Consider the following 57,671-nt stretch of genomic DNA (forward strand, 5'->3'; position numbering starts at 1 on the left):
CCACGGATGGCTACCTGAGCTACGCCTACGGCTCGGCCGGCGGGCTGATCACCAACAGCGGCACGATCCGGAAAACCGGGGGTACGGGGACGCTGGTTCTGGGGGATTACAGTTGGGCTTCTGTTTATAACGATGGCGGCACCTTCGATGTTCAGAGTGGCCAGTTGAATGTTTACCAGTTCAATAACACCGGCAATGGCGTTATCAGCGCGGGTACGGTTGATGTGCTGGGCGGTGCGGGCACGGTTGCCGGTACGCTGATGGGGGCGGGCACCCTGAGTGTTAGCGGCGGCACTTTGACGGTGGATGGCACGGCGAGCATTGCGAACTACGCCCAGAGTGGTGGCACGCTGAATGGTGTGGGCACGCTGACGGCGACGAATACGTTCAACTGGACGGGTGGGACGATGTCCGGAACGGGCACGACGAAGTTGGCTGCTGGAGGGGCGGGGGCGATCAGTAGTCCAAGTTGGAAATATCTGCGACGGACGCTTCGGAATGAAGGAACGCTGACGCAAAGCACTACTTCGAATTTGTTCATGCTCGATAACGGCGGGGTTCTGGAGAACGCAGGGAGGTATGAACTGGCTGATGATGGGTATATCAACTACTACCAATCTGGCGTGGCGGGGCTGATACGTAATACCGGGACGTTCGTGAAAACGGGCGGTACGGGGACGAGCTATATCTACAATGCCCAGTTCAGCAACGAAACAGGGGGCAAGCTGCAGGCGCTGAGCGGTACGTTGTCGCTGGGTGGCGGTTTGAATACCAGCGGCGCGGGTCAGCAGGTGCTGGCCGGTGCGGGTACGGTAGTGGTATCGGGTGGTACCGGAACGCTGACCGGTAGTCTGGACATCGCAACCGGTGGGACGATCACTTTCAGTGGCGGTACGCATACCGTTTCTTCCGGCAACACCTTCGGCACGAGCGGGTCGGGCACGTTAGGTATTTCCGGTAGTGGCATCCTGAATGTTGACGGCGGTGCGAGTGTTGCGAACTTTGCGATGAGTGGCGGCACGCTGGGCGGTAGCGGAGTGCTGACGGCGACGGCCGGCTTCAACTGGACGGGCGGGACGATGTCCGGGACGGGGACGACGAAGCTGGCGTCTGGGGTGACGGGGACGCTAAGTGGTTCGGGATGGAAATATCTGCAGCGGACGCTGCGCAATGAGGGGACTCTGACGGAGAGTGGTTCGGGCACGTTCTTCATGCTGTTTAACGGCGGTGTTCTGGACAATGCGGGTCGGTATGAGTTGGCTGATGATTCGTACATCAATTACTACCAATCCGGCACGCCTGGCCTGATCCGGAATACGGGCACGTTCGTGAAGACGGGTGGAACGGGGACGAGCAACATCTGGTACGCCCAGTTCAGCAACGAAACGGGGGGCAAGCTGCAGGCGCTGAGCGGGACGTTGTCGCTGGGTGGTGGTTTGAATACCAGCGGCGCGGGTCAGCAGGTATTGGCGGGCGCGGGTACGGTGGCGGTATCGGGTGGCACCGGAACGCTGACCGGTAGCCTGGACATCGCAACCGGTGCGACCTTGAGTTTTACGGGCGGTACCTTGAATCTGGCTGATGGTGCGACCTTGGGTGGGTCAGGTAATGGGGCCTTTAACTGGACAGGGGGCACCCTGAATGTGACTGGCGTGACGACAGGTGCCACGCTTGGCAGCGGGCTGACTTTGAATCTCAGCAACCGCAGTATTGGTGGCGGTGGCCAACTGACTAATCAGGGGACGGTCCTGATGAGTGGCAGCACCCTCAATGCCAATTTCGTCAATGCAGGGCAGTTGACCGTCTCGGGGACGGGAAACACCATCAGCGGTAGCGGTGCGTTTGATATCGATGCCGGAACGATCACCTTGAACAGTGGTGCGACCTTGACCAAGAGTGGTGGCACGGTCAATTGGCATGGCGGCACCTTGGCCGGTATCGGTAATTGGCAATTGACTGGCGGGGCGACCTTTAATGTTAATGGTAGTGGCGTGCGGATTCTCAATGGCCAAACCCTGAATGCGAGTACTTTTGCCATGGCGGGCGGGAGCCTGGATGTGCAGAGCGGCAGTCTTTCCCTGGCGGCCGGTAGCATTGCAACAGGGGCCTCACTGGTTTTGAGTGGTGGGACCCTAAGTCATAGCGGCACGTTGTCTGTCGACGGCACGCTGAGTCTGGCGGGCGGTGCTTTGTCTGGTGTGGGGCGCCTGGATATCACCGGGGCGCTCCTCAAGCAGGCGCCCGGCGGTCTCTCGCTTGGCAAGGTGCTTAATAATGCCGGCCTGGTTCGGGTGAGCAGTGGCACCCTCAATCTGACTGGTGGCGGTACGCACAGTGGCAGCTTTGCGGCAGATGCTGGGACGACGCTGGCTTTTGCCGGTGGGACACACATTTTCCTGGATGGTAGCAGCGTCAGCGGCAGCGGTAATTTTGCGGCAGGTGGTGGCTTGATGTTGAGCGGTACCCAGGCGGGTCTGACGGTCGACGCTGGTAGCAGCCTGAATTTGAACACCATGGGTTTTGTCGGTAGCGGGAATCTGACGAACCGCGGCAGCATCAGTGGCAATAATGTTGTGCTGGGGGGCGCGTTCGTCAATGCGGGCGAGGCAACCCTGCAAGGCGGAACGATTTCCGGTGATTTTTCAAATACCGGGACACTGAATGTGAGCGGTAATCTTGTATTGGCTGGCCAGCGTGCGACCCAGTCTGGAGGCACCGTCAATCTCGGTAATGGTGCCAGCCTGACTAAGGATGGTGGCACCCTGTATTGGTCTGGTGGTGCATTTTCGGGGAGCGGTACGCTGGCTTACGTGAACGGGGGTGCGTTTGCATTTGCTGGCAATGGGGATCGTGTCATTGACAACCCGAACCTGACCTTTGCCTTTACCGGACTGAGTTTGCCCAATGGCTCCTTGAGCTTGTTGAATGGTGGCCTGACCTTCAATGGGACGACTTCGATCCCGGCCAATACCGAACTAAAAATGTTTGGTGGCACGATTACCAACAACGGCCCCCTGAACGTCAGTGGTTTGTTTGGCCTCTACGGCGGGCAACTCACCGGTGCCGGTGCGATCAACATGACAGGGGGCACCATTGATCTGCCGGCGAGCAGCACGGTGAACTGGCAGTCCACCGGCCAGATGTCGAACAGCGGCACCTTGAACATGAGTAACCGGACAATCACCAATCCGATTACCAATAACGGCACGATCAATAGTGCCGGTGGTTTGACCTTTACCGGCCAATTCACCAATGCGGGGAGCTTGAGCCTCTCTGGCGGGACAACCACTTTCTCGGGCGGCTATGTTCAAAACGGGGGTGCGTTGCACCTGGGGGCAGGGGCGGGGACTTCGGCCAATGTGGTGGTTGGAGGCAGCGGCTTCAGTATGGTGGGCGGTACTTTGTCGGGCAGCGGCACGATTTCCGGCGATCTTTCCCTGACGGGGGGGCTGCTGTCGGTAGGCTTCTCTCCGGGGAGCCTGACGGTCAACGGCAATTTGAACCTCTCGCCAACATCCGTCACCCAGATCGAACTCGGTGGCACGACCCCTGGAAGCGGGTTTGACACGATTACCGTCACTGGAACCGCCAATCTGGCCGGAACCTTGAATGTGAGCAGCTATGGTGGTTATGTGCCGGCGGCAGGCAGCAGCTATACCTTCATGAATTTTGCGTCCAGCACCGGTGCCTTCAGCAGCACCAACCTCCCTGCTGGCTGGAATATGTCGATGAACACCAGCACCGCATCTCTGAATTTGCTGATGGCCGGGGCTGCATCCGCAGCATCTTCCTCAATGACATCGCCGTTGCAAGCATTGGTGCAGTTGCAGACAAGCATTGGCGGGGGCGCTACGGATCCGGGAGCCCTGACAGTCGGGGCCATGTCGTTTGATATGACACGCGTTACGCACAGTGATGTCGACGCGTCGTTGATTCAGCAACTGGTGATGCTGGGTGCGGCACAGATGCCGAGCACCCGCGAGGATATGAAGGTTTGCCGCTGATGGATGCACATAAAAAATGGGGCGCGACGTTCCGTGCCTGCTTGTGTTTTGCCTTGTGCTGGATCAGTCTGGGTGTGCTGGCGGAGCCGATTGCGACGGTTGAGGTAGTGGACGGGGTCGTGACGGTCTTGCGCCTCTCTGGAAAACGAACGGCACTGGCCGTGGGCTCGAAGCTGGAAGAGGGGGACGTGGTGTCCACCGAGAAAGACTCCTATGTTCGCTTGCATTTTACGGATGGCGCGGAAATGGGGGTCCGCCCGCTCAGCACGCTGAATATCCAACGCTATCGTTTCGAGAAAGAGCGTCCGACGCAGGATGCGCTGGTCGTCAACCTGGTCAAGGGGGGAATGCGTACCGTGACCGGCCTGATTGGTAAACGCGGTAACGAGAATGCCTATCGTGTTCAGGGCTCGACAGCGACGATCGGGATACGCGGTACCGAATATGTCGTGCGCGAATGCAAAGGCGATTGCAACATCGAGCGACCGCCATCAGGGCCCATGACCGTGTCTGGGAGCGGCTCGCAGCCCCGGCAGAAAGGTGCGCCAGCCCCCTTGCCTGTTGCTGCCCGTCTGGCCGCTTTCTCCGGGCAGGTGAAGGTCTCCGATGGGGTGAAGACACGCCTTGCTGTTGCCGGGGAGGCTCTCCTGAGCGGGGAAACCGTGCGCGTGAGTTCCCCCGGGCACGCCGTCCTGGAGTTCAATGATAAGGCACGTGTCGTGTTGGATCAGGGGAGTGAATATCAGCTGACCAGCGTACGTTTTCACCCCAATGGCGCGAGCAGCAGCCATGCGGTGACCGATCTGGTGAAGGGGGGGCTGCGCATGGTGACCGGCAGTTTGGGCAAGCAGCAGCCTGAGCGGGTGAAAGTTCAGACGGTGGTTGCAACAATCGGTATCCGGGGGACCAATTTCGATATCTGGTGCGTGCCGGGAGGCAGTTATCAGCCGGGGGCTGCGATTCATGTTCCCGATGCGGCACATCCCTGCGATCAAGCGCTCTATGCTTCAACGCGAGATGGTCTGATTGAACTGGTTTCAGGCGACCATCGCCTTCAGGTGCCGATTGGACGGATTGCATACATCGACCAGCCTGGCGGGGCTCCGGTACTGCTTCCCCCCGGGAGTGATGTTTTGCAGCGGGCGCCGGCACCCGAGGCATTGGTGATCGATCATGTTGCCTTGTTCGGTCTGGAGGCCCGGGATGTCTCTGAGGCCGGACTCTATGTGTCGGTGAAGGAAGGGGCCGTATCGCTGATGCAGGAAAGCGGGCAGGAACTGTTTTTACGCCGCGGCGAAGTGGGCTATGCCGGTACCAACGGTCGGGAAGTGGTCTTGCTGAATGCGGAGCCTGATTTCGTGAAAAATGACTTGTATCTCCGTGAGATGCATGTTGATCCCGCCTCGTGTCGTGCACAGTAAGCGATCCATGTTGAACAAAATGATCTTCGCCACGCTGTTGACCGTGGCTGTATCGGGGGCCGTCGCGGAAGACGTTGCCGGATTTGAAATCAAGGGATTCGTTGTCGAGAATGCAAGCTTGCTCAGCCCGGTGCTGTTGCAGGAAAGCGCCCAGCAATTTGTGGGCGCACGGCGTGCGATGTCTGATATTCAAGGTGCGCTGGCCGCCATTGAGCACGCCTATGCCGAGCATGGCTTTGGAGCCGTCAAAGCCATGCTTCCTGAGCAGGAATTGGCTGATGGTCTGGTTCGCGTCCGCGTGATTGAAGCGACGATCGGGCAGGTCGAAATCGTGGGGAATACGCATTTCTCAACCGAAAACATTCGGCGCAGCTTGCCCGGCTTGGCGGAAGGGCAATATCCCAATCTTGCCCGGATTGATGCAGCCTTGAGAGTGGCGAATGAGAGTGCCGCTAAACAAACCAATCTGGTGTTCCGGCAGGGGGAGCAAGAAGGAACTTTGGATGCATCGGTGCGGATCAGCGATGAGAATCCGCTGCGTTTTGCTGTTTCGGCAGATAACACCGGCGTAAAAGGATCGGATGGCAAATATGCCACGGGGCGTTACCGGACTGGTTTCATCGTGCAGCATGCCAATTTGTTCGATCGGGACCATGCCCTGTCGTTCCAGTATCTGACCTCACCGGGATTTATCCATGATGTGAAAATAGCCGGTTTGGGCTATCGCATGCCGCTGTACGCGACGGGGAATGCGCTGGAGCTGAGCTATGGCTATTCGAATGTGAATTCCGGCAAGCTGACGACGGTTGCTGGTCCGATCGGAATTTCGGGTAGCGGACATGTCTTCTCCGGAAAATACGAGCAGATGTTTCCGCGCTGGGGAGACTGGTTGGGTAAGCTCACCTACGGGTTGGATTACCGGATTTATACCAACAAAGTCACGGCAGAGGGATCTCAGGAAAGCCTGATCCCTGATACGGTTGTACACCCGGTATCACTGACATATGGCGGACAATTACAGCAAGAGAGCCGGGTGCTCCAGGCGGCATTGACCTATCTGCATAACATTCCGGGCGGAGGGGACGGTCGCACGGAGGATTTCACGAAACCAGGGGGACGCGCACAAGCAACTGCGAATTATCAGGCTTGGCGATTCAATGCGGTACTGAATCAGTCCTTGCCGAAAGACTGGATCTTGAAATTGGCTGCCAATGGTCAATACACTCGGGATGCCCTGATTTCCGGGGAGCAGTTTGGCGCGGGTGGGCAGGACTCGGTAAGAGGTTTCTATGAACGCCAATTTGCCAATGACAAGGGCGTCCGTGCGAGTGCAGAGTTGATGACACCAGAACTGCTGGGTGGCGGCTTGCATCGCCTACGGCTGCTCGCGTTTTATGATGCTGCTGCCTTGTGGCGCAACCGGCCCCAGCCAGGTGAGGCGTCGGCGCTGTCGATCTCGAGCGTGGGGCTGGGCGTTCGCGGGGGCTATGGAAAAGACCTGAGCTACCGTTTTGATTTGGGGCGCGTGATTGATGAGGCGCTGCCGCAACGCAGCGGCATGACCCGCCTGCACGGGGCATTATTCGTGATGTTCTGATCTTTTTGTCATCATTTTGTTCAGGGCGCCGCGCTAAACTCGGTTTCTTGTTTAAAGCATCGTTTGGGTTGAATACATGCCTGTTTCGCATAAAGGCTGGGCGTCGGATTGTCTGGCGGGTTTTTCTGTGGCCATGGTCGCACTCCCGGTTGCCATGGGCGGTGGTTTGATCGCAATGGCGCCATTGGGACCGGCGTATGTCAGCTTGGCGGTCAAGTCCGGTTTGATCTGTGCGCTGTTGGCCGCCTTGGTCACAGCCTGTTTTGGAAGTGCTTGTCACACAAGTGGCGGTCCTTCTAACTCGACCTCGATTGTGCTTGCTTCAGCGTTGGCCGGTATGGGGGTGAGCGGTGCTGGTATTGGTGAAGTGATGCTGATGCTGGCGCTGATCGTTTGCCTATCGGGTGCCATGCTTGTTTTTGCCGGATGGATTGGTTGGGGCAGTTTGGTCAAATACATCCCGCGCCCTGTGACGTCCGGGTTCATGACGGGAGGTGGGATTCTGCTGATCCTCTCCCAGGTACATGCGGCATTGGGGGCCACCCCAGGTGGAGCATGGACGAATCTGCTTCACAACATCCATATTGGGGCTGTATGTGTTTCCGTGATCACTTTTTGGGTTTGTGTGCACGCCCCCCGATGGCAACTTCCTATTCCGCCTGCGCTGCTGGGCTTGTTGGCTGGCAGTGCCGCCCATTATGTAGGTGGGGAACTCCTCGGGCCGGGTTCTTTTGGGCATGCCCTTGGCCGCTTTCCCGCCTTGTCTGAAACGCCGCTCTGGTGGGGGGCCTTCGAGCCTGCAGCAATTTTGCATCTGGATTGGGTGCATCTTGTCTCCGCCGCGTTGCTAGTGACGCTGATGTCTGCTGTGCAGACGCTCATGACGGCTCAAGCATTGGATGCTCTCGCGCATTCTCGTCATGATGCCAATCAGGAATTGATTGGTTTTGGGCTGGGTAATGTTGCATCAGGGCTTTTTGGCGGGGTAGCCAGTTCGGCGACTTTGGCGCGTGCGATTGCCGCCTATAAAGCAGGGGGGCAATCACGTCGTGCCGGTGGTTTCAGTAGCGTAATTCTGCTTGGGATTGTTCTGCTTGCAGGGGACGTGATCTCTTATGTGCCACTAGCAGCCATGGCGGGCGTCTTGATTCAGTCAGGTGTCGCCATGATCGATCCGTGGTCCCTGGAGCAGGCGAAAGCCTGGTTTTTCAAGCAAGAGCGGGGGGATGTCGGAGAAAACGTTCTAGTCATCTTGCTGATGTTGCTGAGCATGGTCTGGCTGAATCCTGTGGTGGTGGTTGCTTTGGGCGTCACTTTGAGCATGCTGTTGTTCGTGCGCCGCATGTCTTCATCATTGGTTCGGCGCAGTTATCGCTGCGATGCGCGTCGCTCACTCAAGGTTCGGCCAGACTTTGCAGAGCAGTGTTTGCTGCGCGAAGGGCAGCGGATTCATGTTGTGGAACTCGATGGTCCCATGTTTTTCGGATCGGCCGATCGACTGCGTACGGTACTGGAGCGTGATCATGCCGACGCCGATTTTCTGATTTTGGACTGCCGCAGGGTGCGTGATTGGGATGCAACCGGGATACAGATTCTGGGGCAGATTCGCCATGCATGCGATCGGGAAGGGCGGCAATTGCTCTTGTCCCATATTTTGCCGGGTGATGTGGCTGTGCGCTTAGGTACTGCAGTACCGGTAGCGCATCAGTTTGAGGACACTGACCACGCGATTGAATTTGCCGAAGACATCTTGCTCGGCATGGTGTTGAGCGATGCAGAACTTAAAGGTTTGCGTAAGCTTCCTTATGCCGGCATGTCGCTGTTTTCTGGTTTGAGCCAGGACGAACAGGCGGCCTTGCTGGCCTATTTTGAACCACGCGAGTATGTCGCCGGTGAGGCACTGTTTCGTATGGGGGATGAAGGTGAATGCCTTTTTGTCCTACTTGAGGGCGAGGTGACACTGGGCTTGTCGATGGTAGGACGGCAAGGATTACGCCGATTGGCCGTGATCACGCCAGGTGTCATGTTTGGCGAAATGTCCCTGATCGATGCCTTGCCTCGCTCGGCGGATGCCGTGGCCGGGATGGCGAGTATGTTGATTTCTTTGCCTCGGCGGCATTTCCTGCGCCTTCAGGGTGAGCATCCAGCGCTGTTCGCCAAATTCATGCGCAATATCGCACATGAGATGTCCATGCGATTGCGACTGACCAATCGGCAACTGGGGGCCCTTGAAAGCTGAGGTTTATTTGGTTTTGAAAGTGGTGACGCCATCCCAGTTCGCATCCTCCGGCGGGGTGGTGCGCAACTGGGCTATCCGCGCTAAGTACAGCGTGTAAAGAGGGCGGTTGGGAGTCAGTGCAATCAGGTCTCGAATGGATGCCTCGGCCGCATTCCAGTTTTGGGCCCGGTACTCTTCAAGGGCGAGCGTCCACATTGCCAATTCATGCAATGTTTCAGGGGATTGCTCTGAAATCAGGCCGAGTGGTTCGTAGATCGTGACGGGGGCATCTTTCCCTTTGACTCTCACGCGATCCAGTTCTCTGAAGGCAAAGTCGGGACAACTGGGCAGGCAGGATTCTCCAACAACGATGCCAACACCGTATTCCTTGCTGATGCCTTCGAGTCGAGCGCCAAGATTCACTGCATCGCCCATGACGGTATAAGCGCGACGAATTTGGGAGCCCATGTCGCCGACGGTCATGATGCCGGTATTGATGCCAATGCCGATTTGCAAACATGGCCAGCCTCGTTCCTTGAAACTGTCATCTAGCCGGCGTAATGCTGTTTGCATACCGAGCGCAGCCAGCAGGGCTTGGCGAGTATGGTGCGGATTTTCGACCGGGGCTCCCCAAAATGCCATGATCGCATCGCCGATATATTTGTCGAGCGTACCTTGGTGCTGCTGAATGACCTTGGTCATGGCATCCAGATAAGCATTCATCAGATGCGTCAGTTCCTTCGGGTCAAGGCCTTCTGAGATTGTTGTAAAACTCCGAACATCGGAAAAAAGAACGGTCAGCTCCTGATTTCGCCCCTCCATGCTGTACTGCTCGGGGTTTTGAGCCATCTTGTCGACCAGTTCAGGTGGGACATATTGACCAAACAGCTCGGTGAATTGGCGTTTGCTGCGAGATTCGATGAAATAGCCCCAAGCGGTATTGAATCCATAGAGTCCAAATATGGCGAGCAGAACGCAGGCTAGGGGCAAAACGGTATTGAAATAGTGCCAGAACGCGAGATTGATTCCGATCATGCTGGCGAGAAGTATGATCGCCAGGAATGCCCCTTTCAGTGGGGAGAGGCGGGGCAGAAATGTGATCAGGGTGAGTGCGACCACGATCAACATGACGATATTCGCGCCAGTTAAATAGGCGGGTTTTTCTGAGATCGAGCCATCGAGTATGCCGGCAATCAAATTGGCATGAATTTCGACGCCAGGGTAACTGCTACCAACGGGGGTGGTCCGGAGATCATTTAGTCCTGGGGCCGTCGTGCCGATCAGCATGATTCGTCCAAGCATGAGGTTCGGATCAACTTTGCCCTCTAGTACGTCGACAGCAGATACGTAGGTGAAACCGCCTTCGCTGCCTCTGTAAGGCACCAGCGCGGAGGTGTCGCCATCAACGGGGATACTCAGTGTTCCCCTGGGGGTGACAATATTGATGGCCTCAATAGCGGAATCCGGGCTTGCAGCCCAAGCTTCGAGTTCGGTTTTGCCCAGAACGGTGCGTACCATCGCCACCGAGAGTGCTTCGTAGTAGGCGCCGGCATGTTCGACCAGGATGGGAACCCGCCGAATGCTGCCATCGAAGTCCACCATAGGGTTAAAAAAGCCTGCGCTGGCTGCTGCTTTCTGGAAGTGCGGCAGGTTTGCGCCATAGCCTTCCCAGCGGACGAATTGTTCTGCAAAGCTTGCAAGACTCCCAGGGCCGAATACCGGCAGAGGAAGTTGTCCGCCTTGTCGAGCATTCTGCTGATTGGAGAAGTAATAGCCGAGCACGCTGGGACTTTGTTTCAGGCGTTCGGTAAATAGCTGGTCGTAGTCGAGCTTGCTGCGTAGCGCATTGAGGGTATTGCGAAAACGCTTGTCGTCCCTGAGCTCATGCTGTCCCAAACGCTCGAGTTCGGTGAGCCCTGAACTGTCATCTGCTTCTGCAAAAACGATATCGAATCCGATAACGGCTGCGTGGTAATCCTCGTTCAGTCGTCGCACCAAATCAGCGACTTTATTTCTGCCCCAAGGCCAGTGGCCAATGGCCGCCAGGCTGCGTTCATCAATATCGACAATCACGATGCGATCATCGATACCTTCTTTGGCAAAAAGCCGAACTCGGACATCGTATAGATAATGGTCGAGAACGGTGATGAAGGGAAACTCCACAATTTTCGCAGCATGGGCGAGTAGCATCAGGCTGAAGAGAATGCCGATGCAACTGCGAACGACGAAAGCTTTCATGTTGTACGTGAGAAGGTGGATGCGGCTCTGTGGCAATTCGATACGAAATGAGCACCTTGGACGGTGCTCATTTTTGAGATGCGGAGTGCTGTTTTACTGTTTTGCGAATACAGCCACCGTGCCTGCTGCATAAGCTTGGGCACTGACTGTCCCTGCCACGGCAATGGATGCTGCCAAGCCCGTTGCGCCATTGCCTGTAAATTGGCCGTTGGTGGAGGCATAAGAAATCGTGCACCCAGCGCTACATGTTGCAGCGATGGGCTGATTTGTTTGACTGCCGATGCTCCAAGTCTGGTTGGCAGCGAAGGTGATGGTTGTCGCGCCCGGGCCACCGGTAAAATTCATTTGCATGGCAGAGAGATTGGTAATCTGCTGCGTCGAGAAGTTGACCGATAGCGTGCTGCCCGTAAATGTGCCCGTTCTGCCAAGGCTATCTGTTGGGCTGGTGCCGCCGACGTATGCATAACTTGCGATACCACTGGTCGGCATATTGGTTACAGGGTCACCCCAGCCACTGTGCCACCCGAAGTGGCCCGCTCCGTCGCTGGCATCCGGTTGTTCGTATGCCCAGTAGATCCCGGCGCTTGCGTTGTAACCGACTGTCGTGCCCTGGCTCTGGAGGGCGCTGGCTAAGGATGCTGGGGTAGTGATGTTGCTGTAGCCGGCGGCAGCAAATTCTGCTGATGTCGTTTGATCTGAGGTTACATTGGTTGAGGTTCCATTGGAATTTGGAAATCCATAACCGCTGGCCTGAACCAACGCAATGAGACCTGTGCCTGAACTGAGCGCAGGCTGCCCATTAACCGAGTACTGTGTGACCGAACTGGGCAGGCTGGGCGAGGGCGAGGTCAAATCAGTAGCACTGGGAGATGTACTGATTTGAGCTGAGGTACCGCTATCCTGCGTGGTACTGTTAAGCGGCGTCGCAGGGCCATTTCCCGTTTTGCTCGCCAGGCTGGGAATGGTTTGTCCGTTCAGAAAACGAGGGGGGGCGATCAGCCGGCGTGGCGGTTCGCTAGCTGAGGCGACATGGAAGTACTCTTGCTGGCCGAACTCCATGCTGCCGTTATCATTGGTAACGGCAATGCGGCCATCCGTCACGCCACCAAACAAACCATTGGGTGCCAGACTGCCATCCGGGTTGAAGCAGCTGTTAAGGCAACTCACGAGTACGTAATGGGTGCCTCGAATGCCAATGGTGGCGGTGCTGGTCTTGACGCCGTAATTCTGTTGGTTGCCTTTGCCGATGGCACCGGTGATGGTGCGCAGGCCGCCCTTGACCAGGTTGAAGGTTGAGCGATCTGTTTCAGCGTTGCGCTTGAACTGGTAGTCCTCGATTTTGAATTCGCTGTTCGGGCGCAGCGAGACGATGGATTCATCAGTAAAGCGGATCTGTACGCTGCTTTTATCACCGACGACAAGGCGGTCACCGGCTTCGATGTCAGCGCCTTGCGTCAGTTTGATGTTCTTGTCGGCACGGGAAACCGTCACGTCGCCGACCAGCGAAAGAACGCGTCCGGCCGGTTCAGCCAGGGCTGCGTGGGCAAACAGGGCACCAAGGGTACCGAGCAGGAGGGGGCGGAGAGTGCGCATCGTCTGCCTTACTTGAAATCGTAGCGAACTTTGGCAGCAACGACGTGACGGTCGTAGTCGTAGAAGCCAATATTCGATTGCTGGTTGGTGTAGATGTATTCGCCGCGGATCGACCAGTTGCGGTCGAGAGCGTAGGTGACGGCAAATTCGCTGCCGTAGAAATGGTCGCGGCGGCTGGTGGCATCGCTGGAGAAGGCGTTGTCGTAGCGGCTGTTCTGGTAGGTTAATGCCAGGCTGGTGCTCCATTTGGGCATGGGCTGCAGCGTGAGGGCAGCGCGTCCGCCAAGAATGTCGCGCGACAGATCGTGGCGATTTTGGCTATTGCGCTCTTGCCCGATGTTCGCGGTGAGCGTCAGGACCGGATTCATTGGAGAGACAAAGGCATGCGTCCAGGCTAGGTTGGCCATGTACAGATTGCTGTCGCGCAGGCTGGCCTGGGAGTTCAGCGGTGAAGCTTTCTGCTTATCGCTGAAAATGGTGATATTGTCATAGCGCAATTGTGACCACTGGAGACCGAGTGTCAGACGATTAAACTGGTCGTACTGATGGTTCCATTCGCCGATCAGTGAGCTGATGCCAAGGTAGGATTGGCGGTCGACGTCGATCAGTGCATATTCTGTGCCGATGCGGAATAGATCGCGGTTTTTCAGAATCGAGATGCCGCCCTGAATATTAACTGTGCGCTGATCGAAAATGTCGTTAGCCTGTGATCCGTTCCAGCGGCCGCTGGCTTGGGCGCCGCCATAAAGAGCAATGCCGGGTGCGACTGGATACGTTCCTTGAGCGCCGATGTTTAATGTCTGGAAGGTGTCGCGTTCCTTCTCCTGGGTGGTGCCGGGGTTGATCACCATGCCGGCAGGCAGGCCAGCAATCTGACCGGCACGAATCCCTCCGTTGATATTGCTGTCGTGCCCGAATCCCGCTTCGGCAAAGAAGGCGGCGGTGGGGGTGTAGCGGGATTCGCGGGCACGGATGGCGTCGAGGAATTTGTTGATACCGTCGCGTTCCTGACTGTCTGCCTCTTCGAGCAGATCATTGAAGAAGGTGCGGGCCAGGGCATCCTCGCCCAGGACGTAATAGCCGCGAGCAAGGTGGAAGCGGGCCGAGCGGTTGTCGGGGAACTGCGTTAGGTAACGTTCGAGCGCGAGGACGCCTTCCCCGGGCGCATTGCTGTCGATGGCTGCAATGCCGAAGAAAAAGTCGAAGGCCGGGGTGCCCAGTTCGTTCGCATGCTGTTTGCCGAGTTGGTAAGCCTCCGCAAATTGCTTTTGTTCCATCAAACCGCGGATATCATCTGCAGTCGCCCCCAATGTATGAAGGGACAAAAGCGAAAGCATCACTGCCAGAGATGCACGTTTCATTATTATTCCTGTATTTTTCGGCAAACCTCACGAGTTTATAGACCCTTGTTTTGCTTAACAATATGACCAACGTGATAGATGCTTTGCAATGTTAAGATGAATCAAAATTGCCAACTTGCCAAAGGCGAGCGCTTGTAAATGGAATGTCGTCCCTGCTGTGGTGCCTGCTGTATCGCGCCATCCATTTCCTCGCTCAACAAGCCGGCCGGTGTTCCTTGCCCGCATCTGGATGCGGCGATGCGTTGCCGCCTTTTCGGCCAGCCAGAACGTCCAACCTGTTGCAGTGGCTTGCAGCCCTCGCCCGAGATGTGTGGCGAGAGCCGGGAGGCGGCGCTGATATGGCTGTCCGATCTGGAGGCGCTTACGCGTCCGGGATAGTAGAATGCGTCCTCTTTGTTTGTGCGGTGCGACATGGACGCGATGCTACTTTTGAAAGCCCTGATCCTCGGGATCGTCGAAGGGCTGACTGAATTCCTTCCGATTTCTTCGACAGGGCACTTGATCCTGGCGGGGGATCTGCTCAATTTCAATGACGATCGCGGTAAGTTGTTTGAAATTGTCATCCAGTCCGGCGCCATTCTGGCGGTGGTGTGGGAGTACCGGGCTCGTATCGCCGGTGTGGTGAGCGGCTTGGGGAGAAACCGCCTGGCGAATCGCCTGGTGCTGAATCTGGCGATTGCCTTCATGCCGCTGGCCGTCCTGGGGTTGCTGTTCAAGAAAGCCATCGAGGCGCATTTGTTCCAGCCTGTACCCGTTGCGCTGGCGTTCATCGTCGGGGCATTTTTCATTCTTTGGGCCGAGCGGCGAGAGCATCGCATTCGCGTGGAAACAGTGGATGACATGACGCCGCTCGATGCCCTCAAGCTGGGTTTGGCGCAGGCGGCAGCCTTGATCCCGGGTACCTCGCGTTCTGGCGCCACGATCATCGGGGGCTTGTTGTTTGGCCTCTCGCGTAAGGCGGCGACCGAGTTTTCCTTCTTCCTCGCTATCCCGACCCTTTTTGCTGCGACGGCTTACAACCTCTACAAGGAGCGCGCATTGCTCAATGTGGACGATCTGGGCATGTGGGCAGTCGGTTTCGTGTCGGCCTTTGTCTCGGCATTCCTCTGTGTGCGTTGGTTGCTGCGCTACATTTCCAGCCATGATTTCACGGTTTTTGCGTGGTATCGCATCGTCTTTGGCATCGTGGTTCTGGCTACGGCTCATTTTGGTTGGGTTGAATGGTCGGTGCACTGAGTTCGCCCGGCATCCTCTATCTGCACGGCTTCTGTTCGTCACCGGCCTCCTGGAAGTCGCGCCTGCTGGCTGACGCCATGGCGGCGCGAGGGCAGGCAGGGCAATTTGCCTGCCCCATGCTGTCTCCGGTGCCTGATGAAGCCGTTGCCCAGGCGGGACGTTTGATCGAGGCGGCGCCAGGCCGGGTAACGCTGGTGGGCTCTTCGTTGGGCGGTCATTACGCCGCCTGTCTGGCCGAGCGTTACGATCTGAGCGCCGTATTGATCAATCCAGCGGCGGTCGACCGTCTGGATCTGGCCAAATTCATCGGTGAGCATGCGAATTTCCATACCGGCGAACGCTTTACCTTCACGCCGGCGCATGCCGCGCAATTGCGCGCCCAATGCGTACCGCTGACGCCGGCACGCTACTGGCTGTGGCTGGAAGAGGGCGATGAGGTCCTCGATTGGCGCCAGGCGGCAGAGGTCTACGCCGGATGTCGCCAGATGGTCCTGCCCGGTGGCGATCACAGCTTCACCAAGTTTCCCGAGTTCATTCCGCAACTGCTTGAATTTGCCGGGATATAATCCGCAAATGAATGTATTGTTTGAAGAAGATGGCGGCTTCAAGGCCGGCACGGTGCTGAGCGACGCCGACGCGTCCCTGCAGATCGAAATGCCGTCCGGCAAGCGCAGCAAGATCAAGGCGGCAACGGTGTTGCTGCGGTTCGAAAAGCCTTCTGCCGCGGCCCTGCTCGAGCAGGCCACCCCGTTGGCAGAAGAAATCGAGGCGGATTTCCTCTGGGAGTGCGTGAGCGATGGCGAGTTTTCGTTTCTGGATTTTGCCCGTGATTACTACGGACACGAGCCCGCCCCGGTTGAAGCGACGGCGGTCTTGCTTGCCCTGCACGCCGCGCCCGTCTATTTCCATCGCAAAGGCAAGGGCCGCTTCAAGAAGGCACCTGCCGACATTCTCGCAGCTGCTCTGGCTGCACTTGAAAAAAAGCGTCAGCAAGCGCTCGCGATGGAAGGCTGGATCCAGGCCCTGAAAGAATTTCGTCTGCCGCCGGAAATCGCGCCGCTGACCGACAGCCTGCTCTATGCGCCGGATCGCAACAAAGCGGAAACCAAGGCCTTCGAAACGGCCTGCGCGGAAACCGGCCTGAGTGCGGCGCAACTGTTGTTCAAGTGCGGCGCGATCAAATCGGCCTATCACCTGCACTACAAGCGTTTCCTGCACGAGCAGTTTCCCAAGGGAACCGGTTTTCCGGCCTTGCCGGCGCCGGGCGTGCCGGGCAGCTTGTCGCGGGCGGATGTGCGGGCTTTTTCGATTGATGACGCCAATACCACCGAAATCGACGATGCCCTGTCGGTGACCTGGCTGCCCGGGATCGGGACGCGCATCGGGATTCACATTGCGGCACCCGGTCTGGCCATTACGCATGGTTCGCCGCTCGACGGGGTGGCGCGAGCCCGCTTGTCGACGGTGTACATGCCGGGCAACAAGATCACCATGCTGCCCGATGCCGTGGTCGGCGAGTACACCCTGGCCGGTGGCACCGATTGTCCGGCGGTCTCGCTCTACCTGACGGTCAACGAGGTTTTTGAGGTCATTTCCCACGAATCCCGTGTTGAAATGGTGCATATTGCCGCCAACCTCCGACACCACGAAGTGGAGCCCTGGTTCAATGCGGAGACCGTGGGCGGTGCCTTGGCGGATGAGCCTTTTGCCAAGGAACTCCTGCATCTCTGGCATTTTGCCAATGCCTGCGAAGGCCGTCGTGGCAAGCCCTCCGCCACGCAGGGCATCAACGATTACAACTTTGCCATCGTCGGCGATCTGGCCGAACCGGATGCGTGTACCGTCGAGATCAGCGAACGCAAGCGCGGCAGCCCGCTCGACAAGCTGGTGGCCGAGCTGATGATCGTCGCCAATTCGACCTGGGGCGGTCTGCTTGCCGAGAAGAACATCGCCTGCCTGTACCGAGCCCAGACGCAGGGCAAGGTGCGCATGACGACCTCGCCGCTGCCGCATGAAGGCCTGGGGGTGCCGCAATACGCCTGGATGACCTCGCCCCTGCGCCGCTATTGCGATCTGGTCAATCAATGGCAGCTGATCGCGTGTCTGGGCAACGACACGCCGCCCTTTGCCCAGAAATCCGCCGAGCTCTTCGCCGCCATGCGCGATTTCGAGCTGACCTACGCTGCCTATGCCGAATTCCAGCGTCAGATGGAGCGCTACTGGTGCTTGCGCTGGCTGCAGCAGCAAGGCTTGAACGAGGTGGATGCCACGGTGCGCCGTGAGCAGCTGGTCAAGGTCGACCATTTGCCGCTGATGGTCCGCGTGCCGTCGGCGCCGACGGATCTGTTGCCCGGGCAGCGTGTTCGCCTGGCCGTCGAGCAGATCGATTTGCTGGCGCCGGAAGTGACCTGCCGTTTCCTGTCTGTGCTGGAAGCTGCACCTGAGGCCGCCGCGGAGGCCGAGGAGGACGCTGCGTGAGTGCGCTGGCGCAGCGTTGGCAGACTGCTCGCCCGGACGATCGGCGCCTGTGGCTGGCGCTCGCGATGTCGATCGGGGTGCATGCCCTCCTGCTGTCGCTGCACTTCCGTTTTCCGGAGGCCAGCCAGGCCATGCGCGAGAAGGCGCTGGACATCATTCTGGTGAACGCCAAGTCGGCCCGTAAGCCGACCGATGCGCAGGCGCTGGCCCAGGCTAACCTGGACGGGGGCGGCAATACCGATGAAAACCGGCGGGCCAAGACGCCGCTGCCGGTCACCGCGCAGCAGGTCCATGGCAACGATCTGCAGCAGATGCAGCGCCGTGTGCAGGAACTGGAGGCCGCACAGCAGCGCATGCTGACCCAGGCCAAGAGCCTGCGCCAGGTGGTGGCGACCCAGACCGCTAACCAGCAACCGACGCCGGCGCCGAGTGTGAGTGGGCTGGACCTTGCCGAGTCCGCCCGGGCGATGGCGCGTCTGGAGGGCGAGATCGCCAAGAATACCGACGAGTACGCCAAGCGGCCGCGCAAGAAGTTCATCGGCGCGCGGGCCGAGGAATACCGTTTTGCCCAGTACATCGAAGATTGGCGCATGAAGATCGAGCGTGTCGGCACCTTGAATTATCCCGAGGCCGCGCGTGGGAAATTGTATGGTTCCCTGGTGTTGACCGTCGTCATTGCGGCCGATGGCCGGGTCGAGCGCGTCGATATCAACCGTTCGTCCGGACACAAGGTGCTCGACGAGTCGGCGCGCCGCATTGTTCAGCTCGCCTCGCCGTATGCACCGTTCCCACCCGATATCCGGCGCGATACGGACATCCTTGAAATCACCCGGACCTGGCACTTTACGCAGGGCGACCAGTTGTCCGCCAAATAACGCCGCGAGGCCCGTTTCATGACCGATCGCTACGCTGTTTTCGGCAACCCGATTGCCCACTCCAAGTCACCGCAGATTCACGCTGCTTTTGCTGCGGCCACGGCGCAGGATCTCCGCTATGAAGCCCTGCTCGCGCCACTGGATGGGTTCGCGGGTGCAGTGGCTGATTTCGTCGCAGCGGGCGGGCGTGGCGCCAATGTGACGGTGCCCTTCAAGGAAGAGGCATTTCGTCTCGCCACCCGCTTGTCGCCACGGGCGGCACGGGCGGGGGCGGTGAATACGCTGGTGTTTTCAGGCGCGGGCATTCTGGGCGATAACACCGATGGCGCCGGACTGGTCCACGACATCACGCGCAATCTGACGGTCGACCTTGCGGGCAAGCGCATTTTGCTGCTCGGTGCCGGTGGCGCGGCGCGCGGCGTGATTCAGCCGCTGCTGGCAGAAGCGCCCGCCGCGCTGCACATTGCCAACCGTTCCGCCGATAAGGCCGTCGCTCTGGCGCAGGCCTTCGCCGATCTGGCGGCAGTGTCCGGTGGCAGCTTCAGCGATCTGGCCGGTTTGCCGTTCGATGTGGTCATCAATGCCACATCGGCAAGCCTGGCGGGTGAGCCGTTGCCTTTGCCGACCGGCCTCTTTGCGCCGGGTTGCCTGGCCTACGACATGATGTACGGCAAGGGCGAGACGCCTTTCCTGGCGCAAGCCCGCCTCGCCGGTGCGGCCCGTTGTGCCGATGGTTTGGGCATGTTGGCCGAGCAGGCGGCAGAGGCGTTTCTGGTCTGGCGCGGCGTGCGCCCGGCGACGGCCGGCGTGCTCGCCACGCTGCGTGCTGCGCTGGCCGGATGACCTGGTTCGGCCGCTGGCTGAAGCGCCTGATCCTGCTCGTTGCGGGCCTGGGCTGTCTGTGGCTGCTCTGGCTGACGGCCTGGGTGCTGTATTGGGGGCAGTTCAACCCGGGGACGACCCGCTTCATGGAGATTCGTCTCGATGAATTACGCCAGACGCAGCCCGATGCCCGTTTGCAGCAAAGCTGGGTCCCCTACGAGCGGATTTCGCTTCATCTGAAGCGCGCCATCATTGCCGCAGAAGACGCCAAGTTCGTCGATCATGAAGGCTTTGACTGGGATGGCATTCAAAAAGCCATCGAAAAGAATCAGAAAAAAGGCCGTTATGTCGCGGGCGGGTCGACGATCAGCCAGCAGCTGGCGAAGAATCTCTTCCTGACGCCGACCAAATCCTATTTCCGCAAGGCGGAAGAAGCGGTGATCACCTTGCTGCTGGAACAGTTCTGGAGCAAACGCCGCATCTTCGAGGTGTATCTCAACGTGATCGAATGGGGCAATGGCGTTTTTGGTGCCGAAGCAGCAGCACGGCATTACTACGCGCAGTCTGCCGCACAGCTAGGCCCTGAGGCCGCCGCCAAAATGGCCGGCATGGTGCCGAATCCACGCTACTACGACCGCCATCGCGCTGCCCCCGGCCTGGCGCGTAAAGCGGCCATCATTCTGGCGCGCATGCCGGCCGCAGAAATTCCTTGAAGTTTCGCGGGTAAGGGTTTTCCGCATCACAATTTGTCAAGGTGACGTCATCGTGCCGGTGCTAGAATGACGACCTCTTTTGCGGCACTGCACCATGAGCGACGAAGCACAGCTCTCCGATAGCGAAGATCTGCAGGAGCGCCTCGCAGAGGTGCAGACCCTGCTCGCCCGGCACAAGCTGGTGGAGGAGCTCGTCCATCGTCAGGAAGGGCCGCGCCACGACCTCGTCGAGGACATCGTGCATAAGCAGCATCTGCACGAGTTGCAAAACCGCCTCGAACCCATGCACCCGGCGGACATCGCCTATGTGCTGGAAGCCCTGCCGCCTGATGAGCGTCTGATCGTCTGGGGGCTGGTCAATCCGGAAATCGAAGGCGAAGTCCTGCTCGAAGTCTCGGATGTCGTCCGGGAAAGCCTCATCGAATCGATGGAGCGCACCGAGCTGGTGGCTGCGGCCGAAACGCTCGATGCCGACGAACTGGCCGACCTCGCGCCCGATCTGCCGCAGGGCGTGATCGACGACGTTTTCCGCAGTCTTTCTGTCGAAGAGCGCGAACAACTCCGCGCCGCCATGTCCTATCCCGAAGATTCGGTCGGCTCGATCATGGACTTCGAGATGGTCACTGTCCGGGAGGACGTGACCCTGGAGGTGGTGCTCCGTTACCTCCGCCGCTTCGATGAACTGCCGGACCAAACCGACCAGCTTTTCGTGGTCGACCGTGAGGAAAAGCTGAAAGGCGTCCTGCCGCTCAATGTGCTGCTGGTCAACGACCCGGAGGCCGAGGTTGGCGTCCTGATGCAGACCGACTTCGTCGAGCTGGAGCCGGATGATTTCGCGGACGAAGCCGCCAAGGCCTTTGAACGTTACGACCTCGTGTCGGCGCCGGTGGTCGATACCGATGGCAAACTGCTGGGCCGGGTGACCGTGAATGAAGTCGTGGACTACATTCGTGAAGAAGCCGAGCAGGAGCAGTTGGCACAGGCCGGTCTGCGTGAAGAGGAAGACATCTTTGCCTCGGTCTGGGACTCCGTGAAGAACCGTTGGTCCTGGCTGGCCATCAATCTGGTGACGGCGTTTGTCGCCTCGCGCGTGATCGGTGCCTTCGAGGATTCCATTGAAAAACTGGTGGCCCTGGCTGCCCTGATGCCGATTGTGGCGGGGATCGGCGGCAACTCCGGGAACCAGACGATCACCATGATCGTGCGCGCGATTGCCATGGGGCAGGTACAGCCGGACGCGATGCGCCGCCTGCTGCGCAAGGAACTCGGGGTGGCGACGATCAATGGCCTGATCTGGGGCGGGCTGCTCGGTTTGGCCGCCTGGTGGCTCTATGGGAATGCGGCGCTCGGTTTCGTGATGACGGCGGCGATGACGCTCAACCTGCTGCTGGCGGCAAGTGCCGGGGTGGGCATTCCGCTTCTGCGCGAAAAATTCGGGGCAGATCCGGCTGTTGGCGGTTCCGTCATGATCACCGCCCTGACCGACTCCGGCGGTTTCTTCATTTTCCTCGGGCTGGCCACGCTCTTCCTGATGTAAGCCTCAGTATTCCTGGCGCATCGCGTTTTCAGCGTCGGCATGGCGCAGGCGCAGGGCCAGGGAGCGCGCCAGCGAGCGCAGGACGGTCAGCGCCAGCTTTTTATGTTCCTCGCTGATGCGGGCGAACTGCTCCTGGGTCAGGATGAAAAACTCGGCATCCGTGGCGGCAATGGCATCGTTGCCGCGCGGTTGACCGTCGAGGAAGGCCAGACCACCGAAAAAGTCACCACGGCCGAAGGTGGCGATATGGCGGGTGCGCCCGCCGCCCAGATGGGCGTAGATGTGTACCGTGCCACTACGGATCAAATAGATCGCATCGCCCGCTTCGCCGCGTGAATAGATGGTTTCACCCGCTGCGTAGTGGCGCCGGATGAGCTTGGCTTCAAGATCGGCCAGGGTTTCGTCCTTGCGCTCCTGGAACATTTCCATCTCGGCCAGTTCCAGCGGCTGCTCCGGCATGCTGGCCGTGGCGCGGTCATGCTCCCCGAGCAGATGGTCTTCCACCCATTCGATCGCACTGTCGAGTTCCGGGAAAAGTCGAATGGCGTCGGAACCATCTGTCACGCCGGTTTGTTCCAGAAATTCACGCAAATTACGTCCGTTGGGCAGGTTTTCCCGCACGTTCGACAGAATCAGCAGGGCTTTCCGTTCCGCCAGACTGTCGCGCAGCTGGCAGAGCAGATGGGCGGCCGTGACATCGACCGACTGAACCCGCTTCATGTCGAGAATGATGAAGTTGCGGTGCTTGAGCTCGGGTTCAATGTCGCTGTAAAGCTGTTGGGTGGTGCCGAAAAAGAGGCTGCCCTGTAGTTCGAAAATGACGGCCTGGTCGCCTTTCTGGGCCAGGATGCGGGTTTCCGATTCTGGGCGGTGCCAGCGCGAGGACATTTGATTGACGTAGAACTTGTGCCGGATGGCGCTACCGCCAATCTGCTCGCGCAGAAAGAGGATGATGGCCAGGGCAACGCCGACACCGGAGGCGGCCAGCAGGCCGATGGTGAGTGCGACGGCGATGACCATGAAAACCACGCCGAAATCGAGCACGGTGGCAGACGACTGCACGAAGCGCAGCGGGCCACGGTCGATCATGCGCAGGCCCACCACGATCAGGATGCCGGCAAGTGCAGAGACTGGAAGCCAGGCCAGCAGTCCGCCCAGCAGCAGGGCGAAGATGAGGGCGGAAATCCCTTCGATCAGCCCGGATGCCCGCGTTTTGGCACCGCTGGAGAGGTTGACCAGCGTTGCGCCCATGGTGCCCGCGCCAGGAATCCCGCCAATGGCACTCGCTGCAGCGTTGGCCACCCCTTGCGCGACCAGTTCCCGATTGGGGGCGTGCCGGCTGCGCGTCATCTGGTCGAGCACGACGCAGGTTTTCAGGGTGTCGATGGACAGCAGCACGGCCAGGGTCAGGGCGTTGCCAATCAGGGCGCCAACCTGATTGAGACGGAGTTCGCCAATGTCGTACCAGCGCGCGCTGATGGCCTGCAGATAACCATCGCTGCTCACCCCGAAAGGGCCGATCACGAGCGGGTTGTCGCTGACGGAAAAGAGGGCGGTGTCTTGCAGGGCGAGACCGAAGTAACAGGCGATACCGGCCAGGATGCCGAGAATGGTGCCGGGCAGGCGCGTCGTCAGGGGGGGGCCGAGCCACATCACCAGCATCGTCGTGCCGCCGACTGCCAGGGCGCGCCAGTCCCAAAGGCTGTGCTCGGTCAATGCGGCGACCAGGCCGGTGCCGGCGGGCGTGCCCAGAAGCTTGGCCAGCTGGCTGCCGATGATGATCAGGCCGACGGCGGTCAGATAGCCGCTGACCACAGGATAGGGGATGTATTTGATCAGGCGCCCGATGCCGACGAAGCCGAAGACAATCTGGAACAGGCCGGCCAGCACGCCGAGCAGCAACATGAGCAGGACGATGGTATGGCCGGGCAGGTTCTGCTGTGCCATTTCGATGGCGAAAGCCGAGAGCAGCGCGGCGGCGGGGGCGCAGGGGGCGCTGATCAGGCGGTCGGTACCGCCGAGCACGGCGGCCAGCGAGCCGATGACGATGGCGCCGATGATCCCGGCAAGGGCGCCGAGCGGCGCATGCCCCGGGGAAATCGCGGAATACACCGTGACACCAAACGCGATCGAGGCGGGCAGGGCGACCAGCATGGCGGCAATGCCACCCCAGAAATCCCCGGTCTGGTAGAGCTTCTTGAATAGCTCGCGCATGCTGTTTTCTCCCCGTTTTTACGAGGATATTACTGCGCTTTTGGGCCCCGGGGTGAGCCGGGGCCGGGTTCAGGCCATCTTGTTGCCGAGCATGGCAGGCAGCCAGGCGGTGTTGCCGAGGTCGCCGTGCGGACTCAGGCGCTCGATGATGCGATCGACCGACAGCACGATCAGGATGCGCCGTTCGCCACTGTCGGGTTGCGGACGGACCAGGCTTTCAATGACCGACTTGCCGTCATTCATCATGTCCGGCAATGGCTCGATATCGGCGACCGGCACTTCGCAGACGGCATCGACCTGATCGACCCGGATACCGAAACGGAGCTGATGCTGGGGCGAGTGCAGGACGATGATCTGCGGGCGGGCCGTGCCGGGGCGATGCTGGCGGCGCTCCTGTCCGGCGCGCTGTGGCGTGAGCTTGTGGGCCAGGTCGAGGACGGTGATGGCCTGGCCTTCGTGCATGACGCAGCCAGCAAAGTGTTCGGGCAGGCCGGGCATGGGCGTCAGCCGCTCGGCATCGATGGCTTCGACCACTTGCGCCGAGCGGATGCCGTACCAGTTGCGCCCGATATGGAAACAGGCAATGTCCAGACGTTCACCGCTGCCGCCCAGTCGACTCGTGTAGGTGTTGCTCAGGCGCTCGCTGCGATGCGCCAGTTCGCTGGCGTCGATGACGTGTTCGGAGAGCGGCGAGAAGACCAGCGCGACGATATCGTTGCGGTAGCGGTCTTCTTCTCCCTTGTACTCGCGGTAGCCGGCGCTCATCGAGGAGCCGACGGCGTAGTAGCGGCCATCGAAAATCACGATGTTGGTGCAGTTGTCGCCGTGGGCCAGGTTGAAAAATTCGTAACCGATCATCAGCGGCGTGCCGGCGGGCAGGTCCGTCCGCGTACTGGCGATGACCCGGCCATCTCGTTCGGCGAAGACGGCGAAGGCGCCCGGCACGGCGCTGCCGTCACTCTGGCGGGGCAGCACGTCATCGAGCATGGCGCGGAACTGCGGTGCCGCATCGAAAACGATGGCGATGCCGCCGACCGGTTCGTTGCCCTCGGGTTCGCGTACGGTGGCCGCATAGATGTAGGTGGGCTGGCCCGCATAAAGGCCGCTGGGGGCGAAATCGGAGACGCAATAGCTGCCGGTGTCCGCCAGCCCCAGCGCGGAGCGCACCCAGCCTTCGCCCAGCGTCTGGCCGACCCAGTCGCCGTAGCCGGGGTTGGAAACTGCCACCACCTTGCCGTGACGGTCGAAGAGGATCAGATTGCTGTAGACGGTGTACAAGCCGTTGATCCGGCGCAGGATGTCGGTCAAGCGGGCGCGCTGGCTGCTGTCCGGCGCGCCGGGTGCGGACAGGGCGGTGCGGAAGCTGCGCGTCAGGGCCCACCAGCGGCAGTCGTTGGCGCGCTCGTAGAGGTTGCGGTCCATGATGTCGATGGCTTGGGCCGCTTGCGTGGCGCAGTCGAACAGGACTGAAGAGACCACCGTCTTGTAGAGATTGGTGATCGATTCACTGAAGACATTGCGGGTACGCACCCCGGTGCTGCCGATCTCGCGCAGCAGCACCTTGGCAAAGGCCGCATTTTGCGCCGCGGCCGGGTCCCGGACCAGCCAGACGTAGCCGTTCCAGACGGCCCGGTTGAGTTCGCTCTGGATGGTCGCGGCATTCTGCGGGATGGCTTTGAGTTCCGGGCTGAACAGGCTCGCTGTTTCCAGCACGCCGGCCAGGACATCGTCCGCCACGGCTTCCAGTTCGCGGGCTTCCGACATTTCGAAGGCATGATTGAGCGGGGCGAGGGCATGGCCGACCCAGCCCGGTCCGGCATAGCCCTGGTAACCCTGGGCGGCGCGGGTGGTGGCGAGATATTCGCGTCCGGCAAAGCGCACGACGCGGCAGCTCTCGTCATGCACGGCCTCCAGGCGGACGCCGAGCGGGAACTGGTTGGGGTCGCTGCTGGCAATCACGCGCTGGTCGGCATCGAGCAGGGTGAGGACGGACCAGTCATCCTCGGCGACCAGACTGTCAAAGATGCGCCGGCATTCGTCCTGAAAGCGGAAGCACAGGCAGAGCACGCCGACCGGCTGGGTACCGTCGGCCGACATGACGCGGTAGGCATACACCAGCGGGCTGGCCTCGCCGGGAATCAGGTCGGTCGGGCGGAAGACCTCGACATAGGGGGCGCTGGTGGTCAGCGCCTCGCCGAGCAGGCGGTCCTGGGTGTGGGTTACCGGATTGTTCCCGTCGAGCTGAATCAGCACCTCGCCGCTGGGCGAGAGCAGGATGATGTTGTGATAGACAGAATACTTGGCGACATATTCGTTGAAGCGGGCGTGCAGACGGTATTGCCAGCTCGGGTCGTCACGGACGGCGGGCTCGTGGGCGACCGCTTCGGCAAAGGCCTGGATGTCGTCATCGGTGGCGAGAAAGCCGATGTCGGCGGTGCGTTCGAACAGGTTGCGGGTCAGGATGTCGATCGAGACGCGGGCGGCCGAACCCAGGTTGAGCACGGCTTTCTTGTGGTGCTCGCGGGCCAGTTGCTCGAGCAGGGTACTGGCCAGCCGGTTGAAATCCTCCCGCATGCGGGTGATGTCAGTGCCTGAGCAGAGCAGTTGGCCGAGCAGGCTGAGATTGTCGTAAGCGGCCTGAATTTCGTTCAGACGGCGGCGATCGTTGGCCAGGCCGCCCATGTGGGCGGACAGGTAATCCAGGCTGAGGGCCGGACGGTGGCTTTTGCGCTTACGCATGATCCTTCTCCTGCTGCATGTCGGTATTGCAGTGCAGCAAAAAGGATGCCCGACGGTCGACCGTCGGAAATCCGCGAAAATGCGCGGAGGGGGCCCGATTAGGTAAGTGCGCGAGGAAGGACGTGGTGCGTCGTGGTGCCGGGTTGCACCGTGGCGGTGCAACCCGATTCAGGCATCTCGGGCCGGGCGGGCCCGAGTCTGGGCGGCTCAGCGGCTGAAGTAGGCGTCCGCGGCGGCGATGGTGGCGGCGATATCGGCATCCGTGTGGGCCGCCGAGACAAAGCCGGCTTCAAAGGCCGACGGGGCGAAGTAGTGACCGGCGTCGATCATGGCGTGGAAGAAGCGGTTGAAGGCCTCCTTGTCGCAGGCCAGCACAGCATCGTAGGTGCCCGGGCAGGCATCGGCGAAGTAGAGACCGAACATGCCACCGATGTGCTGGGCGCTGAAGGAAACGCCGTGCTTCTTTGCAGCCGAGACCAGACCATCGCACAGCGCCTGGGTCTTGGCGGTCAGGGACTCGTAGAAACCCGGTGCCTGGATCAGCTTCAGCGTGGCCAGACCGGCGGCGGTGGCGATCGGGTTACCGGAGAGCGTGCCGGCCTGATAGACGGGGCCGAGCGGGGCGATCTTTTCCATGATCTCGCGCTTGCCACCGAAGGCGCCCATCGGCATGCCGCCGCCGACTACCTTGCCGAAGGTGGACAGGTCCGGCGTGATGCCGAACAGGCCCTGGGCGCTCTTCAGGCCGACGCGGAAGCCGGTCATCACTTCGTCGAAAATCAGCACGGCGCCGTATTGTGCGGTCAGGTCGCGCATGGCCTTCAGGAACTCGGCAGTCGGGGCGATCAGGTTCATGTTGCCGACGACCGGCTCGACGATCACGGCGGCGATCTTGTCGCCATGGGCCTTGAAGGCCTCGGCCAGCCCTTGCGGATCGTTGTAGGTGAGGACCATGGTCGATTCGGCGGTGCCGGCCGGCACGCCGCCGGACGACGGGTTGCCGAAGGTGAGCAGGCCGGAACCGGCCTTGACCAGCAGGCTGTCGGCATGGCCGTGGTAGCAGCCCTCGAATTTCACCAGAATGTCGCGGCCGGTATAGCCGCGGGCCAGACGGATGGCGCTCATGGTCGCTTCGGTGCCGGAAGAGACCAGACGCACCATGTCCATCGACGGCACCATCTCGCAGAGCAGGTCGGCAATTTCGACTTCCTTCTCGGTCGGCGCGCCGAAGGAGAGGCCGTCAACGACGGCGGCCTGTACGGCAGCGATGACTTCCGGATGCGCGTGGCCGAGGATCATCGGGCCCCAGGAGCCGACGTAGTCGGTGTACCAGGTGCCATCGGCGTCCTGCACCTTGGCACCGGCGCCTTTCTGGAAGAAGAGCGGCGTGCCGCCGACCGAGCGGAAGGCGCGCACCGGCGAATTGACGCCGCCGGGAATGTGCTTCTGGGCGCGGGCAAACAGGGCTTCGTTGCGTGAGCTGGATTGGGAAGTCATGGGTCAGGCTCTCTCGAATAAGTGTTGATACTGGGCGGCGCGGGCGGCGATGTCCGGCGCCGAAAAAAGGTCGGTGATGACGGCGAGCAGGTCAACGCCGGCAGCCATCAAAGGCGGCGCGTTGTCGAGCGTGATGCCGCCGATGGCGCAGAGGGGGGCAGCAAAGCCGGATTTGGCCTCGCGCAGGAGGTCGACCGTCGCCCGTGGTGCTTGCGGCTTGGTGGGCGAGGGATAGACGGCGCCAAAGGCAATGTAGTCTGCACCGCCCGCCAGCGCCGGGCCGGCATTCGCCAGATCGGCATAGCAGGAGGCGCCGAGGATGCGTTCCGGACCGAGAATGGCGCGGGCCGCGGCCAGGCAGCCATCTTCGCCACCCAGATGGACGCCGTCGGCGCCGATCAGGCAGGCCAGGGCCAGGTCGTCGTTGATCAGCAGGGTGGCGTCAAAGGCCGCGGTCAGGCGGCGCAGGGCGCGGGCGCGGGCGACCTGTTCCGCCTTGTCGCTCAGCTTGTCGCGGTATTGCAGGATGCGACAACCGCCGCGCAGGGCTGCCTCGACATCGGCCAGCAGACGCGTACCGTCCGGGGTGTCCGGCGTGATGGCATAGAGGCCGCGCAGGGGCATCTCAGGACGTGCCATCAGGGGTGTCCTCCGGCGCGCTGGCGGGATCGTCGTTATCGCCCCGTGCCCAGAACAGGCGATCCGGGATGAACTGCCCCATGCCGCCACGAAAGCCGTTTTTCAGGGTTTGCCAGGTGTAGTCCTGGCCGTCGCGTACCGCTTCTTCCATCGAGGCACCGTTGGCAATGCAGCCCGTGATGGCCGAGGCCAGCGTGCAGCCGGAACCGTGGTAGCTGCCCGGCAGGCGGGGCCAGCGATCTTCGCGCAGTTTGCCTTCCTGGCTGTACAAGGTGTTTACGACATCGGGCGTGCTTTCGTGCGTGCCGGTGATCAGCACATATTGCACCCCCAGTGCGATCAGGCGTTCAGCGCAGGTGGCGATGTCCGGCTCGCTTTCATCCTCGTCGTTCTCGGCCAGGCGTCGCGCTTCCGGGGCGTTGGGCGTGACCAGCGTGGTTTGCGGCAGGAGCATTTCGCGGATGGCCTGGATGATGTCTTCGCCGGAAAGATCGTCACCGCGCCCGGAGGCCAGCACCGGGTCGAGGATGAGCGGGATTTCCGGGTAGTCCCCGACGATTTCGGCCACGGCGAGCACGTTCTCGACGCTGCCCAGCACGCCGACCTTGAAGGCGACCACCGGCATGTCTTCCAGAATGGTGCGTGCCTGCTGCTCCAGCAGTTCAGGATTAACCGGGTGGATGCTCTGGACGCCGACCGTGTCCTGAACAGTCAGCGCCGTCAGGGCGGTCAACGGGTGGCAGCCCAGGCTGGCCAGGGTCAGCAGGTCGGCCTGGATGCCGGCGCCGGAGGACGGGTCGCTGGCGGCAAAGACAAGCACTTGCGGCGGTGTTGCTGCGGGTTGGGGTGAATTCATGCGGGCGGAATCAGCGTGCTGAAGCTTGGGGTAAATCTGGAGACCGGATTCTAGCCGAAAGGCGCGGCTGCCCGCCTGCGCCCAGATCAAGTTCATGCCGCTGGCAGGGATGTTCGCACCGGACTTTCGATGTATGATGAACAGGATAGAAGCGCCCCGTCAGGGGCCGGGAGTGAGGGGCTGGGGAAAAGGCGTGGCTGATTTATCCAGGTTGCATGGCATCAAGGTCATGGTCATCGACGATAGCAACACGATTCGCCGGAGTGCCGAGATTTTTCTCGTGCAGGCCGGGTGTCAGGTCGTGCTCGCCGAGGACGGCTTCGATGCGCTTGCCAAAATCAACGATCACCAGCCGCAGATCATTTTCTGCGACATCATGATGCCGCGCCTCGACGGGTATCAGACCTGTTCCCTGATCAAGAAACACCCCCGTTTCAAGGCGACCCCCGTGATCATGCTGTCCTCGAAGGATGGCCTGTTCGACCGGGCGCGTGGCCGCATGGTCGGCTCCGACCAATACCTGACCAAACCCTTTACCAAAGACAGCCTGCTGCAGACTGTGGCCGAGTTCGCCCTGCCGCCGGCTGCCGCATCGTGTGTGGAGTAATGCATGCCCGTCAAACATATTCTTGTCGTTGACGATTCGCCGACCGAGCGTTTCTTTACTGTGGACGTGCTGACGCGTGCTGGCTATCAGGTCAGTACGGCAGAAAACGGCGAGGAAGGCATCGCCAAGGCCAAGACCCTGAAGCCGGACCTGATCCTGATGGATGTGGTGATGCCCGGCCTGAACGGTTATCAGGCCACGCGTACCCTGACCCGCGATGATGACACCAAGGAAATCCCGGTCATCGTCTGCACCAGCAAGGGTCAGGAAACCGACAAAATCTGGGGGATGCGTCAGGGGGCGGTCGACTATCTCGTCAAGCCGCTGAATCCCGAGGAACTGTTGCAGCGCATTGCCGCCATGCCCTGAGCGCCATGGCATCCAAGACCCGTCTCCGTGATTTTCAGGCCTATCTGGCCGAACGCCTGACCTCGGCCGCCCAAGGCGCCCGTGCTGCCTCCTGGCTCGGTCTGGAGGTGGGCGAGTCGCGCTGGCTGGTCGATCTGTCCGACAGCGGCGAGATCATTCAGGCCCCGGAGGTGACGTCGGTACCGCTGACGCGGCCCTGGTTTGCCGGCGTCGCGAACATTCGCGGCAATCTCTATGCCGTGACGGATTTTTCCCGCTTTTGCGGGGGCGTGCCGACGCCTGTTTCTCCGCAGACCCGGCTCCTGCTGATTGGTGTCCGGCATGGCTCGAACGCCGCCCTGCTCGTGTCGCGCATGCTGGGTCTGAAAAACCCGGCGGAGTTCGAGGTGCTGCCCCAGGAGGCCGATGCGCCCGCCTGGCAGGCTGCGGTGCTGCAGGATGGACAAGGCACGCGCTGGAAAAAACTGGCTGTCCGCGAATTGCTGGCGGACCCGGAATTCATGAATATCGAAGGATGACCGGCGACATCCGGCATTCAGGGAGGAAATTAAATGGCTTTCAGCTTCAAGCTGCCGAAACGCACTGAACAGGGAGAGGCGCCGTCTGCTGGCGGCGGGATCGCTTTGCCGGCTTTCCTGAGCGGCCAGTCGGTGCTGCAGCAGATGAAAACCCTGGGCGGGATCTTCGTGGTCCTGCTGCTGCTCATCGCCTCGCTGGTGTTCTACGATAACCGCGAGTCGGCCTATGGCACGGCGTATATTTCCGCCGCCGGTGAAATGCGCATGTTGTCGCAGCGGCTGGCCAAGGCGTCGACCCTCGCCATTCAGGGCAACCCGTCGGCTTTCGCCCAGTTGCGTGAATCCCGCGAAACCTTTGGCAGCCTGCTGACCCGCTTGTCGGAGGGGGGCGACATCACCGGCGTGTCGGTGCCGGCCTCCTCCGGCGATGCCCGCGCGCTGGTCGATGGCTTGATGGAACGCTGGAAAACGACGGATAAAGAAGCGTTGACCGTGATCGAACAGGAAAAAACCCTGATCGAACTGGGTCGCAACGTGGCCACCATCGATAACAAGAACGCGATCATGCTCGAGCTGACCGAGCAGGTGGCCGCGCTCAAGCTCCAGTCCGGCGGCAATGCACGGGAAATCGCGGCAGCCAACCAGCTGGTGATGTTGACGCAGCGCATTGCCAAGAACGCGGCTGCCCTGCTCGTCGGTGACGAAATCAACCCGGAAGTGGCCTTCCTGCTGGGCAAGGACACCAACTCCTTCCGCGACATCCTGACCGGCCTGGCCAAGGGGAGCGAGGTGCTCCGCCTGTCCGGCCACAACGATGCGGAAACGCGCGAAAAGCTGGGCGATCTGGACGGTGCTTTCAAGGAATATCAGGGCGCCATCTCGGGCATTCTCGGCAACATGCAGCCGCTGGTGCTGGCCAAGCAATCCGGTTCCCGCATCTTCCGCGACAGCGATGACCTGCTCAAAGCCACCGACGATCTGGCCGCAGCCTATCAGGACGCGCTGGGTAGCCGTACCCTGCTCAACCTGACCCTGCTGGTGCTGGTGGTCATCGCCATTGCCACGCTGGCCCTGCTTGCCAAGGTCTATCTCGACGATACCACCCGCCGTGCGCGTGAAGCCGAAGCGCAGCGCTTGGCCTCGGAACAGACCAACCGCGCCAACCAGGACGCCATTCTGCGTCTGATGAACGAACTCGGCGACCTTGCGGACGGCGACCTGACCGTCACTGCGACCGTGAGTGAGGACATCACGGGCGCCATCGCAGACTCGATCAACTACACCATTGAAGAACTGCGCATCCTGGTCGGTCGTATCAATGATGCGGCAACCCGGGTGACGCACGCGACCGAGATCGCCCGCCAGACTTCCGGCGAGTTGCTCTCCGCTGCCGAACGTCAGTCCGAGGAAATTCAGGAAGCCGGTACCTCGGCCTTGACCATGGCGCAGTCCATGAACGAGGTTTCGACCAACGCGACCCAGTCCGTGCAGGTGGCGCGCCAGTCGCTGCAGGCCGCTGAAAAAGGGACGCAGGCCGTGCATGACTCGATCAAGGGCATGAACGAAATCCGCAACCAGATTCAGGAAACCTCGAAGCGGATCAAGCGCCTCGGCGAAAGCTCGCAGGAGATCGGTGAAATCGTGGAACTGATTTCGGACATTACCGAACAGACCAACGTGCTCGCTCTGAACGCCGCCATTCAGGCCGCCTCTGCCGGTGAAGCCGGGCGCGGCTTCACGGTGGTGGCGGAAGAAGTGCAGCGACTGGCTGAACGTTCCGCCGAAGCAACCAAGCAGATTGCGGCGATTGTGAAGACCATTCAGACCGATACCCAGGGTGCCGTCTCCGCGATGGAGCAATCGACCCAGGGTGTGGTCGAAGGGGCCAAGCTGTCCGATGCGGCCGGTCAGGCGCTGTCCGAGATCGGACAGGTGTCACGCAGTCTGGCCGAGCTGATCCAGAGCATTTCCCGCGCAACGCAGACCCAGGCCAATTCCGCGACCAACGTGGCCACGCTGATGCAGGACATCCTGCGCGTTACCGAGCAGACGACGGCCGGTACGCAGCGAACGGCAGAAGCGGTCGACGAACTGACGGCACTGGCTTCCGAACTCAAGGGCTCGGTGGCCGGCTTCAAGGTGGATTGATTTCCTGACGGCGAACGATGATGGATGTGAGCAGCGAATTCGACCTCGGGCCGCTGACCTGGGTCAAACCGGAAATCGACCAGGCGCTCGACAAGGCCAGTCAGGCCCTCGGTGTCTATGGCGATGCCGGCGATGCGACCCAACTGCGCTTTTGTCGCAGCCACATCCATCAGGTGAATGGCGCCCTTGCCATCGTCGGGCTCGATGGTGTCAGTGAACTGACGGGCGTTCTCGAGGCAGCCCTGCTGGCCCTCGAGGAAGGCCGGGCCGAGCCGGCCTCACTGGGCGTCATCGCGGCCGGTGTTCAGGCCTTGCGCGCCTATCTCGATGAACTCATGGCGGGCGAGCCGAATCAGCCGCTACGTCTGGCCGATGCCTATCTCGCCTTGGCCGGTGTGAGCGGCCGGACCGATGCCCAGCCCGGCGATCTGTTTTACCCCGATCTCAGCCTGCGGCCGGCACGCCGCGAGGTGGCCGCCATTGCCGATCCGGCGCAGCTGGCGCAACGCCTCAAGCAGGCCCGCATGCGTTTTCAGAAAGGCCTGCTTGGCTGGCTGAAGCAGCCGGAGGCAGCGGATAGCGCCCGGCAGACCATGCAGGATGCCCTGGTCGAGATCGAGCAGACCCAGACCTTGCCCGCCGCCCAGGCTTTCTGGCGGGCTGCCGCCGCATTCCTGGAAGCGATGGGCGATCCGGCGCTGCGCGCCGATGCGCATGTGCGTCCGCTGGTCTCCCGGATTGATGCCCAGATCCGGCGCCTGCTCGAAGGCAGTGGCGGTTTTGCCGAGCGCCTGATGCGCGAAGTGCTTTATCACGTGGCCCGCGCGACCGCAGAGAATCGCCCGCTGGTGGCCGAAATGCAGGCGGCGTACCGCTTGGATACCCTGTTGCCGGCCAGCGCCGGCGAAGGGCGTCCGCCAGAAAGTGCGGCCTTGCATCGTCTGCGCGAAGTCCTGATGCAGACCGAGGAGCTCTGGGCCAAAGTCTGTGCCGGGAGTGCCGGCAGCATGCCGGCCTTTGCCGAACTGGCGCGCACGGTCTCGAGCCTGACCGAGCAGGTCGGCCTGACCGACCTCAAGCGCCTGGGCCAGGGCCTGGCTGCGATGGGCGGCTGGTTGGCTGAAGAACCGCGCCGGCTGAGCGAGGGCATCGGCATGGAAGTGGCGACGGCCATTTTGCTGCTGCAGGATGCCCAGGCGCATTTCCGCCAGCTCGGTACCGATTTCGCCCGCCAGGTCGACGTCATGGTCGCCCGTCTGTATGCCTGCATTGCCGGCCGTCTGCCGGAAGAAGAGAGCGTGCCGGGGCTGGACGAGATGATGCGCCGGGCCCAGGAAAAGTTGCTCATTGGTCAGGTGGCGCGGGAAATCCAGAACAATCTGGCCCAGATCGAACAGTCGCTCGATGCCTTTTTCCGCGACCCGGCTCGTCGGGCCGACCTACCAGCACTGGATGCACCCTTGCGCCAGGTGGCGGGCGCACTCGCCATGCTGGGACACTTCCCGGCGGTGCAGCGCCTCAAGGCCTGCGGTGAGCAGATCCAGCATTTTGCTGCGGCGGACTATGTGCCGGATGCCGCCGATTTCGAGCAACTGGCGCGCGAACTCTCCCTGATCGGCTTCTTCGTGGAGGCCTTGCCGGGCGGCGAGCGCGATTTCGAGGCCTTTGCTCGCCGGATCGCCGGCACGCCGACGGTCGACCCCGCTGACGTGCCGGAAACCGAGGTGCCCGCCGAGCGCGTCGAGGACCAGCTGGCCCGTCAGGCGCGGGATGCTCAGGCCATGGCGCAAGCCCTGGCAGCGACGCCGGACGATGCCGACCTGCAGGCCGCGCTGCGCGACAATCTGCAATCCATCCAGAAAGACGCCGATCTGGTGGCCGACCGCACCTTGGGCGATTCGGCCAAGGCGGCGCTGGCGGCCCTGCAGGCCGGTGAAGTCGATGCCGCGGTGAGCGGTCTGGCCCCGGTGACGGCCGAGGCGCCGGCACCCTCGCCGGAAGTGCTGCAGCTGGCCCAGGCCAGCCATGCCGAAATCGATGCCGAGCTGCTCGACATCTTCCTCACCGAAGCCCGTGAAGTTCTCGATACCCTCGCGGCGGCGCGCGATGCGTTGAACGAAGCAGCCGGCGCTCAGGATGCCCTGACCGTCATCCGGCGTGCCACCCATACCCTCAAGGGCTCGGGCCGCATGGTCGGCCTGAAAGACCTGGGTGAGACGGCCTGGGAGCTTGAGCAGACTTACAACCTCTGGTTGCGCCAGGAACACGCCATCACGCCCGATCTGGTCGGGCTGGTGGATGCCGAGCACGGTTTGTTCTCGGCATGGGTGGCCCATCTGGCCGACCACGCCGGTGCCGTGCCCGACCCGCGTCCCCTGATTGACCGGGCCCGTGCCTTGCGCGGTGAGGATACGCTGGCTGCCGTACTGCCCGGCGAAGCGGCCGCGCCTGCCGTGCAGACAGTGGCGCTGCCCGCGCCGGAAATGCCGCTTGAGGCACCGTCGACCGTCGTCGAACTCGATATGCCGGTGGTGCCCGAGACTGCGGTGACCACCGACGACGACCTGCAACTCTCGGCTGCCGCCGAGGCGCTCTCCGACCTGCTGGCGGATGAACCAGCGCCGGTTGTCGAAGCGGACCTGGCGGCAAATGCGGATGCAGACGCGGACGCAGATGCCCTCCCGGCCCTCGCCGAGCGTGCGCCCCCGGCGCCGGACGCCGAGCCGCCCGCTGAACCGCTCGTCCAACCTGCTGCGCCGGCGCTCACGCTGATCGATATTTTCAAGGCCGAAGCACAGGGCCACCTGCAGACCCTGCAGCACGAAATCGATGCCCTGCTCGCCACGCCGACGGCCCCGACCAAGTTCGAGATGACCCGCGCCGCCCACACCCTGGGCGGGATCGCAGGAACGGTCGGCCTGCTGCCGATCCATCATCTGGGCATTGCCCTCGAACACGCCCTCTTGCGGCGCGATGGGTCGGCCCACCCCGAGCAGCCGGACGATCTGGAAACCGTGCATCAGGCGGTACTGACCCTGGAAGCCATGTTGCTTGCCGTGAGCAGCGGCCAGACGCTGGTCGCGCAAGGTGACCTGCTGGCAACGCTGGAAGGCCTCTATCCGCCAGCGCCGGAGGCAGCAGCGGAAGCGGCCCCGCATGAGGCGGAAATCATCCCGCTGCCGCGCCGCGCCAGCCTCTCCGTGGTGCCGGACGCGCCGCCACCGGCCGTGGACGACGACATCACCGAGACGGCAGCCGAACCCGAACCCGAACCGTCAGCCCTGCCTGCCGATCACGCTGCTTCGGCATCGTCGTCGGCGGCTTCGCCCTTGCTCGATGCCCTGCTGGACGATGTGCCCGACCCGCAGCTGCTGCCCATCTTCCTGGAAGAAGCGGCCGATCAGCTGGGTGAATTGGTGGCCGGCCTGCGTGCCTGGCGCGCCCATCCTGAGGATAACCAGCCGCCGAAGGCCCTGGCCCGCATGCTCCATACCTTCAAGGGCAATGCCCGCATGGCCGGCGTGATGGCGCTGGGCGAGTTCACCCACCTGCTGGAAACCCAGATCGAGGAAACGCAGGCGGCCGGTGCCGTCGGCGACGACCTGCTCAACGAACTGGAAACGGCCTTCGATACCCTGGCCCAGGCCGTGGAACGTCTGCGCAACGGCCCACCGCCTTCCGAAGCAGCGCTCACTGAAACCGTTGCGGCAGCGGCAGCTGCGGCGACGACAGCCGAGCCGGAAGCGGATACGGCTGCGCAAAAAGCCGTTCTGCGGGTGCGCGCCGATCTGGTTGACCGGCTGGTAAACGAGGCGGGCGAACTCTCCATTGCCCGAACCCGGATCGAGGGCGAAATGCGCAGCCTGAAGGGCTCGCTGCTCGACCTGACGGAAAACGTGATCCGCCTGCGCCGCCAGTTGCGCGAAATTGAAATTCAGGCCGAAACCCAGATGCAGGCGCGTGTGGCGCAGGCACCGGGCGGCGATGCCGAGTTCGACCCGCTGGAGCTGGACCGCTTCACGCGCTTCCAGGAACTCACGCGCTTCATGGCCGAGTCGGTCAATGACGTGGCGACCGTCCAGCAAAACCTGCTCAAGAATCTCGATGATGCGAACGCCGCCATCCTCGCCCAAGCGCGCTTGAACCGCAGCCTCCAGCAGGAGCTGATGAACGTCCGCATGCTGCCTTTCGACAGTCAGGCGGAGCGTCTCTACCGCGTTGTGCGTCAGACCGCCAAGGAGCTCGGCAAGCGCGCCCACCTCGACATCACCGGCGGCAAGGTCGATATCGATCGCACCGTGCTCGACAAGATGGTGGCGCCGCTCGAGCACATGCTGCGCAATGCCGTGACCCACGGCATCGAAAGCGTGGCCGAACGCCAGGCAGCCGGCAAGGCGGACAACGGCGAAATCACCTTGGGCGTGGCGCAGGAAGGCAGTGAAATCATCATCACCCTGCGCGACGACGGGCGCGGCCTTGATCCGGCCCGCCTGCGCGCCCGGGCCGAGGCCATGGGGCTGCTGGCGCCGGGCCAGACGGTCGACGCCCAGACGCTGAACGAATTCATTTTCCATCCGGGCTTCACTACGGCCGATGCCCTCTCTGCCGTGGCCGGCCGAGGCGTCGGCATGGATGTCGTGAAGACCGAAGTCGCCGCGCTCGGCGGGCGCATCGAAACCAGCTCGGAAGCCGGGCAGGGCGTGACCTTCCGTCTGTACCTGCCGCTTTCGCTGGCGGTGACGCAAACCTTGCTGGTTCGGGTCGGCAGCCGCATTCACGCCATTCCCTCGACCATGATCGAGCAGGTGCTGGAACTCAAGGAAGGGCCGCTGGCTGAACTGCGCGCCCAGGGCGAGGCGCAATGGCAGGGCAATCGCTACCCCTTCCATTTCCTGCCGCACCTGCTGGGGGATCTGGCCGCCATGCCGGAAATGCACCGCCAGTACTGGGTGCTGCTGTTGCGTTCCGGGACGCAGCGCGTGGCCGTGCAGGTCGATGCCCTGCAAGGCAACCAGGAAGTGGTGGTCAAGAACCTCGGTCCCCAGCTCGCCCGTGTGGTCGGTATGGCCGGGGCAACGGTGCTGGGTGACGGGCAGGTGGTGCTTATCCTGAACCCGGTGGCGCTGGCCAGCCGTCTGACCCAGGCCCATGCCGTACCGGCGCCGGTCGATACGCAGGCTGCGGCCGACGCACCGAGCACCTTGCCGACCGTGCTGGTGGTCGACGATTCGCTGACCGTCCGCAAGATCACGAGCCGCCTGCTGGCCCGCGAAGGGTATCAGGTGGTGCTGGCCAAGGACGGGGTCGAGGCGCTGGAGCATCTGGTCGATCTGCAGCCGCACGTCATCCTCTCCGACATCGAAATGCCGCGCATGGATGGCTTTGACCTTGTCCGCAACGTGCGTGCCGATGCCCGCCTGAAGAACATCCCGATCATCATGATTACCTCGCGCACGGCGGACAAGCACCGTCAGTACGCGATCGAGATCGGCGCCGACCATTACCTCGGCAAGCCGTATGACGAAGAGGTGCTGCTGCGACTGGTCGGCGGCTACTGCCGGAAATCGGCGCCGGTTGTAGGTTGACCGTCGGCCGACGGTCAACCGTTTTTCATCCCCCTTTTTTGACGACGCTGTAGCGTGCCAGCGTTTTTTCGCGCGCGGCCGCATGGTTGACGATGGGGGCCGGGTAATCCCGGCCGATGATCACGCCGAGGGCTTCCTGCTCGCGGCGGGGCAGGGTCCAGGGGGCGTGCAGGTATTTGTCCGGCACGCGGGCCAGTTCCGGGACATAGCGGCGGATGAAGCGGCCTTCCGGGTCGAACTTTTCGGACTGGGTGACCGGATTGAAAATCCGGAAATAGGGTTGGGCATCGCAGCCGCTGGAGGCCGCCCACTGCCAGCCGCCGTTATTCGCCGAAAGATCGAAGTCGTTCAGCCAGTCGGCGAAGTAGCGTTCGCCCTGGCGCCAGTCGATGCCCAGATCCTTGGTCAGGAACGAGGCCACGACCATGCGCAGGCGGTTGTGCATCCAGCCGCTGTGATTGAGTTGGCGCATCGCCGCGTCGACCAGCGGGTAGCCGGTGCGCCCCTGTTGCCAGGCGGCCAGGCCTTCCGGCCAGTCGTCCCACTGGATGGCATCGTATTCCGGCTTGAAAGCCCGTACGGCGGCATGCGGAAAACGGTCCATGATCATGAAATAAAAATCGCGCCAAATCAGCTCGTTGAGCCAGCTGTCGGCCTGCTCGGCCAGCGCGGTGCGGGCCAGTTCGCGAATCGAGAGGGTGCCGAAGCGCAGATGCACCGAGAGATAGCTGACGCCCTTGATGGCGGGAAAATCGCGCAGGCTGGCGTAGCGCTGCAGGCGCCCGGCGCAAAAATCCGCCCAAAGGCGCGCTGCCCCGGCCATGCCGGGTTCGATGCCGAGCGCGGCCAGATTGGTCGGGGCAAAGCCGATTTCCGCCAGGCTGGGGATGCTGCCTTCGGGGGCGGGGGCCAGCGCGCCCCGGCTGTCGATGGGCGCGATGTCGGCCGCGGTCAGGCGCTTCAGCCAGGCATTCTTGTAGGGGGTGAACACCGTGAAGGGCTTGCCGGCCTGGGTCAGCACGCTGTCGCCATCGAAAACAGCCTGATCCTTGACGAGATGCAGGCGGATGCCCCGGGCGGCAAGGCGTTCGCCGACCTCGGCGTCACGCGTTTTGGCGGCCGGCTCGTAGTCCCGGCCGGCAAAAACGTGGTCGACGCCGAGGTGCTGGGCGAGTGCGGGAATCTCGTCCTGGGTGTGTCCATGCCGGACGATCAGGCCGCCGCCGCGGGCGCGCAAGGCAGCATCGAGTGCGACCAGGCTGCCGTGGATGAAGTCCACGCGCCGGTCCGCGCGGCTGGGCAAGGCATCGAGAATGCTGCGGTCAAAAACGAAGACGCAATAGACCTGCCCGGCCTGGCTGAGGGCGGCGGCGAGCGGGGCGTGGTCGGTGTCGCGCAGGTCGCGACGGAACCAGACGAGGGCTTTTTCGGTGTTCATGGTTGGTTTGTCCTCCGGCGGCGATTAAAATTCCACCAATGGATAGCGTCAACCTCACCGATCACTTCCTGATCGCCATGCCGACCCTGGAAGACCCGTATTTCGCCAACTCGCTGGTCTATGTGTGCGAGCACAACGAAAACGGGGCTTTGGGCATCATCGTCAATCGCCCCCTCGATCTCGATCTGGCCGGTCTGTTCGAAAAAATCGACATCAAGCTCGAGAACACCGGCTTGGCCAAATTGCCGGTTTATTTCGGCGGTCCGGTGCAGCTGGATCGCGGCTTCGTGCTGCATCGCCCGATCGGCCTCTGGCAATCGACCCTCAAGGTCAATGCCGAGGTGGGCCTGACCAGCTCCCGCGATGTGCTGCTCGCCGTGGGCAGCGGCAGCCATGCTTCCGACCTGCTTGTCTCGCTCGGCTACGCCGGGTGGGAGGGTGGCCAGCTGGAGGACGAATTGGCCCAGAATTCCTGGTTGACCGTCCGTGCCCAGCCGACCATCCTGTTCGACCTGCCGCCTGAAGAACGTTTGCCGGCGGCCATGCAGCAACTCGGAATCAGCTTCTCGCAGCTCTCCGACGTGGCCGGGCACGCCTGACGTGGGGACCGTCCTGGCCTTCGACTTCGGCGAGAAGCGCATTGGCGTGGCGACCGGCGAAACCCTGCTCGGCAGCGCCCATCCGTTGGCCGTGATCCGTGCCGAATCGAATGCCGACCGGCTGGCTGAAATCGCGCGTCTGGTTGCCGAGTGGCAGCCGGAGCGGCTGGTCGTCGGCCTGCCCACGCACATGGACGGCACGCCGCACGAGATGACCCGACTGGCGCAGAAGTTCGGTGAGCGCCTGGAAAAACATTTCAAGCTCCCTGTTTCCTATGCCGACGAGCGCCTGAGCTCGATGGATGCCGAGGCCCGCCTGCGCGAAACGGGGCGCAACAGCAAATCCGCCAAGCCGCTGCTGGACGCCGTCGCGGCCCAACTCATTCTCCAAACCTGGTTCGAAAGTTCGCATGTCTGATTTCACCTCCTTGCCTGACGCCGAGGCGCAGTGCCGCCAGCTCGCCGAGCTGATCCGCCCGCACCTCCACCAGCGTCCCGCCCTCGTCGGCATTTACAGCGGTGGCGCCTGGGTCGCCGCCCGCCTGAAGGAACTGCTCGGTCTGGACGAGGACATCGGCCTGATCGATGTGTCCTTCTACCGCGATGATTTCTCCGAAAAAGGCCTGCACCCGCAGTGCCGTCCGACGACGATTCCTTTCGATGTCGAAGGGCGTCACATCCTGCTCGTGGATGACGTGCTCTACACCGGACGGACCACGCGTGCCGCGATCAATGAGCTGTTCGACTATGGTCGCCCGGCCTCCGTCGGCCTGGCCGTGCTGGCCGACCGCGGCGAGCGCGAACTGCCGATCGGCCCGACCCACATGGTCTGGCCGCTGACGCTGGCGGCCGGAGAAAGCCTGACCCTGACCCGCCGCGACGACGGTCAACTGGCCTGGAGACTCGACCATGCATAACCCGCAATTGAACCGCGATGGACAGCTCACCCACCTGCTCTCCATCGAAACCCTGCCCAAGGCCATCCTGACGCAGATTCTCGACACCGCCGAGTCCTTCATGGAAGTCTCCGCGCGCGAGGTCAAGAAGGTGCCGCTGCTGCGTGGCAAGAGCGTCTTCAACCTCTTTTTCGAGAACTCGACGCGCACGCGCACGACTTTCGAGATTGCGGCCAAGCGTCTGTCCGCCGACGTCATCAATCTGGACATCAACAAGTCGTCGACCGCCAAGGGCGAGACCCTGCTCGATACCATCGACAATCTGTGTGCGATGCACGCCAACCTCTTTGTCGTGCGCCATGCCTCGTCCGGCGCGCCTTACCTGATCGCCGATCACCTGCGCCGCATCGGCCGTGACGACATCCACGTCGTCAATGCCGGCGACGGTCGACATGCCCACCCGACGCAGGGCCTGCTCGACATGTTCACGATCCGTCACTACAAGAAGGATTTTTCCAACCTGCGCGTGGCCATCGTCGGTGACATCCTGCACTCCCGTGTCGCCCGCTCGGACATCCATGCCCTGACCACCCTGGGTGTGCCCGAGGTGCGCGCCATCGGCCCGGAAACCCTGCTGCCCAAGCACCTCGACAAGCTCGGCGTGCATGTCTTCCACGACATGGAAGCCGGCCTCAAGGATTGCGATGTGGTCATCATGCTGCGCTTGCAGAATGAGCGCATGAACGGCGCCCTGCTGCCTTCGGCCGGCGAATACTTCCGCCACTACGGCCTGACGCCGCAAAAGCTGGCGCTGGCCAAGCCGGACGCCATCGTGATGCACCCGGGGCCGATGAACCGCGGCGTCGAAATCCACTCGGCGGTGGCCGATGGCGAGCAGGCCGTGATCCTGCCCCAGGTCACCTTCGGCATTGCCGTGCGCATGGCCGTCATGAGCATCGTTGCGGGGAACTAACGCTATGAATATCGAAATCCAGAATGGCCGTGTGATTTGCCCGAAAAGCGGCGTTGACCGTCGGGAAACCAGCCTCTTCGTCGCCGAGGGCACGATTGTCGGCATCGGCCAGGCACCCGCCGGCTTCGTGGCCGATACCGTGCTCGATGCCAGCGGCTGTGTCGTCGCTCCGGGCCTGATCGACCTCGCTGCGCGTCTGAACTCCATTGAGGCCGAACTGGCTGCCGCCGTCGCCGGTGGCGTGACCAGCGTGGTGGTTCCGCCGGATGCCGATCCGCCGCTCGACGAGCCGGAACTCGCCGATCGCCTGGTGCATCGCGGCGAAGAAATCGGCAAGGCCCGCGTCCTGCCGCTCGGCGCCCTGACTTTAGGCCTCAAGGGCGAGCGTCTGGCCGAACTGGCCGGGCTCAAGAAGGCCGGCTGCGTGGCGTTTTCGCAAGCAAGCAAGCCGGTGGTCGACACCGAAGCCCTGCTGCGTGCGATGGAATACGCCGCCACCTTCGGTTTCGCCGTCTGGCTGCAGCCGCAGGATTACTGGCTGTCGCGCAACGGCTTTGCCCATGACGGCGAGGTCGGCAGCCGCCTGGGCCTGGCGGGCATTCCGATTGCGGCCGAAACCATCGCCATTGCCACCATCGTTCAGCTGGTGCGCGATACCGGCTGCCGCGTCCACCTGACCCGCCTCTCCTCGGCGGCGGGTGTGGCGCTGGCCAGCCAGGCGCAGGCCGAAGGGCTGCCGGTCAGCTTCGATGTCGGCGTGCACCATCTGCTGCTCACCGAAAACGACATCGGTTACTTTAACCCGCATGCCCGTTTTGCTCCGCCGCTGCGCGCCGAAAAGGACCGTCAGGCCCTGTCGACCGCCGCCGCCCGTGGTGTGGCCGCCATCTGCTCCGACCACACGCCGGTCGGTGCGGACGACAAGCTGCTGCCGTTTGGCGAGGCAAAGCCGGGCGCAACCGGGCTGGAAGTGCTGCTGCCGCTGACCCTCAAGTGGGCGGAGCAGGCCGGCGTCAGCCTGCCGGATGCGCTGGCACGCATCACCTGCGACCCGGCCGCCGTGCTCGGGCTGGCCGGCGGGACGCTGGCCGAAGGCGCACAGGCGGACATCTGTGTCTTCGACCCCGCCGCCGAATGGCAGCTGACCCCGGCGGCCTTGAAGAGCCGCGGCAAGAATTCGCCGTGGCTGGGTTATGTCCTGACCGGCCAGGTCAAGGCCACGCTGGTCGGGGGTGAGCTGGTTTATCAGCGCTAAGACGCGCCACCCGGAAAGAGCGGCTGAGGCCGCTCTTTTTTTGCCTGTTTATTTAATTGTCATATGACAATAGAATTGATGGGCCGCATGTGCGGTTTTTGAGGAGTGGTCACATGAAACGCATTGTCTCGTTCTGCCTGTGCTACCTCGCCGGGCTGGGTTTTGCCCTGGCTGCCGTCAACATCAACACGGCCAGCGTGGCCGAGCTGGATGCCGTGAAGGGGATCGGTGAAACCAAGGCCAAGGCGATTGTCGATTACCGGACCAAGCATGGCCCCTATCAATCGGTCGATGACCTGCGCGCAGTCAAAGGCTTTGGCGAGAAGACCCTGGCCAAGCTGAAGCCAGAGCTGACGGTCGACGGCGCCGGCATGGCAAAAACGCCGGCGGGCAAGCCTGCCCCCGCGAGGCCGGCTGGCAAGTAAGTCAGCCCGTGCCGGGGTGGTGCCGACGGTGCCGCCCCGTGCCATATATTGGCAGCAACTTGGGGATGATAGATGCCGCTTGGGCGGTGACAGGCTAAAATAGACCTTTGCGGTGTTTTGCCGTATTGCGCCTGTGTGTGAGTGCCTGATGAAAAAACGTTTCCTGCTTGCGGCTGCCTGTCTGATGACCAGCCTTCCCGTCTTGGCTGCCAAGCCGGTCCGCGTCGATGTCTATCTGGGCGGGCAGCTCGAATTCGAGGTGGAACTGGCGGGCCTGCAGTCCGGCACCACCCTGTCGCCGACCGGCAAGCCGGAAACCACCCTGGAAATGCGCCTGGTTGCGCCTGAACCCATCATCCTCGATATCAAGGAAGTGGTCCGTGGCGCGGCGTCTACCCATGAAGCCACCGCCCGCGTCAAACTGGTCGGCCAAGGGGAGTCGATCCAGATCACCGACCTCAAGGGCAGCACCTTCCAGCACCCCTTCGTACTGAAGCGCCCGGAGTAAGCGTGCCGCGTTTCCGCGCGCTATTTGGCGTCGCGGGAGGCGCTGCTCAGTTGCCGGCAGGCTGAGCGAATGAAACGGAGCTGTTTGCTGTAATTGCGGCAGCCCCGGCAACTCAGCAGGTGGAGTTTCAGTTTCAGGCGCTCGCCGGCCTCAAGGGGGCGATCCTCGCCTTCGGAGAGCAATTGCGTGCTTTCCTTGCAGTTCATCAGCATGGGCGTTCTCCCGGGGCAAACCAGCCGTTCTCCAGACAGCGCCGCAGCCCGTTGCGGGCGCGGTGCAGGATGACGTGACAGTTGCTGGTGGTCAGACTCAATTCCTGGCAAACCTCGCTGGTCTCGAATTCAAGAAATTCCCGCATCATGAAGACGCGGGCCGTGTTTTCCGGCAGGTGATTCAGGCAGACCTCGAAGACGGTCCAGAATTGCTGGTCCTGCAGGCTGTCCTCCGGGTCGCGCCAGACACTGGGCCGGGTGGCCGGATGCCAATGTGCATTGGCCTTGAAGAGGGCGTCGTAGGCCTCATCCAGCGCCTCACCCTCGGCATCGATCAGGGCGGACAGATTGGTGCTCCGGCTGTCCTGCCGAATCAGATCGACAATTTTGTTGCGCAAGATGCCGAAAACCCAGGTTTTCACGGCAGAACGGCCGGCAAACTGATGGTCGCTGGTGATGGCTGCCGTCAGGGCGTCTTGAACGGCATCCTCGGCCAGGGCGGCATCCCGCAACTGCAGTTGGGCAAAGCGCAGCAGATCAGGGCGCAGGCTGGCGATCAGGGCGTGGTCGAGCAAACTCGGTCTCCGTTCAAGAACAGTCGCGCCGGCGCAACCAGGCATCGACGGAGAGTTTGCCCGGTCCCATCCAGAACAGTGGCAGCAGCATGCCGATGAAAATGACCGGTAGCTTGTAATTGCCGAAGCCATTGTCGGTCAGGACGTAGCCTTGCAGCAACTGCCCCAGGGTCTGCCATTCGGCGGGCCAGTGCACACTGGCGATGGCCACGACGGTCAACACGATCAGCGAGAGCGAAAAGAAACGCGTACCCAGGCCGATCAGCAAGGCGATGGCGCCGATCAGTTCGAACCAGGTCGCCATCTGCCAGCTGACCTCCGGGGGCACGAGATTGAACGGGAAGGGAAAGCGATCCTGGATATCGGCAAACCAGTTTTCACCGTGCAGTTTTTCCAGGCCGGATTCATAAAAATCCCAAGCCAGCAGAATGCGCAGGCTGAGCAGACCCAGCCAAAGGCCGATGGCATCCAGGGTTGAGAAGAGCGGGCGTAAGAAATGGATCATGGCTGGATTCCTAGCAGGATTTCCTGATCGCGTAGCGCGTCAAGGAGCGGGGGCGCGTGGGCAAGCAGTTGGGCGGCGGGATAATCTGATTCAGCGGCCAATTGCTCAACCGCGCGCTGGCCGGTCATGCCGGGTTGGCGCAGGCACGTGAGCAGGCGCAGGGTCAGCGGATTCAGTTCGGTAAATCGGATGGTGAGATCGCGCCCGCGATACACGGCGAGCGTGGTGGGCTGCGGGCGGCGCGGGCGGTAATCTTCCCCGATCAGGTGCACCGGCCAGTCATAGCGGACCAGGCGCATGGCCGGATTGACCCGCACTGGACGCTGCATGAGGTCGCCCTCGGAGGCGGCCGGCGGGGCGGTGCAGTCGAGGGTGTCGACGACCAGTTCCGTCCATTCGTAATGCGCCAGGTCTGCGAGCCAGCGCGGCAGCGGCTGTGCAATGGTGCCTTCGGCCAGATAGCGGGTGAAGGCCTGGGGAATGTCCCGGAACCAGGGCGAATGCTGCGGCCAGTCGCGCAGGAAGGTCCGGTTCAGCCGCCGCCAGCGCACCTCGCCCAGAAGCTGGCGGGAGACGGGAAAGCAGGCGTCGAGGAAACCGCACAGGTTGTTGAAGACCAGTTCCTGATACACCGCGCAGCCGCGTGACGAGACCCCGGCAGGCCGGGGGGCATGGTGGGGGTCGCGCAGATGGTGGCCAAAGCTGCGCTGGAAGTGCTGGAAATCGGCGTGCATCATGCGACCTCCCGACGCGCGCTCAGCGCCTTGGCTTGCAGGGTGGCAATGTGCTGCACTTCGTCGGCCAGCACCGGTAGCGGCGGCAGGTTGAAATCGCGCTCCAGGCAGGTCGGCACCGGCTTGCCGATGTGGGCGTAGGCGGTTTCGAGCAGCGTCCAGACAGGGTCGTTGACCGTGTTGCCGTGGGTATCGATGAGAAAGCCGTCCGGCTCGGTGTAATGCCCGGCCACGTGGATGTAGCAGGTGCGTTCCAGTGGCAGGGCGGTCAGGAAATCATGCGCGTCGAAGCCGAAGTTCCGGCTATTGACGTAGATGTTGTTGACGTCGAGGTGCAGACCGCAATCGGCGCGCGTCAGGACTTCGCGGATGAAGTCGGTCTCGCTCATTTCGGCGCCGGGCGGGGCAATGTAGTAGGCGGCGTTTTCGATGCCGATCCGGCAGCCGAGGAGGTCCTGGGCCTGGCGGATACGGTCGACCGTCCAGCGGATGGCTTTTTCGCTGAAGGGGATGGGCAGCAGTTCGTACAGATGGTGATCGTCGGCGCACCACGATAAATGCTCGGTGAAGAGCGTGATCTGATGCATGTCCATGAAGGCGCGGATGCGTCGGAGCAGATGCGTATCCAGCGGTGCCGGCCCGCCCAGCGACAAGGAGAGGCCGTGACAGACAAAAGGATGGCGCTCGGTGAAGTAGCGCAGATCCTGCGCTGAGCGGCCGCCCATGTCGGCCCAGTTTTCCGGGGCGACTTCGAAAAAATCGATGTGCTCGGGTACGCCTGCTTTCAGTGCCTCGATCAGCTCGCGCCGGAAGCCGAGCCCGGCGCCGTGAATCGGTCTGTTTTTCATGATTGCTCCCTGAAGCGATGGGGGCGCACCCCCATCGCAGTCGTCAAAAAATCACTTCTTGGCGCCACACTTGGCTTCACCGCACTTGCCATCCTTCTTCTTGTCACCGGCTTTCTTGTCGGCGCCGCATTTGGCCTCACCGCACTTGCCGTCCGCCTTCTTGTCTGCGCCCGCTTTCTGGGCACCGCACTTCGCTTCGCCGCATTTGCCGTCGGCCTTTTTGTCGGCCTGGGCGAGCTGGTAGCCGGCGCTCAACTGCTTGGCGGCAAAGGGGCTGTCGCTGGCAGCGTGGGCGGCCGGGGCGAGCAGGGTGGCAGCCAGGACGGAACCGGAAGCGAGGGCGACGAGGGTTTGCTTTTTCATGATCTATCTCCTTGGGATCGGGTTTGTCGGACACGCGAAATTGCGTTCCTGTGCCTTGGTCGCACGGGGGCGCTGATTTCTTACAGGGGGGGGCAAAATTTTTTTGTCACGGGCCGGTAATCTCGGGTCACTAGGCTGGCGGGATGTCTACTGCCCTGCCCACCCCCGCTTTCATGCGTGCCGACGCCTGGCGCGCTTTTGTCCTGGCCTCCTGCCTGTGTCTGGGGCTGAGCGCCTGTTCGCCCCGTCAGATGGTGATCGGTGGCGTGGCCGACGAACTGGCCCATGCCGGCCTCGCTGCCGAGCCCGACCTCGCGCTCGCACGGGATGCGGCGCCCTTCTATCTGAAGCTGTCTGAATCGATGCTGCTGCGTCAGCCCGGCCATGTCGGTCTGGCCACGAGTGTGAGTGCCGGCTTCACCCAATACGCCTACGCCTTCGTCGCCTTCGAGGCCGATCGCGTGGAGGCGCAGGATGCCCAGGCCGCGAGCCGGCTGCGCCAGCGCGCCGCGGCGCTCTATGCGCGCGCGACCCGCCATGCGCTGGCCGCACTGGAAAGCCGCCATCCGGCTTTCCGGACCCGCTTGCAGGATGCCGATCCTGAGCGCTGGCCGACGCTGCGTGCCGACGAGATCGGGCTTGCCTATTGGGCTTCTGCCGCCTGGGGCAGCTGGATTGCCTTGGCCAAGGATGCGCCGGAGGTGGTGGCGGATCTGCCGCTGGCCGTCCGCCTCGCCGAGTGGGCGGCGCGCCGGGATGCGAACTGGGGCAAGGGCGCCTTGGCCAGCTTGCGGGGCACTTTCGAAGCCAGCCGGCCGGGCGGTGATCGGCGCCAAGCCGTGCAGCACTTCGCCCAGGCCATTGCCTTGGCGGATGGCTGCTGCGCGGGGCCCTTCGTCAGTCGGGCCGAAGCCCTGGCTTTGCCGGCCGGCGATCGGGCCGCCTTTGAAGCCGATCTGCGCCAGGCCCTGGCCGTGACTGTCGACCCGGATAGCCCCGATGCCCTTCAGAACGAAGTCATGCGGCGGCGTGCCGCCTGGCTGCTCGAACAGGCCCCCGACCTGTTCTGAACCGATCCTCTAGGAGTTCTTCATGATCCGACGTCTGTTCGCACTCGTGCTGGGCGCTTGTCTGGCCTGTCACGCGCTGGCTGCCGAGAAGCAATTGCGCATCGGCACACTTGCACCCAAGAATTCGCTCTATCACCGCCAGTTGATGGTGCTCGGCGAAGCCTGGCGCACGGCGCAGGGCGGCGGGAAATACCTGGTCTATCCGGATGGCAGCCAGGGGGGCGAGACCGACATGGTGCGCCGCATGCGCATCGGCCAGTTGCAGGGCGGGCTGATGTCGGTGGTCGGGCTGCGCGAGATCGAGCCGTCGATTGCCGCCTTGCAGAACATGCCGCTGATGTTCCGCAATTGGGAAGAAGTGGATTACGTGCGCGAAAAAATGCGCCCGGCCATGGAGAAGAAATTCCTCGATAAAGGCTTTGTCGTGCTCGCCTGGGGTGATGCCGGCTGGGTGCGCTTTTTCTCGAAGAAGGGTGCCCTGCGGCCGGAGGATTACAAAACGGCCCGCTTTTTTGCCTGGGGCGGTGAATCCGAGCAGCAGGAAATCATGAAGCGCCTGGGCTATACCCCGGTGCCGCTCGAAACCAGCGACATCCTGCCGTCGATCCAGACCGGCATGATCGATGCCGTGCCCTGCACGCCGTATTTCGCGCTGGCCACGCAGATCTATACCAGTGCCCCGAACATGCTGGATCTCAACTGGGCGCCCATCGTCGGCGCGCTGGTCATCACCCGGAAGGCGTGGGACGAGATGACGCCGGAGGGACAGCAGCGCCTGCGCGAAGCGGGGGCGACGGTCGGTGCGCAGATTCGCGCCCAGGCGCGCAAGGAAGTGGATGAGGCAGTCGACGCGATGAAAAAACGCGGTCTGACGGTCAACACCCCGAACGCGGCCCAAATCAAGGAGTGGCAGGCGTTGGCCGAGGCGCTCTATCCGCAGATCCGCGGCAAGCTGGTACCGGCCGAGACCTTTGACGAGGTGCTGGCCCACCTGAAGGCCTATCGCGCCGGAAAGCCCTGAGCGATGCGGGTGCGAAGCGGTTTTTCCGGCCTTGAGCGCCTGCTGGCGGGCGGCGCGCTCGTCCTGATGTTGCTGGTGCCCTTGGCCGAAATGCTGCTGCGCCCGCTGCTCGGCAAAGGCATCGCCAATGCACCGTTGTTCGTGCAGCATTTTGGCCTCTGGCTTGCCATGTTCGGGGCCTTGGTGGCCGAGCGTGGCGGGCATCTGACCTCGCTGGGGCCGGGCTTCTCGGGCAGCGCGAATCCGCGCCTGCGGGGGCTCGCCCGCGCCTTCGCGCAAGGCAGCTCGGCGCTGATCGCCGGCATGCTGGCCCAGGCCAGCGCCCGTTTTGTCGAGAGCGAATGGGGGGCGGCCCACGATATCGCCTATGGCATTCCGGCCAGTCTGTTTCAACTGGCCATGCCGCTCGGTTTCCTCTGGCTCGCGGTGCGCCTGGGCAGCCAGGTCGGCATGCCGGGGCCGGTGGGGCGCACGGACGCGGGGGCCGGATGGCTGCGCTGGCGGTGTGTGCCGGCCTTGCTCCTGCCGCTGCTGGGCTGGCTGACGGTCGACCGGCTGGACGGGGCCATTTTGCCGCTCTGGCCGTTTGCGCTCTGGCTGGGCCTGATCCTGCTCTGCGGTGCACCGGTCTTTGCCGTGCTCGGCGGGCTGGCGCTCGCCCTGTTTTGGTCGGAAGGGCAGCCGCTCGCTGCGGTGCCGCTCAGTCACTACCAGATCACGGTCAATCCTTCCTTGCCTGCCTTGCCGCTGTTTACGCTGGCTGGCCTGGTGCTTGCCCGATCCGGGGCGGCGGCCCGTCTGAGTACCTTGTTCACGGCGCTCTTTGGCGGCGGTGCGCGCGGTACGGCCGTGGCCGGTGCCGTGCTGTGTTCCGGCTTTACCGCCCTGACCGGCGGCAGCGGCGTGACCATCCTCGCGCTCGGCGGCCTCTTGCTCCCCTTGCTGACGCGGGCCGGTTTTCCCGAGTCGCGCGGCATCGGCCTGGTGACCAGCGCCAGCGCGCTGGGCGTGCTGCTGGCGCCGGCGGTGCCCCTGATCATGTTTGCCATCATCGCGCGCGTGCCGATCAATGCAATGTTCCTGGCCGGTGTCTTGCCGGCGCTGGTGATGATTGCCTGCCTGCTGCTCATCGGCGGCTTTTTGCGGCGCACGGGGCTGACGGTCGACCGCGCGATCCGGCCCGATTTCGCCCTGGCCCGTACGGCTGCCTGGGCCGCGCGCTGGGAACTGCTGGCCCCGGTGGTGGCCATCGGTTCGCTGGTCAGCGGCCTGGCCACGCCGACCGAGAGTGCGGCGCTGACCGCGGCCTATGCCATCCTGACCCAGGCCTGGGCACACCGCGAGCTGGATGGCGCTGCGCTGGGCCGGGTGGTGGTCAATTGCGTCGAGGTGATCGGCGGCATCATGCTCATCCTCGGCATGGCCCTGGGCCTGACCAATTACCTGATCGACGCGGGTATTCCGGACGCCGCCGTCGAGTGGGTGCAGGGCGTGCTGCCCAACCGCTGGGCCTTCCTGATCGCGCTCAACGTTTTCCTGCTGATTGCCGGTGCGCTGATGGAAATTTACGCCGCCATCATCGTACTCGTGCCGCTCCTGCTGCCGGTGGCCCTGGCTTACGGCATCGATCCGCTGCATTTCGGGGTGATTTTCCTGGCCAATCTGGAAATGGGCTTTCTCTGTCCGCCCGCCGGCATGAACCTCTATTTCGCCTCGGCCATGTTCGACAAACCGATCCGCCAGGTGGCCGTGGCTATCCTGCCGGCGCTGCTTGCGATGTTCTGCGGCGCCTTGATCATCTCCGCCTTGCCCTTCCTGGCGACGGCGTTGCCGGGGTGGTGGTTGCAGTGATTTATTCGGTTATTTTTCGATTTTCAGAGATAAATTCTGCATTGGGATCGAACGCCAAAATTCGTGCCTGAATATTGATTTATTTGCAGAAAAATATGCTTGAGTAAACGAATTTGCTCGAATAGACTCCGCCGTGTCATCGCTTTGGTAGCGAAATTCACTGGAGTTACGTGTTATGGCAGCAGATTTGGTTGGCGAGGGCGCCGTTGGCCCGTGTGTGCTGGTGGTCGGGTGCGGCAACATGGGCGCCGCGCTGGCCGCCGGTTATGTCCGGGCGCATCCTGCGGCCCGGGTCATCGCCATCGACCCGGACCCCGCCCGGGCGCGCAGCCTGTTGCCGCCGGTTTCGCCGGTGACGGTGTATGCCGACCTGGCGGCGGCCGGCGCTTTTGTTCCCGATATCGTCATTCTGGCCGTCAAGCCCCAATTGCTCGGCCAGGCCTTGCCGGCGCTGATCGAATGCGTGGCCCCGGCCTTGGTCATCTCGATTGCGGCCGGTACGCCGCTGGCCCGGCTGCAGGCCGGCTTGAACGGCCATCAGCGGCTCGTGCGCGCCATGCCCAACCTGCCGGTGGTCGTCGGGGCGGGGGCCAGCACCTTGTTTGCCTGCGCGCTGTCAGTGGCGGATCTGGTTTTGGCGGAAGGGGTGTTTGCCGCGGTGGGCTCGGTCGATTGGTTGCCGGATGAAGCGCAGATCGATGCGGCCACGGCGCTGGCGGGCAGCGGTCCGGGCTATGTCTTCGCCTTTGTCGAGCATCTGGCTGCCGCCGGGGTGGCGCAGGGGCTGACGCCCGCTCTGGCGGCCCGTCTGGCGCGTCAGACCGTGATCGGTGCGGCGGCCCAGTTGGCGGCCGATCCGCGTCCTGCCACCGTGCTCAAGGCGGCGGTCTGCAGCCCGAAGGGCACGACCGAAGCCGGCCTGCGCGTCATGGAGCAGCCCGACGCCTTGCCGCGCATCCTGGCCGATGGGGTGGCCGCCGCGCATCAGCGGGCTGGCGAACTGGCCCGTGCCGAATAAATTGGAGTTCTCCCATGCATAAACTCGATCAGATCGATCTCGATATCCTGGCCGCCCTGCAAGCCGACGGCCGCATGACCAACGTGGCCCTGGCGCGCCAGGTCGGCCTCTCGCCCACGCCTTGTCTGGAGCGCGTGAAGTCGCTCGAAGCGGCGGGCTATATCAGCGGTTACATGGCCTGCCTGGCGCCCGCCAGCCTGGGCCTGGGCCTGACCGTCTTTGTCCAGATCAGCCTGGCGCAGACCTCGCAAACGGCTTTTGACGATTTCCGCGCGGCCGTGCGCGCCATCCCGGAAATACAGGAATGCCACATGGTGGCCGGCGGTTACGACTACCTGCTCAAGGTGCGCGTGCCCGACATGGCGGCCTATCGCAACTTCCTCGGCGCCGTGTTGTCCGGTATTCCGGGCATCCGGGAAACGCACAGCTACCCGGTCATGGAGGCGGTCAAGGAATCGTCTGCGATCGGCCTCGCTCACTTGCAGGAAAGGGGCTGAGCATGGACGTCTTGAGAAGCCGGATTCGTGCGCATTACCGGGCTGACGAAGCGGCCTGTCTGCAGACGCTGGCCGAAGCCTGGCGACGTGTGGCGCCGAATCGTCGCGGGGTGCGCGAGCAGGCCTATGGCCTGGTCGAAGCGGTGCGCCGCCAACGCAGCGCAGCGAGCGGCGTCGATCACCTGATGCACGAGTTCTCCCTGTCCAGCCAGGAAGGCATCGCCTTGATGTGTCTCGCCGAAGCCCTGCTGCGGATTCCGGACAGCGCGACGGTCGACCGTCTGATTCGCGACAAAATCAGCCATGGCGACTGGAAATCGCACCTGGGCGGCAGTCCCTCGCTGTTCGTGAATGCCGCGACCTGGGGGCTGATGCTGACCGGCAAGCTGGTGGCCACGCATCCGCACGGTGCGCTCGGCACGGCCTTGAGCAAGGTGCTGGCGCGGGGCGGTGAGCCGCTGATCCGCAAAGGCGTCGATTTCGCCATGCGCCTCCTCGGCCAGCAGTTCGTCATGGGCGAGGATATCGACGCGGCGCTGGCGCGCAGCCTGCACAACGAGGCGCGCGGTTATCGCCACTCCTTCGACATGCTGGGCGAGGCCGCGCTCACCGCTGCCGATGCCGAGCGCTACTCTGCAGCCTACCGCGCGGCCATTCACGCCATCGGCCAGGCGGCGGACGGCCGTGGCGTGCAGGCCGGGCCGGGCATCTCGATCAAGCTCTCGGCGCTGCATCCGCGCTATGTCCGGGCGCAGCGCGAACGCGTCATGGCGGAGCTGTTGCCGCGCCTGAAAGACTTGATGCAGCTGGCCCGCGGCTACGACATCGGGGTCAATATCGACGCCGAGGAGGCGGATCGGCTGGAACTGTCGCTCGACCTTTTTGCCGCCCTGGCAGCGGATCCCGAGCTGGCCGGCTGGGACGGCATGGGCTTTGTCGTGCAGGCCTACCAGAAGCGCTGTCCGGCCGTGATCGACTGGCTGGTCGCCCTGGCCCGCCAGCATGGCCGGCGCTTCATGATCCGTCTGGTCAAGGGCGCCTACTGGGACAGCGAAATCAAGCGCGCCCAGGTGGATGGGCTGGCTGACTACCCGGTCTACACCCGCAAGGCACATTCCGATCTGGCCTATCTGGTCTGCGCCGAGCGCCTGCTGGCGGCGCCCGATGCGGTGTATCCGCAGTTCGCCACGCACAATGCCCATACCCTGGCCAGCGTGCATGCGCTGGCCCAGGCGCGCGGGGTTGAGGACTACGAGTTCCAGTGCCTGCACGGCATGGGCGAGCCGCTCTACGACAACGTGGTCGGCCCGCTGGCGGCGGGCGGCCTGGGCAAACCCTGCCGCATTTATGCGCCGGTCGGGACGCATGAAACCCTGCTGCCCTATCTGGTACGCCGCCTGCTGGAAAATGGCGCCAATTCCTCCTTCGTCAATCGCATCGTCGATGAGGCGGTCTCCATCGAACAACTGATCGAAGATCTGCTTGATCAAGTGGTGCGCAGCGGTGGTCTGCCGCATCAGGCGATTCCCTTGCCGCCCGCCTTGTACGGGCCGGCCCGGCGCAATTCGGCGGGCCTGGATCTGAGTGACGAAACCGTCCTGGCCGAGGTCGCACCGGCGCTGGCAGCCCTGGCCGGGCGGCGCTGGCAGGCGGCGCCGCTGGTCAGTGGTGCCGAAGCGGCTGGCTCAACACGCCTGACCGTACGCAATCCGGCGCAAAGGGACGATATCGTCGGTGAGGTGATCATGGCCGACACGGCGACGGTCGACCTTGCACTGAGTGCCGCTTTTGCGGCCGTCGACAGTTGGTATGCCACCCCGCCGGGCGAGCGCGCCGCCTGCCTGTTGCGCGTGGCCGATGCCTTCGAGGCGGAGCGTCTGGCCCTGATCAGCCTGTGCGTCCGTGAAGCCGGCAAGACCTGGACCAATGCCGTGGCGGAAATCCGCGAAGCGGTCGATTTCTGCCGCTATTACGCCGCCCAGTTGTTGAGCGGCGAACTGCCGGCGACCGGCTCGCCGCCGGGGGTCGCGGTGTGCATCAGTCCCTGGAATTTCCCGCTGGCCATTTTTGTCGGCGAAGTGAGCGCTGCTCTGGCCGCGGGGTGTCCCGTTGTTGCCAAGCCGGCCGAGCAGACGCCGCTGATTGCTCACCGTGCCGTCGAATTGATGCGGGCCGCGGGGATTCCGCCGGTCGCGCTGCAGTGCCTGCCGGGGGCGGGTGAAACGGTGGGCGCCGCCCTGACGGCCGATCCCCGGGTGCGCCGGATCGTGTTTACCGGTTCGACCGAGGTGGCTCGCCTGATCAACCAGGCCATCGCACCGCGTCCCGAGGTCTGCCTGATCGCCGAAACCGGCGGCCAGAATGCGATGATCGTGGACTCCTCGGCCCTGCCCGAGCAGGTCGTGCAGGATGTGCTGAGCTCCGGCTTCGATAGCGCCGGCCAGCGTTGCTCGGCCTTGCGCGTACTCTGCCTGCAAACCGACATTGCCGAGCGGACGCTGGCGCTTCTGAAAGCCGCCCTGCAAGAGCAGGTGATCGGCAATCCGGGCAGTCTGCAGACTGATATCGGGCCGGTCATCGATGCGCCGGCACAGGCGGCGCTGCTGGCGCATATCGAGCGCATGCGGGCGCGGGGGCGGGCTGTTTTTCAGCTGCCGCTTCCTGCCGCGTGCGAAGCCGGTACCTTCGTGCCGCCCACCCTGATCGAGATCGATTCGCTGGCTGATCTGACGGCGGAAGTATTCGGGCCGGTGGTACATGTTCTGCGCTTCGGCGGCGACAAGCTGCCCCGTCTGGTCGACGGGATCAATCAGCTGGGCTATGGCCTGACGCTGGGCGTGCATAGCCGGATCGACGAGACCATCGATTTCATCACGGCGCAGGCGCATGTCGGCAATATCTACGTCAATCGCAACATGGTCGGTGCCGTGGTCGGTGTCCAGCCATTTGGCGGCGAAGGCTTGTCCGGCACGGGGCCGAAGGCAGGGGGGCCGCTCTATCTGCATCGTCTGGCGGGGAGTCCGCAGGCCCTGCCCGGTGGCGAGCCGGTGGCCGAACCGCTCGATCCCGCCTCACCGTTCCGGCAATTGGCCGAATGGGCCTTTGCCAGCGGTCGTCGTACCTTGGCCCGCCAATGCACCGAGTATGCCGAGCTCAGCCTGCTGCAACGCGAGTTCCGACTGCCCGGCCCGACCGGGGAGCGCAATGTACTGCGCTTTGCGCCGCGCGGTCGGCTGCTGTGTACGGCGGGAACGGAAGCCGAGTGGCTGCATCAGCTGGCGGCGGCCTTTGCCGCCGGCAACACGGTGGCGACGGTCGACGATGATTTTGGCCGGAAAATGCGCGCCGCGCTGCCCGGCAGCCTGGCTGAGGTAATTGCCTTACGCTCGGCGGCCAGTTATACCGGCTTGGCCGGCGTCCTGCAGGTGGGGGCGGATGCCGGTCGCCAGCAGGCGCTGGCGGCTGAACCCGGCGCCCTGATTCCGGTCTACACTGCCGACAGCAGTGGACGTTATCCCTTGTACCGGATGCTCGCCGAGCGGGTGGTCAGCGTGAATACCACCGCGGCCGGCGGCAACACCAGCCTGATGACCCTTGGGGCATGAAAGGAGTTGCAAT

46 protein-coding genes (1 of these 46 running past the window's edge) are annotated in these 57,671 nt (G+C 62.7%); 31 read left to right on the forward strand and 15 right to left on the reverse strand.

Annotated features, from left to right (window positions below; translation table 11 throughout):
- The 4 genes from AACO21_RS14035 to AACO21_RS14050 all read left to right on the forward strand — a co-directional run.
- Window positions 1–4,004 (forward strand): hypothetical protein (locus AACO21_RS14035; RefSeq protein WP_346193151.1); only part of this gene is annotated, 4,004 nt, incomplete at its 5' end.
- The gene (locus AACO21_RS14040; protein ID WP_346193152.1) at window positions 4,004–5,425 is read left to right on the forward strand and encodes a FecR domain-containing protein; all 1,422 of its coding nucleotides are present in this window, start codon (window positions 4,004–4,006) and stop codon (window positions 5,423–5,425) included. The genes AACO21_RS14035 and AACO21_RS14040, both read left to right, overlap by 1 nt.
- A gap of 7 nt (window positions 5,426–5,432) precedes the next feature.
- Window positions 5,433–7,022, forward strand: coding sequence for a ShlB/FhaC/HecB family hemolysin secretion/activation protein (locus AACO21_RS14045; RefSeq protein WP_346193153.1), 1,590 nt, complete (start codon window positions 5,433–5,435; stop codon window positions 7,020–7,022).
- Window positions 7,023–7,098: 76 nt separating this feature from the next.
- The gene (locus AACO21_RS14050; RefSeq protein WP_346193154.1) at window positions 7,099–9,261 is read left to right on the forward strand and encodes a SulP family inorganic anion transporter; all 2,163 of its coding nucleotides are present in this window, start codon (window positions 7,099–7,101) and stop codon (window positions 9,259–9,261) included.
- A 3-nt stretch (window positions 9,262–9,264) separates the two neighbouring features.
- On the opposite strand, the gene AACO21_RS14055 is transcribed toward AACO21_RS14050, so the two are convergent.
- The 3 genes from AACO21_RS14055 to AACO21_RS14065 form a co-directional block, all read right to left on the reverse strand.
- Window positions 9,265–11,478, reverse strand: a complete 2,214-nt coding sequence (locus AACO21_RS14055) for an adenylate/guanylate cyclase domain-containing protein (RefSeq protein WP_346193155.1) — start codon at window positions 11,476–11,478, stop codon at window positions 9,265–9,267.
- A gap of 93 nt (window positions 11,479–11,571) precedes the next feature.
- Window positions 11,572–13,071 carry a FecR family protein gene (locus AACO21_RS14060; RefSeq protein ID WP_346193156.1) on the reverse strand — a complete coding sequence of 500 codons (1,500 nt, stop codon included), beginning with the start codon at window positions 13,069–13,071 and terminating at the stop codon, window positions 11,572–11,574.
- A gap of 8 nt (window positions 13,072–13,079) precedes the next feature.
- Window positions 13,080–14,432 (reverse strand): outer membrane beta-barrel protein, encoded by a 1,353-nt coding sequence (locus AACO21_RS14065; RefSeq protein ID WP_346193157.1) that lies wholly within the window; start codon window positions 14,430–14,432, stop codon window positions 13,080–13,082.
- A gap of 138 nt (window positions 14,433–14,570) precedes the next feature.
- Here AACO21_RS14065 and AACO21_RS14070 point away from each other — a divergent pair, with 138 nt between their 5' ends.
- From AACO21_RS14070 to mgtE, 8 genes are all read left to right on the forward strand, one after another.
- Complete coding sequence (locus tag AACO21_RS14070; RefSeq protein WP_346193158.1) at window positions 14,571–14,810, forward strand: YkgJ family cysteine cluster protein; 240 nt, start codon at window positions 14,571–14,573, stop codon at window positions 14,808–14,810.
- A gap of 33 nt (window positions 14,811–14,843) precedes the next feature.
- On the forward strand, window positions 14,844–15,668 hold the full coding sequence (locus tag AACO21_RS14075) for an undecaprenyl-diphosphate phosphatase (protein ID WP_346193159.1): 825 nt from the start codon (window positions 14,844–14,846) through the stop codon (window positions 15,666–15,668).
- Window positions 15,653–16,234 carry a YqiA/YcfP family alpha/beta fold hydrolase gene (locus AACO21_RS14080; RefSeq protein WP_346193160.1) on the forward strand — a complete coding sequence of 194 codons (582 nt, stop codon included), beginning with the start codon at window positions 15,653–15,655 and terminating at the stop codon, window positions 16,232–16,234. Before AACO21_RS14075 ends, AACO21_RS14080 begins: the two co-directional genes overlap by 16 nt.
- Window positions 16,235–16,241: 7 nt before the next feature.
- Window positions 16,242–18,146 carry an RNB domain-containing ribonuclease gene (locus AACO21_RS14085; RefSeq protein ID WP_346193161.1) on the forward strand — a complete coding sequence of 635 codons (1,905 nt, stop codon included), beginning with the start codon at window positions 16,242–16,244 and terminating at the stop codon, window positions 18,144–18,146.
- Complete coding sequence (locus tag AACO21_RS14090; protein WP_346193162.1) at window positions 18,143–19,021, forward strand: energy transducer TonB; 879 nt, start codon at window positions 18,143–18,145, stop codon at window positions 19,019–19,021. Before AACO21_RS14085 ends, AACO21_RS14090 begins: the two co-directional genes overlap by 4 nt.
- 18 nt (window positions 19,022–19,039) lie before the next feature.
- A complete protein-coding gene (gene aroE / locus AACO21_RS14095) occupies window positions 19,040–19,864 on the forward strand; it encodes a shikimate dehydrogenase (protein WP_346193163.1) in 825 nt (274 codons plus the stop codon).
- Window positions 19,861–20,556, forward strand: coding sequence for a monofunctional biosynthetic peptidoglycan transglycosylase (gene mtgA / locus AACO21_RS14100; RefSeq protein WP_346193164.1), 696 nt, complete (start codon window positions 19,861–19,863; stop codon window positions 20,554–20,556). The genes aroE and mtgA overlap by 4 nt, the downstream gene beginning before the upstream one ends.
- A 94-nt stretch (window positions 20,557–20,650) precedes the next feature.
- Window positions 20,651–22,093 carry a magnesium transporter gene (gene mgtE / locus AACO21_RS14105; RefSeq protein ID WP_346193165.1) on the forward strand — a complete coding sequence of 481 codons (1,443 nt, stop codon included), beginning with the start codon at window positions 20,651–20,653 and terminating at the stop codon, window positions 22,091–22,093.
- Window positions 22,094–22,096: 3 nt separating this feature from the next.
- Here mgtE and AACO21_RS14110 read toward each other — a convergent pair whose 3' ends face one another.
- From AACO21_RS14110 to AACO21_RS14130, 5 genes are all read right to left on the reverse strand, one after another.
- Complete coding sequence (locus tag AACO21_RS14110) at window positions 22,097–24,307, reverse strand: SulP family inorganic anion transporter (protein ID WP_346193166.1); 2,211 nt, start codon at window positions 24,305–24,307, stop codon at window positions 22,097–22,099.
- A 69-nt stretch (window positions 24,308–24,376) separates the two neighbouring features.
- Window positions 24,377–27,046 carry a chemotaxis protein CheW gene (locus AACO21_RS14115; protein WP_346193167.1) on the reverse strand — a complete coding sequence of 890 codons (2,670 nt, stop codon included), beginning with the start codon at window positions 27,044–27,046 and terminating at the stop codon, window positions 24,377–24,379.
- A 207-nt stretch (window positions 27,047–27,253) separates the two neighbouring features.
- Entirely contained in the window at window positions 27,254–28,543 is a 1,290-nt protein-coding gene (hemL, locus tag AACO21_RS14120; protein WP_346193168.1) for a glutamate-1-semialdehyde 2,1-aminomutase, read from the reverse strand.
- 3 nt (window positions 28,544–28,546) lie between these two features.
- Window positions 28,547–29,182, reverse strand: coding sequence for a thiamine phosphate synthase (thiE, locus tag AACO21_RS14125; RefSeq protein ID WP_346193169.1), 636 nt, complete (start codon window positions 29,180–29,182; stop codon window positions 28,547–28,549).
- Entirely contained in the window at window positions 29,169–30,134 is a 966-nt protein-coding gene (locus tag AACO21_RS14130) for a hydroxymethylpyrimidine/phosphomethylpyrimidine kinase (protein WP_346193170.1), read from the reverse strand. Before AACO21_RS14130 ends, thiE begins: the two co-directional genes overlap by 14 nt.
- A gap of 133 nt (window positions 30,135–30,267) precedes the next feature.
- Here AACO21_RS14130 and AACO21_RS14135 point away from each other — a divergent pair, with 133 nt between their 5' ends.
- The 5 genes from AACO21_RS14135 to AACO21_RS14155 are packed head-to-tail and all read left to right on the forward strand — an operon-like array spanning window position 30,268 to window position 39,265.
- Window positions 30,268–30,645, forward strand: coding sequence for a response regulator (locus AACO21_RS14135; protein ID WP_346193216.1), 378 nt, complete (start codon window positions 30,268–30,270; stop codon window positions 30,643–30,645).
- Window positions 30,646–30,648: 3 nt separating this feature from the next.
- Window positions 30,649–31,014, forward strand: a complete 366-nt coding sequence (locus tag AACO21_RS14140; protein WP_346193171.1) for a response regulator — start codon at window positions 30,649–30,651, stop codon at window positions 31,012–31,014.
- 5 nt (window positions 31,015–31,019) lie between these two features.
- Complete coding sequence (locus tag AACO21_RS14145; protein ID WP_346193172.1) at window positions 31,020–31,532, forward strand: chemotaxis protein CheW; 513 nt, start codon at window positions 31,020–31,022, stop codon at window positions 31,530–31,532.
- Window positions 31,533–31,565: 33 nt separating this feature from the next.
- Complete coding sequence (locus tag AACO21_RS14150; protein WP_346193173.1) at window positions 31,566–33,680, forward strand: methyl-accepting chemotaxis protein; 2,115 nt, start codon at window positions 31,566–31,568, stop codon at window positions 33,678–33,680.
- A 20-nt stretch (window positions 33,681–33,700) separates the two neighbouring features.
- Window positions 33,701–39,265, forward strand: a complete 5,565-nt coding sequence (locus AACO21_RS14155; protein ID WP_346193217.1) for an Hpt domain-containing protein — start codon at window positions 33,701–33,703, stop codon at window positions 39,263–39,265.
- Window positions 39,266–39,290: 25 nt separating this feature from the next.
- Here AACO21_RS14155 and AACO21_RS14160 read toward each other — a convergent pair whose 3' ends face one another.
- A complete protein-coding gene (locus AACO21_RS14160) occupies window positions 39,291–40,703 on the reverse strand; it encodes a deoxyribodipyrimidine photo-lyase (protein WP_346193174.1) in 1,413 nt (470 codons plus the stop codon).
- Window positions 40,704–40,741: 38 nt separating this feature from the next.
- On the opposite strand from AACO21_RS14160, the gene AACO21_RS14165 reads away from it, so the two are divergent.
- The 7 genes from AACO21_RS14165 (at window position 40,742) to AACO21_RS14195 (ending at window position 45,359) form a co-directional block, all read left to right on the forward strand.
- Complete coding sequence (locus AACO21_RS14165) at window positions 40,742–41,302, forward strand: YqgE/AlgH family protein (protein WP_346193175.1); 561 nt, start codon at window positions 40,742–40,744, stop codon at window positions 41,300–41,302.
- 1 nt (window position 41,303) lies between these two features.
- Window positions 41,304–41,720 carry a Holliday junction resolvase RuvX gene (gene ruvX / locus AACO21_RS14170; RefSeq protein ID WP_346193176.1) on the forward strand — a complete coding sequence of 139 codons (417 nt, stop codon included), beginning with the start codon at window positions 41,304–41,306 and terminating at the stop codon, window positions 41,718–41,720.
- Window positions 41,713–42,219, forward strand: a complete 507-nt coding sequence (gene pyrR, locus AACO21_RS14175; RefSeq protein WP_346193177.1) for a bifunctional pyr operon transcriptional regulator/uracil phosphoribosyltransferase PyrR — start codon at window positions 41,713–41,715, stop codon at window positions 42,217–42,219. Before ruvX ends, pyrR begins: the two co-directional genes overlap by 8 nt.
- Window positions 42,212–43,171 carry an aspartate carbamoyltransferase catalytic subunit gene (locus AACO21_RS14180; protein WP_346193178.1) on the forward strand — a complete coding sequence of 320 codons (960 nt, stop codon included), beginning with the start codon at window positions 42,212–42,214 and terminating at the stop codon, window positions 43,169–43,171. Before pyrR ends, AACO21_RS14180 begins: the two co-directional genes overlap by 8 nt.
- A gap of 4 nt (window positions 43,172–43,175) precedes the next feature.
- Window positions 43,176–44,426 carry a dihydroorotase gene (locus tag AACO21_RS14185; protein ID WP_346193179.1) on the forward strand — a complete coding sequence of 417 codons (1,251 nt, stop codon included), beginning with the start codon at window positions 43,176–43,178 and terminating at the stop codon, window positions 44,424–44,426.
- A 113-nt stretch (window positions 44,427–44,539) separates the two neighbouring features.
- Window positions 44,540–44,851, forward strand: coding sequence for a ComEA family DNA-binding protein (locus tag AACO21_RS14190; protein WP_346193180.1), 312 nt, complete (start codon window positions 44,540–44,542; stop codon window positions 44,849–44,851).
- A 148-nt stretch (window positions 44,852–44,999) separates the two neighbouring features.
- Window positions 45,000–45,359: a hypothetical protein gene (locus tag AACO21_RS14195; protein WP_346193181.1), complete on the forward strand. Its 360-nt coding sequence runs from the start codon at window positions 45,000–45,002 to the stop codon at window positions 45,357–45,359.
- A 20-nt stretch (window positions 45,360–45,379) separates the two neighbouring features.
- Here AACO21_RS14195 and AACO21_RS14200 read toward each other — a convergent pair whose 3' ends face one another.
- The 6 genes from AACO21_RS14200 to AACO21_RS14225 are packed head-to-tail and all read right to left on the reverse strand — an operon-like array spanning window position 45,380 to window position 48,596.
- Window positions 45,380–45,571 (reverse strand): zf-HC2 domain-containing protein, encoded by a 192-nt coding sequence (locus tag AACO21_RS14200; protein ID WP_346193182.1) that lies wholly within the window; start codon window positions 45,569–45,571, stop codon window positions 45,380–45,382.
- A complete protein-coding gene (locus AACO21_RS14205) occupies window positions 45,565–46,146 on the reverse strand; it encodes a sigma-70 family RNA polymerase sigma factor (RefSeq protein WP_346193183.1) in 582 nt (193 codons plus the stop codon). Before AACO21_RS14205 ends, AACO21_RS14200 begins: the two co-directional genes overlap by 7 nt.
- 13 nt (window positions 46,147–46,159) lie before the next feature.
- The gene (locus AACO21_RS14210; RefSeq protein WP_346193184.1) at window positions 46,160–46,651 is read right to left on the reverse strand and encodes a DoxX family protein; all 492 of its coding nucleotides are present in this window, start codon (window positions 46,649–46,651) and stop codon (window positions 46,160–46,162) included.
- Window positions 46,648–47,388: a putative DNA-binding domain-containing protein gene (locus AACO21_RS14215; RefSeq protein WP_346193185.1), complete on the reverse strand. Its 741-nt coding sequence runs from the start codon at window positions 47,386–47,388 to the stop codon at window positions 46,648–46,650. Before AACO21_RS14215 ends, AACO21_RS14210 begins: the two co-directional genes overlap by 4 nt.
- Entirely contained in the window at window positions 47,385–48,233 is an 849-nt protein-coding gene (locus tag AACO21_RS14220) for a DUF692 domain-containing protein (RefSeq protein ID WP_346193186.1), read from the reverse strand. The genes AACO21_RS14215 and AACO21_RS14220 overlap by 4 nt, the downstream gene beginning before the upstream one ends.
- A gap of 51 nt (window positions 48,234–48,284) precedes the next feature.
- On the reverse strand, window positions 48,285–48,596 hold the full coding sequence (locus AACO21_RS14225) for a hypothetical protein (protein WP_346193187.1): 312 nt from the start codon (window positions 48,594–48,596) through the stop codon (window positions 48,285–48,287).
- 143 nt (window positions 48,597–48,739) lie between these two features.
- Between AACO21_RS14225 and AACO21_RS14230 the strand changes: the two genes are divergently transcribed.
- The 7 genes from AACO21_RS14230 to AACO21_RS14260 form a co-directional block, all read left to right on the forward strand.
- On the forward strand, window positions 48,740–49,666 hold the full coding sequence (locus AACO21_RS14230) for a TRAP transporter TatT component family protein (protein WP_346193188.1): 927 nt from the start codon (window positions 48,740–48,742) through the stop codon (window positions 49,664–49,666).
- Between the two features lie 22 nt (window positions 49,667–49,688).
- Complete coding sequence (gene dctP, locus AACO21_RS14235; protein ID WP_346193189.1) at window positions 49,689–50,687, forward strand: TRAP transporter substrate-binding protein DctP; 999 nt, start codon at window positions 49,689–49,691, stop codon at window positions 50,685–50,687.
- Window positions 50,688–50,690: 3 nt separating this feature from the next.
- On the forward strand, window positions 50,691–52,538 hold the full coding sequence (locus AACO21_RS14240) for a TRAP transporter large permease subunit (protein WP_346193190.1): 1,848 nt from the start codon (window positions 50,691–50,693) through the stop codon (window positions 52,536–52,538).
- Window positions 52,539–52,713: 175 nt separating this feature from the next.
- Window positions 52,714–53,556 carry a pyrroline-5-carboxylate reductase gene (gene proC / locus AACO21_RS14245; RefSeq protein WP_346193191.1) on the forward strand — a complete coding sequence of 281 codons (843 nt, stop codon included), beginning with the start codon at window positions 52,714–52,716 and terminating at the stop codon, window positions 53,554–53,556.
- 14 nt (window positions 53,557–53,570) lie between these two features.
- The gene (locus tag AACO21_RS14250) at window positions 53,571–54,053 is read left to right on the forward strand and encodes an Lrp/AsnC ligand binding domain-containing protein (protein ID WP_346193192.1); all 483 of its coding nucleotides are present in this window, start codon (window positions 53,571–53,573) and stop codon (window positions 54,051–54,053) included.
- 2 nt (window positions 54,054–54,055) lie between these two features.
- Complete coding sequence (gene putA / locus AACO21_RS14255; RefSeq protein WP_346193193.1) at window positions 54,056–57,658, forward strand: bifunctional proline dehydrogenase/L-glutamate gamma-semialdehyde dehydrogenase PutA; 3,603 nt, start codon at window positions 54,056–54,058, stop codon at window positions 57,656–57,658.
- An 11-nt stretch (window positions 57,659–57,669) separates the two neighbouring features.
- Window positions 57,670–57,671, forward strand: partial view of a Glu/Leu/Phe/Val dehydrogenase gene (locus AACO21_RS14260; protein ID WP_346193194.1) — a 2-nt sliver only. Its footprint extends 1,273 nt past the window's final position; a 2-nt sliver of its 1,275-nt coding sequence is all that appears in the window; only part of the start codon is in view: it crosses the right edge, with 2 bases visible at window positions 57,670–57,671; its stop codon lies beyond the right edge, outside the window.

The sequence above is a fragment of the Dechloromonas sp. ZS-1 genome (genome assembly GCF_039649255.1).
GTDB lineage: Bacteria > Pseudomonadota > Gammaproteobacteria > Burkholderiales > Rhodocyclaceae > Azonexus.

Excerpts from the sequence above, each read along its gene's own strand:
- AACO21_RS14230 (WP_346193188.1), top strand. The coding sequence starts at position 48,740 with ATGTCTACTGCCCTGCCCACCCCCGCTTTCATGCGTGCCGACGCCTGG.
- AACO21_RS14040 (WP_346193152.1), top strand. The coding sequence starts at position 4,004 with ATGGATGCACATAAAAAATGGGGCGCGACGTTCCGTGCCTGCTTGTGT.
- dctP (WP_346193189.1), top strand. The coding sequence starts at position 49,689 with ATGATCCGACGTCTGTTCGCACTCGTGCTGGGCGCTTGTCTGGCCTGT.
- AACO21_RS14250 (WP_346193192.1), top strand. The coding sequence starts at position 53,571 with ATGCATAAACTCGATCAGATCGATCTCGATATCCTGGCCGCCCTGCAA.
- AACO21_RS14225 (WP_346193187.1), bottom strand. The coding sequence starts at position 48,596 with ATGAAAAAGCAAACCCTCGTCGCCCTCGCTTCCGGTTCCGTCCTGGCT.
- hemL (WP_346193168.1), bottom strand. The coding sequence starts at position 28,543 with ATGACTTCCCAATCCAGCTCACGCAACGAAGCCCTGTTTGCCCGCGCC.
- AACO21_RS14110 (WP_346193166.1), bottom strand. The coding sequence starts at position 24,307 with ATGCGCGAGCTATTCAAGAAGCTCTACCAGACCGGGGATTTCTGGGGT.
- AACO21_RS14195 (WP_346193181.1), top strand. The coding sequence starts at position 45,000 with ATGAAAAAACGTTTCCTGCTTGCGGCTGCCTGTCTGATGACCAGCCTT.
- pyrR (WP_346193177.1), top strand. The coding sequence starts at position 41,713 with ATGTCTGATTTCACCTCCTTGCCTGACGCCGAGGCGCAGTGCCGCCAG.
- AACO21_RS14145 (WP_346193172.1), top strand. The coding sequence starts at position 31,020 with ATGGCATCCAAGACCCGTCTCCGTGATTTTCAGGCCTATCTGGCCGAA.
- aroE (WP_346193163.1), top strand. The coding sequence starts at position 19,040 with ATGACCGATCGCTACGCTGTTTTCGGCAACCCGATTGCCCACTCCAAG.
- AACO21_RS14070 (WP_346193158.1), top strand. The coding sequence starts at position 14,571 with ATGGAATGTCGTCCCTGCTGTGGTGCCTGCTGTATCGCGCCATCCATT.
- AACO21_RS14180 (WP_346193178.1), top strand. The coding sequence starts at position 42,212 with ATGCATAACCCGCAATTGAACCGCGATGGACAGCTCACCCACCTGCTC.
- AACO21_RS14140 (WP_346193171.1), top strand. The coding sequence starts at position 30,649 with ATGCCCGTCAAACATATTCTTGTCGTTGACGATTCGCCGACCGAGCGT.
- AACO21_RS14135 (WP_346193216.1), top strand. The coding sequence starts at position 30,268 with ATGGTCATCGACGATAGCAACACGATTCGCCGGAGTGCCGAGATTTTT.
- AACO21_RS14130 (WP_346193170.1), bottom strand. The coding sequence starts at position 30,134 with ATGAACTTGATCTGGGCGCAGGCGGGCAGCCGCGCCTTTCGGCTAGAA.
- AACO21_RS14065 (WP_346193157.1), bottom strand. The coding sequence starts at position 14,432 with ATGAAACGTGCATCTCTGGCAGTGATGCTTTCGCTTTTGTCCCTTCAT.
- AACO21_RS14080 (WP_346193160.1), top strand. The coding sequence starts at position 15,653 with ATGGTCGGTGCACTGAGTTCGCCCGGCATCCTCTATCTGCACGGCTTC.
- mgtE (WP_346193165.1), top strand. The coding sequence starts at position 20,651 with ATGAGCGACGAAGCACAGCTCTCCGATAGCGAAGATCTGCAGGAGCGC.
- AACO21_RS14155 (WP_346193217.1), top strand. The coding sequence starts at position 33,701 with ATGGATGTGAGCAGCGAATTCGACCTCGGGCCGCTGACCTGGGTCAAA.
- AACO21_RS14160 (WP_346193174.1), bottom strand. The coding sequence starts at position 40,703 with ATGAACACCGAAAAAGCCCTCGTCTGGTTCCGTCGCGACCTGCGCGAC.
- thiE (WP_346193169.1), bottom strand. The coding sequence starts at position 29,182 with ATGGCACGTCCTGAGATGCCCCTGCGCGGCCTCTATGCCATCACGCCG.
- AACO21_RS14200 (WP_346193182.1), bottom strand. The coding sequence starts at position 45,571 with ATGCTGATGAACTGCAAGGAAAGCACGCAATTGCTCTCCGAAGGCGAG.
- AACO21_RS14210 (WP_346193184.1), bottom strand. The coding sequence starts at position 46,651 with ATGATCCATTTCTTACGCCCGCTCTTCTCAACCCTGGATGCCATCGGC.
- AACO21_RS14185 (WP_346193179.1), top strand. The coding sequence starts at position 43,176 with ATGAATATCGAAATCCAGAATGGCCGTGTGATTTGCCCGAAAAGCGGC.
- AACO21_RS14165 (WP_346193175.1), top strand. The coding sequence starts at position 40,742 with ATGGATAGCGTCAACCTCACCGATCACTTCCTGATCGCCATGCCGACC.
- AACO21_RS14075 (WP_346193159.1), top strand. The coding sequence starts at position 14,844 with ATGGACGCGATGCTACTTTTGAAAGCCCTGATCCTCGGGATCGTCGAA.
- AACO21_RS14045 (WP_346193153.1), top strand. The coding sequence starts at position 5,433 with ATGTTGAACAAAATGATCTTCGCCACGCTGTTGACCGTGGCTGTATCG.
- AACO21_RS14085 (WP_346193161.1), top strand. The coding sequence starts at position 16,242 with ATGAATGTATTGTTTGAAGAAGATGGCGGCTTCAAGGCCGGCACGGTG.
- AACO21_RS14150 (WP_346193173.1), top strand. The coding sequence starts at position 31,566 with ATGGCTTTCAGCTTCAAGCTGCCGAAACGCACTGAACAGGGAGAGGCG.
- AACO21_RS14215 (WP_346193185.1), bottom strand. The coding sequence starts at position 47,388 with ATGATGCACGCCGATTTCCAGCACTTCCAGCGCAGCTTTGGCCACCAT.
- AACO21_RS14060 (WP_346193156.1), bottom strand. The coding sequence starts at position 13,071 with ATGCGCACTCTCCGCCCCCTCCTGCTCGGTACCCTTGGTGCCCTGTTT.
- AACO21_RS14220 (WP_346193186.1), bottom strand. The coding sequence starts at position 48,233 with ATGAAAAACAGACCGATTCACGGCGCCGGGCTCGGCTTCCGGCGCGAG.
- proC (WP_346193191.1), top strand. The coding sequence starts at position 52,714 with ATGGCAGCAGATTTGGTTGGCGAGGGCGCCGTTGGCCCGTGTGTGCTG.
- mtgA (WP_346193164.1), top strand. The coding sequence starts at position 19,861 with ATGACCTGGTTCGGCCGCTGGCTGAAGCGCCTGATCCTGCTCGTTGCG.
- AACO21_RS14240 (WP_346193190.1), top strand. The coding sequence starts at position 50,691 with ATGCGGGTGCGAAGCGGTTTTTCCGGCCTTGAGCGCCTGCTGGCGGGC.
- putA (WP_346193193.1), top strand. The coding sequence starts at position 54,056 with ATGGACGTCTTGAGAAGCCGGATTCGTGCGCATTACCGGGCTGACGAA.
- AACO21_RS14190 (WP_346193180.1), top strand. The coding sequence starts at position 44,540 with ATGAAACGCATTGTCTCGTTCTGCCTGTGCTACCTCGCCGGGCTGGGT.
- AACO21_RS14055 (WP_346193155.1), bottom strand. The coding sequence starts at position 11,478 with ATGAAAGCTTTCGTCGTTCGCAGTTGCATCGGCATTCTCTTCAGCCTG.
- AACO21_RS14050 (WP_346193154.1), top strand. The coding sequence starts at position 7,099 with ATGCCTGTTTCGCATAAAGGCTGGGCGTCGGATTGTCTGGCGGGTTTT.
- AACO21_RS14115 (WP_346193167.1), bottom strand. The coding sequence starts at position 27,046 with ATGCGTAAGCGCAAAAGCCACCGTCCGGCCCTCAGCCTGGATTACCTG.